Source organism: Longimicrobiales bacterium (genome assembly GCA_028823235.1).
GTDB lineage: Bacteria > Gemmatimonadota > Gemmatimonadetes > Longimicrobiales > Gaopeijiaceae > UBA2589.
On the sequence record JAPKBW010000004.1, the window covers coordinates 115,343 to 173,013 of the forward strand.

The 57,671-nt window shown below is 61.5% G+C and carries 53 protein-coding genes and 2 tRNA genes (2 of these 55 running past the window's edge); 12 read left to right on the forward strand and 43 right to left on the reverse strand.

Translation table 11 applies throughout. The annotated features are described in order from the left end of the window. The 6 genes from OSA81_03375 to OSA81_03400 form a co-directional block, all read right to left on the reverse strand. A protein-coding gene (locus OSA81_03375; protein MDE0898034.1) for an ABC transporter substrate-binding protein crosses the window boundary here: on the reverse strand, positions 1-537 show its start. Its footprint begins 1,440 nt before the window's first position; 537 of the gene's 1,977 nt are visible here — the first part of the coding sequence; the start codon lies at positions 535-537; the stop codon falls past the left edge of the window. A 39-nt stretch (positions 538-576) separates the two neighbouring features. Beyond that, positions 577-2,745, reverse strand: a complete 2,169-nt coding sequence (locus OSA81_03380; protein ID MDE0898035.1) for a 30S ribosomal protein S1 — start codon at positions 2,743-2,745, stop codon at positions 577-579. 178 nt (positions 2,746-2,923) lie between these two features. After that, positions 2,924-3,604 (reverse strand): (d)CMP kinase, encoded by a 681-nt coding sequence (gene cmk, locus OSA81_03385; protein ID MDE0898036.1) that lies wholly within the window; start codon positions 3,602-3,604, stop codon positions 2,924-2,926. Continuing rightward, positions 3,601-4,884: a 3-phosphoshikimate 1-carboxyvinyltransferase gene (aroA, locus tag OSA81_03390; protein ID MDE0898037.1), complete on the reverse strand. Its 1,284-nt coding sequence runs from the start codon at positions 4,882-4,884 to the stop codon at positions 3,601-3,603. Before aroA ends, cmk begins: the two co-directional genes overlap by 4 nt. A gap of 25 nt (positions 4,885-4,909) precedes the next feature. Continuing rightward, positions 4,910-5,854: a ribonuclease Z gene (rnz, locus tag OSA81_03395; protein MDE0898038.1), complete on the reverse strand. Its 945-nt coding sequence runs from the start codon at positions 5,852-5,854 to the stop codon at positions 4,910-4,912. An 80-nt stretch (positions 5,855-5,934) separates the two neighbouring features. After that, complete coding sequence (locus tag OSA81_03400; GenBank protein MDE0898039.1) at positions 5,935-8,013, reverse strand: TonB-dependent receptor; 2,079 nt, start codon at positions 8,011-8,013, stop codon at positions 5,935-5,937. Between the two features lie 201 nt (positions 8,014-8,214). Here OSA81_03400 and OSA81_03405 point away from each other — a divergent pair, with 201 nt between their 5' ends. Genes OSA81_03405 through OSA81_03415 form a run of 3 tightly spaced genes read left to right on the forward strand, consistent with a single transcriptional unit; the run spans position 8,215 to position 12,332 of the window. Beyond that, complete coding sequence (locus OSA81_03405) at positions 8,215-9,525, forward strand: aminotransferase class V-fold PLP-dependent enzyme (protein ID MDE0898040.1); 1,311 nt, start codon at positions 8,215-8,217, stop codon at positions 9,523-9,525. An 11-nt stretch (positions 9,526-9,536) separates the two neighbouring features. Then, positions 9,537-11,666, forward strand: a complete 2,130-nt coding sequence (locus OSA81_03410) for a prolyl oligopeptidase family serine peptidase (protein ID MDE0898041.1) — start codon at positions 9,537-9,539, stop codon at positions 11,664-11,666. Between the two features lie 18 nt (positions 11,667-11,684). Further along, positions 11,685-12,332 (forward strand): thioredoxin family protein, encoded by a 648-nt coding sequence (locus OSA81_03415; protein MDE0898042.1) that lies wholly within the window; start codon positions 11,685-11,687, stop codon positions 12,330-12,332. Positions 12,333-12,517: 185 nt separating this feature from the next. Here the strand turns inward: OSA81_03415 and OSA81_03420 are convergent, their stop codons facing one another. Beyond that, on the reverse strand, positions 12,518-15,727 hold the full coding sequence (locus tag OSA81_03420; GenBank protein ID MDE0898043.1) for a hypothetical protein: 3,210 nt from the start codon (positions 15,725-15,727) through the stop codon (positions 12,518-12,520). A gap of 238 nt (positions 15,728-15,965) precedes the next feature. On the opposite strand from OSA81_03420, the gene OSA81_03425 reads away from it, so the two are divergent. The 4 genes from OSA81_03425 to OSA81_03440 all read left to right on the forward strand — a co-directional run bounded on the left by OSA81_03425 (position 15,966) and on the right by OSA81_03440 (position 18,432). Then, positions 15,966-16,355 (forward strand): hypothetical protein, encoded by a 390-nt coding sequence (locus OSA81_03425; protein MDE0898044.1) that lies wholly within the window; start codon positions 15,966-15,968, stop codon positions 16,353-16,355. Between the two features lie 227 nt (positions 16,356-16,582). Beyond that, a complete protein-coding gene (locus tag OSA81_03430; GenBank protein MDE0898045.1) occupies positions 16,583-16,729 on the forward strand; it encodes a hypothetical protein in 147 nt (48 codons plus the stop codon). Between the two features lie 104 nt (positions 16,730-16,833). Continuing rightward, positions 16,834-17,796: a protein-methionine-sulfoxide reductase catalytic subunit MsrP gene (msrP, locus tag OSA81_03435; GenBank protein MDE0898046.1), complete on the forward strand. Its 963-nt coding sequence runs from the start codon at positions 16,834-16,836 to the stop codon at positions 17,794-17,796. A 15-nt stretch (positions 17,797-17,811) separates the two neighbouring features. Continuing rightward, complete coding sequence (locus OSA81_03440) at positions 17,812-18,432, forward strand: sulfoxide reductase heme-binding subunit YedZ (protein ID MDE0898047.1); 621 nt, start codon at positions 17,812-17,814, stop codon at positions 18,430-18,432. 362 nt (positions 18,433-18,794) lie between these two features. Here the strand turns inward: OSA81_03440 and OSA81_03445 are convergent, their stop codons facing one another. The 3 genes from OSA81_03445 to argF all read right to left on the reverse strand — a co-directional run bounded on the left by OSA81_03445 (position 18,795) and on the right by argF (position 21,287). Next, the gene (locus tag OSA81_03445; protein MDE0898048.1) at positions 18,795-19,538 is read right to left on the reverse strand and encodes a type 1 glutamine amidotransferase; all 744 of its coding nucleotides are present in this window, start codon (positions 19,536-19,538) and stop codon (positions 18,795-18,797) included. 309 nt (positions 19,539-19,847) lie between these two features. Further along, a complete protein-coding gene (locus tag OSA81_03450; GenBank protein ID MDE0898049.1) occupies positions 19,848-20,099 on the reverse strand; it encodes a CPXCG motif-containing cysteine-rich protein in 252 nt (83 codons plus the stop codon). A 189-nt stretch (positions 20,100-20,288) separates the two neighbouring features. Further along, positions 20,289-21,287 (reverse strand): ornithine carbamoyltransferase, encoded by a 999-nt coding sequence (argF, locus tag OSA81_03455; GenBank protein ID MDE0898050.1) that lies wholly within the window; start codon positions 21,285-21,287, stop codon positions 20,289-20,291. A 360-nt stretch (positions 21,288-21,647) separates the two neighbouring features. Between argF and OSA81_03460 the strand changes: the two genes are divergently transcribed. Further along, positions 21,648-22,556: a class A beta-lactamase-related serine hydrolase gene (locus tag OSA81_03460; GenBank protein ID MDE0898051.1), complete on the forward strand. Its 909-nt coding sequence runs from the start codon at positions 21,648-21,650 to the stop codon at positions 22,554-22,556. 3 nt (positions 22,557-22,559) lie between these two features. Here OSA81_03460 and OSA81_03465 read toward each other — a convergent pair whose 3' ends face one another. Both OSA81_03465 and OSA81_03470 read right to left on the reverse strand, forming a co-directional pair. Further along, the gene (locus OSA81_03465; protein ID MDE0898052.1) at positions 22,560-24,167 is read right to left on the reverse strand and encodes a S8 family peptidase; all 1,608 of its coding nucleotides are present in this window, start codon (positions 24,165-24,167) and stop codon (positions 22,560-22,562) included. A gap of 287 nt (positions 24,168-24,454) precedes the next feature. Next, positions 24,455-24,538, reverse strand: a tRNA-Leu gene (locus OSA81_03470). Positions 24,539-24,936: 398 nt separating this feature from the next. On the opposite strand from OSA81_03470, the gene trmH reads away from it, so the two are divergent. Next, positions 24,937-25,590 carry a tRNA (guanosine(18)-2'-O)-methyltransferase TrmH gene (gene trmH / locus OSA81_03475; GenBank protein MDE0898053.1) on the forward strand — a complete coding sequence of 218 codons (654 nt, stop codon included), beginning with the start codon at positions 24,937-24,939 and terminating at the stop codon, positions 25,588-25,590. 15 nt (positions 25,591-25,605) lie between these two features. Here trmH and OSA81_03480 read toward each other — a convergent pair whose 3' ends face one another. From OSA81_03480 to OSA81_03520, 9 genes are all read right to left on the reverse strand, one after another. After that, on the reverse strand, positions 25,606-26,985 hold the full coding sequence (locus tag OSA81_03480; GenBank protein ID MDE0898054.1) for a TIGR01777 family oxidoreductase: 1,380 nt from the start codon (positions 26,983-26,985) through the stop codon (positions 25,606-25,608). A 65-nt stretch (positions 26,986-27,050) separates the two neighbouring features. Beyond that, on the reverse strand, positions 27,051-27,740 hold the full coding sequence (locus OSA81_03485) for a hypothetical protein (GenBank protein MDE0898055.1): 690 nt from the start codon (positions 27,738-27,740) through the stop codon (positions 27,051-27,053). A 362-nt stretch (positions 27,741-28,102) separates the two neighbouring features. Beyond that, on the reverse strand, positions 28,103-28,771 hold the full coding sequence (gene rpe, locus OSA81_03490; GenBank protein ID MDE0898056.1) for a ribulose-phosphate 3-epimerase: 669 nt from the start codon (positions 28,769-28,771) through the stop codon (positions 28,103-28,105). Positions 28,772-28,787: 16 nt separating this feature from the next. Next, positions 28,788-29,483, reverse strand: coding sequence for a ribose-5-phosphate isomerase RpiA (gene rpiA, locus OSA81_03495; GenBank protein ID MDE0898057.1), 696 nt, complete (start codon positions 29,481-29,483; stop codon positions 28,788-28,790). Between the two features lie 79 nt (positions 29,484-29,562). After that, positions 29,563-30,987, reverse strand: a complete 1,425-nt coding sequence (argH, locus tag OSA81_03500) for an argininosuccinate lyase (GenBank protein ID MDE0898058.1) — start codon at positions 30,985-30,987, stop codon at positions 29,563-29,565. Beyond that, on the reverse strand, positions 30,984-32,237 hold the full coding sequence (locus tag OSA81_03505; GenBank protein MDE0898059.1) for an argininosuccinate synthase: 1,254 nt from the start codon (positions 32,235-32,237) through the stop codon (positions 30,984-30,986). Before OSA81_03505 ends, argH begins: the two co-directional genes overlap by 4 nt. A gap of 199 nt (positions 32,238-32,436) precedes the next feature. Beyond that, on the reverse strand, positions 32,437-32,889 hold the full coding sequence (gene argR / locus OSA81_03510; protein ID MDE0898060.1) for an arginine repressor: 453 nt from the start codon (positions 32,887-32,889) through the stop codon (positions 32,437-32,439). Beyond that, positions 32,886-33,335: a thioredoxin gene (gene trxA, locus OSA81_03515; GenBank protein ID MDE0898061.1), complete on the reverse strand. Its 450-nt coding sequence runs from the start codon at positions 33,333-33,335 to the stop codon at positions 32,886-32,888. Before trxA ends, argR begins: the two co-directional genes overlap by 4 nt. A 151-nt stretch (positions 33,336-33,486) precedes the next feature. Then, positions 33,487-36,246 (reverse strand): TonB-dependent receptor, encoded by a 2,760-nt coding sequence (locus tag OSA81_03520; protein MDE0898062.1) that lies wholly within the window; start codon positions 36,244-36,246, stop codon positions 33,487-33,489. 170 nt (positions 36,247-36,416) lie between these two features. Between OSA81_03520 and OSA81_03525 the strand changes: the two genes are divergently transcribed. Both OSA81_03525 and OSA81_03530 read left to right on the forward strand, forming a co-directional pair. Then, entirely contained in the window at positions 36,417-37,463 is a 1,047-nt protein-coding gene (locus OSA81_03525; GenBank protein ID MDE0898063.1) for a threonine/serine dehydratase, read from the forward strand. Between the two features lie 3 nt (positions 37,464-37,466). Beyond that, on the forward strand, positions 37,467-38,243 hold the full coding sequence (locus OSA81_03530) for a class II glutamine amidotransferase (GenBank protein MDE0898064.1): 777 nt from the start codon (positions 37,467-37,469) through the stop codon (positions 38,241-38,243). A gap of 8 nt (positions 38,244-38,251) precedes the next feature. Here OSA81_03530 and OSA81_03535 read toward each other — a convergent pair whose 3' ends face one another. Further along, complete coding sequence (locus tag OSA81_03535; protein MDE0898065.1) at positions 38,252-38,746, reverse strand: FKBP-type peptidyl-prolyl cis-trans isomerase; 495 nt, start codon at positions 38,744-38,746, stop codon at positions 38,252-38,254. Between the two features lie 116 nt (positions 38,747-38,862). Here OSA81_03535 and OSA81_03540 point away from each other — a divergent pair, with 116 nt between their 5' ends. Beyond that, the gene (locus tag OSA81_03540) at positions 38,863-39,693 is read left to right on the forward strand and encodes a hypothetical protein (GenBank protein ID MDE0898066.1); all 831 of its coding nucleotides are present in this window, start codon (positions 38,863-38,865) and stop codon (positions 39,691-39,693) included. A gap of 90 nt (positions 39,694-39,783) precedes the next feature. Here OSA81_03540 and OSA81_03545 read toward each other — a convergent pair whose 3' ends face one another. The 21 genes from OSA81_03545 to gap form a co-directional block, all read right to left on the reverse strand. After that, positions 39,784-40,815 carry a hypothetical protein gene (locus tag OSA81_03545; protein MDE0898067.1) on the reverse strand — a complete coding sequence of 344 codons (1,032 nt, stop codon included), beginning with the start codon at positions 40,813-40,815 and terminating at the stop codon, positions 39,784-39,786. 112 nt (positions 40,816-40,927) lie between these two features. Continuing rightward, positions 40,928-41,000: transfer RNA gene (locus OSA81_03550), tRNA-Asn, on the reverse strand. Between the two features lie 201 nt (positions 41,001-41,201). Next, positions 41,202-42,149 (reverse strand): malate dehydrogenase, encoded by a 948-nt coding sequence (gene mdh / locus OSA81_03555; protein MDE0898068.1) that lies wholly within the window; start codon positions 42,147-42,149, stop codon positions 41,202-41,204. Positions 42,150-42,281: 132 nt separating this feature from the next. Then, positions 42,282-43,262 (reverse strand): GTP 3',8-cyclase MoaA, encoded by a 981-nt coding sequence (gene moaA, locus OSA81_03560; protein MDE0898069.1) that lies wholly within the window; start codon positions 43,260-43,262, stop codon positions 42,282-42,284. After that, the gene (locus tag OSA81_03565) at positions 43,259-43,699 is read right to left on the reverse strand and encodes a molybdenum cofactor biosynthesis protein MoaE (GenBank protein MDE0898070.1); all 441 of its coding nucleotides are present in this window, start codon (positions 43,697-43,699) and stop codon (positions 43,259-43,261) included. The genes moaA and OSA81_03565 overlap by 4 nt, the downstream gene beginning before the upstream one ends. Before the next feature lie 4 nt (positions 43,700-43,703). Beyond that, positions 43,704-43,985 carry a MoaD/ThiS family protein gene (locus tag OSA81_03570; GenBank protein MDE0898071.1) on the reverse strand — a complete coding sequence of 94 codons (282 nt, stop codon included), beginning with the start codon at positions 43,983-43,985 and terminating at the stop codon, positions 43,704-43,706. A gap of 34 nt (positions 43,986-44,019) precedes the next feature. After that, positions 44,020-44,637, reverse strand: coding sequence for a hypothetical protein (locus OSA81_03575; protein ID MDE0898072.1), 618 nt, complete (start codon positions 44,635-44,637; stop codon positions 44,020-44,022). Further along, positions 44,637-45,110, reverse strand: a complete 474-nt coding sequence (locus OSA81_03580; protein ID MDE0898073.1) for a zf-HC2 domain-containing protein — start codon at positions 45,108-45,110, stop codon at positions 44,637-44,639. The genes OSA81_03575 and OSA81_03580 overlap by 1 nt, the downstream gene beginning before the upstream one ends. Next, complete coding sequence (locus OSA81_03585) at positions 45,107-45,664, reverse strand: RNA polymerase sigma factor (GenBank protein ID MDE0898074.1); 558 nt, start codon at positions 45,662-45,664, stop codon at positions 45,107-45,109. The genes OSA81_03580 and OSA81_03585 overlap by 4 nt, the downstream gene beginning before the upstream one ends. A 55-nt stretch (positions 45,665-45,719) precedes the next feature. Further along, complete coding sequence (locus tag OSA81_03590; GenBank protein MDE0898075.1) at positions 45,720-46,022, reverse strand: integration host factor subunit beta; 303 nt, start codon at positions 46,020-46,022, stop codon at positions 45,720-45,722. A gap of 136 nt (positions 46,023-46,158) precedes the next feature. Beyond that, positions 46,159-47,283 carry a glutamine-hydrolyzing carbamoyl-phosphate synthase small subunit gene (carA, locus tag OSA81_03595; protein ID MDE0898076.1) on the reverse strand — a complete coding sequence of 375 codons (1,125 nt, stop codon included), beginning with the start codon at positions 47,281-47,283 and terminating at the stop codon, positions 46,159-46,161. A 134-nt stretch (positions 47,284-47,417) separates the two neighbouring features. After that, positions 47,418-48,080: a lipoyl(octanoyl) transferase LipB gene (gene lipB / locus OSA81_03600; GenBank protein MDE0898077.1), complete on the reverse strand. Its 663-nt coding sequence runs from the start codon at positions 48,078-48,080 to the stop codon at positions 47,418-47,420. Between the two features lie 100 nt (positions 48,081-48,180). Further along, complete coding sequence (locus OSA81_03605) at positions 48,181-49,548, reverse strand: dihydrolipoamide acetyltransferase family protein (protein ID MDE0898078.1); 1,368 nt, start codon at positions 49,546-49,548, stop codon at positions 48,181-48,183. Between the two features lie 42 nt (positions 49,549-49,590). Next, positions 49,591-50,619: an alpha-ketoacid dehydrogenase subunit beta gene (locus OSA81_03610; protein MDE0898079.1), complete on the reverse strand. Its 1,029-nt coding sequence runs from the start codon at positions 50,617-50,619 to the stop codon at positions 49,591-49,593. A gap of 11 nt (positions 50,620-50,630) precedes the next feature. Then, positions 50,631-51,680 carry a thiamine pyrophosphate-dependent dehydrogenase E1 component subunit alpha gene (locus OSA81_03615; protein ID MDE0898080.1) on the reverse strand — a complete coding sequence of 350 codons (1,050 nt, stop codon included), beginning with the start codon at positions 51,678-51,680 and terminating at the stop codon, positions 50,631-50,633. 99 nt (positions 51,681-51,779) lie between these two features. Beyond that, positions 51,780-52,154 carry a preprotein translocase subunit SecG gene (gene secG, locus OSA81_03620; protein ID MDE0898081.1) on the reverse strand — a complete coding sequence of 125 codons (375 nt, stop codon included), beginning with the start codon at positions 52,152-52,154 and terminating at the stop codon, positions 51,780-51,782. 80 nt (positions 52,155-52,234) lie between these two features. After that, the gene (tpiA, locus tag OSA81_03625; protein MDE0898082.1) at positions 52,235-52,981 is read right to left on the reverse strand and encodes a triose-phosphate isomerase; all 747 of its coding nucleotides are present in this window, start codon (positions 52,979-52,981) and stop codon (positions 52,235-52,237) included. Between the two features lie 37 nt (positions 52,982-53,018). Beyond that, complete coding sequence (locus OSA81_03630) at positions 53,019-54,227, reverse strand: phosphoglycerate kinase (GenBank protein ID MDE0898083.1); 1,209 nt, start codon at positions 54,225-54,227, stop codon at positions 53,019-53,021. After that, positions 54,224-56,320: an energy transducer TonB gene (locus OSA81_03635; GenBank protein ID MDE0898084.1), complete on the reverse strand. Its 2,097-nt coding sequence runs from the start codon at positions 56,318-56,320 to the stop codon at positions 54,224-54,226. Before OSA81_03635 ends, OSA81_03630 begins: the two co-directional genes overlap by 4 nt. 1 nt (position 56,321) lies before the next feature. Continuing rightward, the gene (locus tag OSA81_03640) at positions 56,322-56,909 is read right to left on the reverse strand and encodes a sigma-70 family RNA polymerase sigma factor (GenBank protein MDE0898085.1); all 588 of its coding nucleotides are present in this window, start codon (positions 56,907-56,909) and stop codon (positions 56,322-56,324) included. A gap of 117 nt (positions 56,910-57,026) precedes the next feature. After that, positions 57,027-57,671, reverse strand: partial view of a type I glyceraldehyde-3-phosphate dehydrogenase gene (gene gap / locus OSA81_03645; protein ID MDE0898086.1) — the 3' portion only. Its footprint extends 366 nt past the window's final position; the window shows 645 of its 1,011 coding nt (coding positions 367-1,011); its start codon lies off the right edge, out of view; its stop codon occupies positions 57,027-57,029.

The window sequence follows — 57,671 nt, forward strand, 5'->3', positions numbered from 1 at the left end:
CTGGGACGGATTAGCCGCTTCGTCGATTCGCAACAGCCGGTCTAGGCGGGCACCGTGATCCTCGGAGTTCGCACGCGCCTGCAGAAGCCGCGCGCCGGGCCCACGCCGATCTCCGGCTGGCAGCAGTCCGGCGTACTGCCCCGCCGCGACATCCGCTGCGGGAAAATCACGGTTCTCCAGGTGCGCCCGTGCCGACATCTCAAGTGCCGCACCCGACACGTCAGACGCCGGGAAACGCTCAATAAGGTCCTCGGCAATCCGGAATACTTCAGAGAAGCGTCCAGCGTCAAACGAAAGCTGAGCCTCCGCAAACAATTCTTCTGCCACACGCTGCTCAACCGCACTGATCGGCCCCGGAGACACGACGACGGGTACGTCTAGTCCAGGGCCAAGCCGAGCATCCGTCGATTCAGCCTCTCGAGTCCCACTCCCGACCGTCTGGCAGGCCGAGGTGAGTGTCCACGCGACACACCCAAGAAGGCAAAAGAAACGCCCGAACGCATATCGCGTCCGGGCGCTCCTGAACTGACCCCTCACCGAAAACCCTCACTACGAGGCACTTTCGACATTGGGCGCCTAGTCCTCCTTTTTGGCGTCATCACCAGACGCAGCCTCTGTGGCCTCCTCAGCATCGGCCGCAGGTGCTTCTTCAGCTTCAGCTTCGACGGCTGGCGCCTCCTCCTCAGGAGCATCCTCACCATCGGTGGCAGCCTCGGCTTCAACCTCAGCAGCAGCTGTTGCTGCTGACTCAGGTGCACCGCCCTCCGCTGCCGCCGTCGCAGGCTTGCTCGTGGCACGTGGCTTCACGAACGCGTCGTCGTCGTCGGCCTCAGCTGCTGATGCTACCGCCGCTGCCGCTGCTAGGGCCTCAGCTGCTGCGATCCGGCCTGCTTCGATCTCTTCCTGAGACTTCCGCTCCGGCACTTCCGTTACTTCGAGCACGATACGGCGATTCGCCGCATCCGACTCGATAATTCGGAGGGAGACCGTGTCTCCCGCGCCATAGTGCTCCTCAAGACGCTCTGGGTTATCGACATCGACCCCGGTGTGTGATATCGGGGCGAAGCCTTCAATATCGTCGCCGAGATTCATGACCACACCCTTCTCCTGCACGCGGGCCACTGTGGCATCGAGTTCGACCCCCGGAGCCAGTCGCTCAGAGATGGTTGGCCACGGATCATCCGTAAGCTGCTTGATGCCCAGGCTGATCCGCTTGTTCTCGGCATCCACGTCGAGAACCATGATTTCGAGCTCTGCACCCTTCTGAACCACTTCGGACGGATGCTCGACACGCTTGGTCCAGCTCATGTCCGAAACGTGGACGAGTCCGTCGATGCCAGGCTCGATCTCCACGAAGGCGCCGAAGGAGGTCAGGTTCCGCACCGTACCGCCGAGCTTCGTACCCGTCGGGTACTTCACCGGCAGTGCCAGCCACGGATCTTCCTCGATCTGCTTCATACCGAGCGAAATCTTCTCGTCGTTCGGATCGACCTTGAGCACCACAGCCTCGATGTGCTCTCCAATCGAAACGACCTTCGAGGGGTGCCGCACGTTACGGGTCCAGGACATCTCAGAGATGTGGACCAGACCCTCGACGCCCTTCTCAAGCTCGACGAAGGCACCGTAGTTCGTAATCGAGACGACACGGCCCCCGACACGCGAACCGACCGGATACTTCTTGTCGATATCGGTCCACGGGTACGGAAGGAGCTGCTTGAGTCCGAGCGATATGCGCTCGCGGTTCCAATCGATGTCGAGAACTTTCACGTCGATCTTGGAGCCGATATCCACGACTTCGGACGGATGTCCGACGCGACCCCATGACATGTCCGTGATGTGGAGCAGTCCGTCGAGACCGCCCAGATCGATGAAGGCGCCGAAGTCAGTGATGTTCTTGACCATACCTTCGCGGACCTGACCAACCAAGAGCTCTTTCACGAGGGTCTCGCGCTTCGTCTCGCGCTCGGCCTCGAGAATCACGCGACGCGAAACAACAATGTTCCGGCGACGCTTGTTGAGCTTGATGATCTTGAACTTGTAGACCTCGCCAATGAGGTCTTCGATGTTCGGCACGCGACGGAGCGCGATCTGCGACCCCGGAAGGAAGGCGTCCACGCCCATGAGATCGACGGTGACACCACCCTTGATTTTTCGGACCAGCGTTCCCTTGACCGGACGATCGGCCTCGTGGGCCTCCCGGATCTTCTCCCAGACGCGGAGGAAGTCGGCCTTCTTCTTGGACAGCACAACAACGCCGTCGTCGTCTTCAAGGCTCTCGAGGAGAACTTCGACTTCCTCGCCTTCGACGGGGACGTCCTTGAACTCGTCGAGGGCGATTGCACCCTCACTCTTGAAGCCGAACTCAAGGATTACCGACGTGTCGGTAACCCTGAGGACGGTGGCGTTGACGATCTCTCCTTCCTTAAAGGCTTGGAAACTGCCGCTGAACTGCTCGAGCAGCGCTTCGAAGTCGGCCTTCGAGGTGGAGAGAACTTCCTCTCCATATGGATCGTAGAAAAGCTCCGGGGAAATCCCTTCTGGGATGTCCATGAGGGCGACCGCTATAGCTGCCTGCTCTGCGGCTTCCTCTGCTGCAGCTTCTTCAGCGGTGATGGTCGTGACTTCGCCGGTCAGCGCATCGATGATCACTTCCTCGCCTTCGGCAAGGTCATCGTTCTCAGCGTCGGTGCCAGCGTCCACCACTGCGGACTCGGCCTCGGGGGTGGGATTCTCGATATCAGTCATCGTCTCTGGGGCTCACGCAGAATGCGGAGCTCTCTCTGTGCCGAGCCTCGGTGGGCGAGGGTCGGGTTCGGGTTCGTGAAAAGGAAAAAGAAAGCCGGAATCGACCAACAGAAGCGGTCAGTTCCTAGCCGTGCAAAGCTAGAGGCGCCTCATAACAGCGTCAACTAATCGGAAGAGGTCAATCCAGCCTATCCACGCGTGTCACAATCGACTCGACCTGCTCTGCGAACGAGAGGCGCGTGGTGTCCAGGAGGTGTGCTCCCTCGGGCATGCGCAGCGGCGAGTGCTTGCGTTCCGAGTCGTGCCGATCGCGCTCAGCGATGGAACTGGATTGTGTCGTGACATCATCATCGCTCGGCTCCTTCACCCCCTGATCGCGAAGTCGGCGCCGAGCCCGCTCGGCCAGGTCCGCGACCAGATAGACTTTCACTTCAGCACCCGGGAACACGACGCTACCCATGTCACGCCCATCGGCGACCAGGTCTCCGTGCTCACCAGCGCTGCGTTGCAGCGTCATCAGGCAGGCCCGTGTCGGCGCCAGGCTGGCGAGGTGCGCCACCCGCGATGTGACCTCATGAGTCCGAAGCTCGGTATGTACGACGCGGCCACTCACAACGACGTCGAACCCTGAATCAGTGGGGGTAACCGACACGTCGAGTGCCCGCATCTCCTCCTCCGATAGGCCATCCCAGTCAGACTCGGGCACCTCGGACTCGAGCAACGCGAGCGTGAGCGCCCTGTAAAGCGCCCCGGAATCGAGGTGTCGAAACCCGAGACGTGCGGCGACAGCTTTTGCAGTGGTGGACTTCCCTGACCCCGCCGGGCCATCGAGTGTGACGATCGGTCCTGTGCGACTCATACGCTTCCAGTGATACGGGTTACTGTTTCGCGAAAGCCCGGGAAACTCAGATCAGCCAGACCGAGGTGCTCGACCTCAAGTTCGTTTTGACCTACCGAACCCAGCGCACCGAACGCCATCGCAATGCGGTGATCCGAGAACGTTCGGACCCGGCCTTTGAGCGGTCCTGCGGTGCCCTGTACGACGAGCCCGTCCGGGAGTTCCTGCGCGTCTCCTCCGATGGCCCGGATGTTCGCCACCATCGCGGAGATTCGATCGGACTCCTTGTGACGCAGCTCAGCCGCTCCGGTAATCCGTGTGACTCCGGTCGACACTGCCCCGAGCGCTGCGATCATTGGCAGCTCGTCAATCAGCGCGGGCACCTCATCCTCTTCGACCGTAACACCCCGCAGTTCCGTCGCACGGACTGTGATGTCACCTGAGGGTTCAGGCCCCGGCGTATCCGACGTCTCAATGGAAAGTTCGGCGCCCATTCGGCGGAGCACATCGAGAAAGGCCGTTCGCGTAGGATTGAGGCCAACTCCCGCGACGGTCAGCTCCGGTCCAGCCGTACCCAGCGCCCCGATCGCAAGCAGGAATGCCGCAGAAGAGAGGTCCCCGGGGATCCGCAGGTCGAGCGGTCCGATCCGTTCAGGCGGGTCGCGCATTTCGACCCTCCAGCCGCCCGCGGTGACGTGGGACAGGACAGAGACCCCGACCTCGTTGAAGAGACGTTCGGTATGATCTCGGGATTTTCGCGGTTCGGTGAACAGCACGAAGGCCTGTCCCACCAAGCCTGCGAACAGAACAGCACTCTTTACCTGTGCGCTTGCGACTTCGCCGGGCCAGTCAATCGACTCCAGCGGTCCGCGACCCTCGATCCGGACCGGAAGCCGATCCGGCTGGCCCACACAAGTGATCGACGCGCCCATGGCTGTGAGGGGATTGATGACTCGCCCCATCGGTCGCCCCTGAAGTGAAGCATCTCCGTCTAGTGTCGCAGTCAGCGATGAACCACAAAGAACACCGGTCAACAAACGCGCTCCAGTGCCACTGTTTCCGAGATCGAGCAGACCGTCCGGAGAAAGGAGCCCCCGAAGGCCCACCCCTTCGATACGTATCTCGCTCCCGTCTTCGGGCAATACGGGTATGTCGACGCCGAGACGTCGAAGGGCCTGCGCCGTCGACTCAGCGTCTCCCCCGTAAAGCAGACCAGACAAATGGCTCTCACCCTCCGCCAACGCAGCCAAAATGAGCGACCGCTGTGAAAGTGACTTGTCGCCGGGGACTCTCACTCTCACGCCGGCGTCCGCCACGGTCGGATGATCAGGACGAAGGCTCGGCGGGCTCCGCCATGTCGCCTGACCGCAGTGGCACCTCGACGCTCATCCCGTCTCGGGCGATTCGGGTCGAGGGGAAGATGGAACGTGCCTCTTCCTCTAGGCCCCGCGTATCGTCCGAATACCGAGCCGACAGGTGGGTGAGCAGAAGTTCTCCTGCGCCCGCTTCGAGAGCGACCTTGGCGGCATCAGAAGCCGTGCTGTGGCCCGTGTGTCTGGCCCTCTCCTCTTCCTCTGCGCCGAACGTGGCCTCGTGGACCAGTACATCGGCAGACCGAGCGCTCTCCACCGTCTGGGCGCATGGACGTGTGTCTCCGGAGTACACGACGGTTCGACCCGGTCGAGCCTCGCCCACAAACTCCGAGGCTTGAATCACTCGTCCATCGACCTCGACGTCCTCTCCACGGTGGAGTTGTCCGAACATCGGCCCTTCGGGGATTCCCATCTCCCGGGCAAGGCCGATATCGAAGCGTCCGAGCCGATCGTCCTCGACAAGAGCCCAGCCCACAGCCGATGTGCCGTGTTGGACATCGAAGGCGACGATTCGATACTCGTCGGCCCGGTGTCCTTCTCCCGCGCGGCATTCAATGATTTCGACTGGGAACCCAATCCGGTCCTCGCCCAGCCGAACGATCGCGTCGAGCGTCCTAGTCGACCCCCTGGGTCCGTAAATCGTTAATGCGTCTTCACGCCCCTGTAGCGCCATCGTGCGGAGGAGCCCGGTGATTCCCAGCACGTGATCTGCATGCGTATGGGTCACGAAGATCGCTAGGACACCGAAGCCGCTCTGGTAGCGCATCATCTGGCGCTGGGTCCCTTCCCCACAATCAAACAGGAAGAGGTCTCCCTCTCGCTGAACTGCAATGCCGCTGACATTACGCCCGACCGTAGGTCGAGCGGCAGCGGTTCCGAGAAAGGTGAGGCGAATCATTGAGTGCCTGCCGAGATCAGCGCGGGTGCGTGATCACCCGAACGGAGCCAACGTAGCGGGCCGCTGCCGGATCCGGAACGCTACCAGATCCTGAACTGGATCTGAACGAGGCGTCCAGGCTGCGGAAGGCCACACTGATCGAAGACCGCCGCGTCCGTAACGTTTCGCATCGACGCAGATGCATCCATGCGACTCAGCACTCTCGATTTCCCGAGACTGAAGAGCCGCCGAACGGTCAGGTCCAACGGGGCGCTGCCGTCGAGAGGCTGCAACCCGCCCGCCTCAGGGTTCTCACACAACTGCTGACTCATGTACCGGACCGCAACGCTGCCCCTGAAGGCAGCGAGAAGCGGTCCCTCAAGGCCGAACTTTCCGGCCAATGCAGGTTCGTACTCGAGCTCAACTTCCCTGCCGTCAGCCTCGAATCCTTTCACATCCTGCAGCGTGAGGTCACCTGTCAGGGTGGCGCCCCCAAGCCTCCCGACCGCCAGCAGTTCTACACCGGCTCCCCTGATCTCGTCTTGGTTCACCCGCTGAAAGCGCCTGACTCCATCCGAGCCCGTCACGGACCTACGAACAATCGCGTCCGTCAGTTGATGGTAGAAGCCAACCATCTGAATCTCACCGACCCGGTTCGTCATCGTGAACCCGGCTTCCGAACCGAACAGCGTCTCGGGTTGCAGATTCGGATTCGGCTCGAATCGGCCAAGTGCGCCTGAATAAAATTCGCGCAGTGACGGAAAACGTGACCGGCGACTCGCCCCACCGTGAAGTAGAACGCCATCGGCGACGAGCGTACTCAGTCCGAGTCGAACACCGTAGTCGGTGATCGACTCTACCGAGGGCTTGTCTCCGGACTCCGGCGTGTCGGAACCGTCGACGGCTCCTCCGAGCGAAACACTCGACAGGTCACTTGCACCGAAACGAAACTCCGTCTCCATACCGACGCTCCACAGCCGCTGGCGATAGCTGTTCATACCTCCCGGTGTGAGAACCTCGTCGTGGACCACGTCAGCGTAGGTGGCGGACGCCCGCAGATCCCCACTAGCGCCGATCGTATGTTCGCCGAGAACACGGGCTGTCAGGACACGGTCGTCGGAGCCCTCAGTCTCGTCGACTGTGTCATAAGCCTCCGAGGCGAACTGCTCGATCAGCGTAGATCCGAGATCGACTCCAATACTCGCCTCCAGGTCTCCCTCACCGACGCCCGTCTCACGTTGCCCGGTACCCCCGGAGAGAGCCGCCAGCATTCTCTGCTGCTCTGGATACCTCCATAGCCGAGGATCGTCCTGGTGCGCCTCAGGAGGAACACCGCGCTCGACGTCGTATCCGGACGCGGAGAACGAACCCCAGGTGCCCTCGTCTGACCGATACCTCGCCGTGACGAAGCCATCAATTCGCTCAGCGTCGCTGTTGAGGCGCAGGTCGTCTTCGGCCAAGTACTGTGGCCGGAGGGTGGGGTCCTCTTCAGCTTTTTCGGCGACCGGCACACCGCTCCGGTCCTGAAAGCCGAACCCACCGCGGAACACCCACTGGTCATCGACGTCATCGACCAGATGCCCACCGGTAAGTGAGACATTCATCCCACCTGTCCCATCGTAGGCCAAGCCGACGGACAGCGGATCGACCGATCCGATCCGGGATTGCCCTCTGGCCACATCGACCTCGACGACACCTCCCAGCGTGTTCGGCCCGTACAACACTGATGAAAGGCCTCGCACGAGCGTGATTTTTCGCGCCGCTGTGAGGGGAATGATCGACATATCCGTCCGGTGGTCCCACCCGATGGTCAAAGGCACCCCGTCCATCAGAATCGCGATCTGGCGATCCTCTGAACCACGGAGCGCCGGCTGCATCTCACCGCGACTGTTGGCGCGGATCTGGATGAGCGGCATCGCTCGGAGCACCTGCTCCATCGTGGGCGCCGGGATCGACCCGAGTGAGTCGAGGGCGATCACCACACTGCTCGACCCACCGCTGGTCAGTGCCGGCTTGGCCACGCTTACCATGATGCCCCCAAGGAATCGCACGGAGTCGGGAATAATCGAATCCGGGGGATTCTGTGCGGCAACACAGGAAGGCCCGATTGCCAATGCAACCGGGACGGCTCGGAGCCATCCGAGAGAGACGCAGGAATGCAGGATGTTGCGGTGAACCATGAGGACGAGAATCGATACAAAGGAGTGTACAAAGGCCGGCGCGTGATATGACGTAAAACTTCTTTTGTTCCTTGGCTCCGCGGTACCGCATGGGACCGTTCAAAGGTCACCCGGCGCTGACGATCTGCTGAGCCGGAATCGGTTGGACATCCACAGTTTTGGCACGTATCGTGGACCGATACCGCCGCCCTCGGAGGCCTAATGCACAGTCGTCGCTCGTTCCTTGGTACCATGTCCCTTCCCGCCGCCGCAGCTGCGACGGGCTTCACCTTCCGTCCGACTGAGCTTCGAGCCGACGCGATCGACATCGCGGCGAATCTGAAAAGCCATCTCGGGACAGCCGCCGACGTCGTCGCCGACGAGGACTTCTGGTTTGAGGTTCAAGGCGCCTTCACGGTTGATCGCACACTAGTGAACCTGAACAACGGTGGTGTGAGTCCAGCGCCGAAGCTGGTCCAGGATGCCATGAAGCGGCACCTCGACTACTCAAACCTGGCTCCAACCTACACGATGTGGCAGATCTTGGAGCCACAGCGCGAGGGGACCCGCGAGCGCATGGCACGCGCATGGGGTGTGGACGCCGAAGAGGTCGCGTTTACGCGGAACGCCTCAGAGAGTCTCCAGACGATGCAGTTCGGGATCGATCTCGAACGCGGTGACGAGGTCCTGACGACGACACAGGACTACGGGCGAATGATTACGACGTTCAAGCAGCGCGAGCGCCGTGAAGGCATCGTCCTGAAGCAGATCCAGATTCCGGTGCCCGCCGAAGATCCGGCAGAGATCGTCCGCCTGTTCGAGGAAGCGATCACGCCTCGAACCCGGATGATCCTGGCCTCTCACATGGTCAACCTCACAGGCCAGATCCTGCCGGTGACCGAACTGACAGCAATGGCTCGTCGGCACGGCATTCCACTCGTCATTGATGGGGCGCACTCGCTCGCCCACTTCGACTTCGATCTCGGTGAGCTCGATGTCGACAACTACTCGTCCAGCCTTCACAAATGGCTATTCGCTCCGCATGGAACTGGTTTCCTCTACGTCCGAAGGGACAAGATCGCGGACGTCTGGCCACTCATGGCCGCTCCGGAGACACAGGACAACAACATCAGGAAATTCGAGGCCATCGGGACACACCCTGAGGCTCCCTACCTGTGTATTGGGGAGGCACTCACCTTCCATGAAGGCCTTGGCGCGGCTCGGAAGGCTGCCCGACTGGTCTACCTCAGGGACTACTGGGCGAACGAACTGCTCCAGCACGACAACGTGCGGCTGAACACCAGCCAGAAGGAGGGCTTCGCTTGCGGCATCGCCAATGTCGAGGTCCTGGGCGTCGAGCCGAACGCGCTGCGCGACTACCTTTGGGATGCGCACCGCATCATTACGGTGAGCATCAACCACGCCGAGTTCCAGGGACTTCGCATCAGCCCCAGCGTGTACACGACGCTGCCAGAGCTCGATCGGTTCGTCGATGTGATGAGCCACGTCGCACAGAACGGCCTCCCCACCTGAGCCCACACCACATGAGCCACTCACCCACCGGCGGGCGCATCGATTTGCGCCCCGCCCGCTTCGTTGCGTCCCTGCTCATTTGCGGGACACCCATGATCACGGGCGTCGAGGTGGCCGCGCAGGCGGCGTTCTCAGTCTCAGACGTGATGTCGTACTCGTTTGCGTCCGGGCTGGTCGCTTCGCCTGAAGGCAATCGGATCGCGTGGATCGAGAACCGTGAGGGCGAGCGGAATATCTGGGTGGCAGCCGGTCCGGAATGGCGGGGGCGCGCGCTCACCGCGTATCAAGGGGACGACGGTCAGGAGTTGACTGGATTGACGTTCGCGCCGGACGGCGAGCAGGTGATGTACATCCGCGGAGGGGCGCCGAATCGCGAGGGAGAGGTCCCGGATCCACTCTATACTCCTGACGAGGAAGAGCGCGGCGTCTGGATTGTAGACTGGGAGGGCACCGACCCTGCACAGGTCGTCGAAGGAGGTGGGTTCTCGTTGTCACCCGACGGGGAGCGTATAGCCTACGCCCAAGGTCGCGACATCTTCGTGTTGCCGCTCTCTCAGGAGGCCGAGGCGGAACGAGTAGCACGGATCAGGGGGTCCGCCGGCTCTCTGACATGGTCGCCAGGTGGGGAGAGTCTCGCTTTCGTGAGCGGGCGCGGCGACCATGCCTTCATTGGCGTGCTCGACCTCGCCGAGGAGCGGGTCACGTACCTCGACCCGAGCGTCGCGAACGACGGCAGCCCTGTATGGAGTCCTAACGGCCGTCAGATCGCATACCTGCGCGTTCCGAACGAGCGGGTCGTTCAGATGTTTGCTCCAAGGCGTGAAGCGCTCCCCTTTTCGATTCGTGTCGCCGACGCGCGCACGGGCCAGGGCCGCGAAGTCTGGAAGGCGTCGGAGGGTGTCGGCAGTGCGTTCAGCGGGGTGGGCGCAGCTAATCAGCTTTTCTGGGGTGCACAGGACCGACTGGTGTTCCCCTGGGAGGGAGACGGCTGGAAGCACCTGTACAGCATCTCGACGAATGGCGGCCAGCCGACGCTCCTGACTCCCGGGGCGTTCGAGGTCCAGTTCGCCGGAATCACGCCAGACGGTGAGACCGTCGTCTTCGACTCGAACCAGGATGACGTGGACCGGAAGCACATATGGCGCGTTGGTGTTTCCGGTGGGAGCGCGGAACGGCTGACGCCTGGCACGGGCCTCGAGTGGGGAGCGGTCGTAACGGACGGAGGAGCGGTCGCCTACCACGCCGCATCGGGCGCCGAGCCGGCACATACCGTCGTGCTCGATCAGGGCACGACCAACCGCGTCAGTCCGGACCTGCCCTCTGCCTTCCCTGCAGATCGCATGGTCGAGCCTGAGCAGGTCATCTTCCGGGCGGCCGACGGAATGGCCATTCACGGACAGCTGTTCCTCCCGCCGGGGGCGACATCAGGCACGAAACACCCTGCCGTCATCTTCTTCCATGGGGGATCTCGCCGCCAGATGCTTCTCGGCTTCCACCACCGGGGCTACTACCACGGCGCGTATGCTATGAATCAGCTCATGGCGAACGCAGGCTACGTCGTCCTGTCGGTGAACTACCGCAGCGGGACCGGCTACGGCATGGAGTTCCGAGAGGCGGACAACTACGGAGCGACCGGAGCCAGTGAGTTCAACGATGTCATGGGCGCCGGGCTCTATCTGCAATCACGCGACGACGTCGATTCTGACCGCATCGGGCTCTGGGGTGGCTCATACGGCGGGTACCTGACTGCGATGGGGCTCGCGCGAGCATCTGATTTGTTCGCGGCTGGTGTCGACATTCATGGCGTCCACGACTGGAACGTCGTCATGAACGGATTTCAGCCGGAGTATGAGCCAGAGGACTACCCCGAGTTCAGTCGTATCGCGTTCGAATCTTCGCCCATGGCCTTTATTGACGGCTGGGAGTCTCCCGTCCTCCTGATTCACGGCGACGATGACAGAAACGTGCCCTTCCGAGAGTCCGTCGATCTTGCCGAGGCGCTCGCGAAGCAGGGCGTCGAATACGAGCAGCTGATCTTCCCTGACGAAGTGCACGGTTTTCTCTTACATGAGAATTGGGTCTCCGCCTTCGAGGCGACGCTCGATTTCTTCGATCGGAAGCTGCTGCGGCCGATTTCCTGACCACGACCGGATCACACCATGCTGAATGTTCTCGCCCTCGCGGGACTCCTGACCCTGACGCCGGGCGCTGATGGCCCCCGAGTATGTCTAAATTCCACGGTGGGCCCGCTGGACGACACTCTGCAGGAGATGTTCGAGTCCGGGCGCAGCTATACGGATTTCCTGAACGGTGCGACGCGTCGGACGGAGCTCTGGCATGGGAACACCGAGAAGGCCGAGGGAATCGACCCGGACCTGGTTCGGCGAGCGCGTGCCGTTGGCGGCTCATGGAATTTCCTCGCGGTAGCGGTCGACGCATGCTCGGATTCAGTGAGCACGATTCCCTACCTCGCTGAGCTGATCGCTCTCGTGGACGGTCTCGACATGCGCATCGTCGATTCGACCGTAGGCCGTTCGATCATGGATTCGCACAAGACTCCTGATGGGCGCGGGGCGACGCCGACGGTACTGCTGCTCGATGAGGACTTTGAGGAAGCCGGCTGCTTCATCGAGCGCCCGCTCACGCTGCAGACGTGGATCCTCGAGAACAACGACGAGGCCTCGGGTGGCGACATCCTCGAGCACAAGATGGCCTGGTACGCCGAAGACTCGGGGAACGAGACGGTGGCGACCTTCGTGGAGATGCTCGAGGCGGCGGCGAGCGGAGCGGACGAAGTCTGCAGGTGAGTCCGGGGTAGATCCTGAACCAGGAAAAGAAGCTGCCCCGAAACCCGGTTCCGCCCTTTCTTCTTCGCGCGGCCTAAGGCCTCATAAGCTCGCCTAATGACGACCTCGTGCGCGTGCTTTTCAGTCGTGTGTGCCATCCCGATCCAGAGGCTGCAGGAACGTGACGGCGGCGAACAGGGCCACCGTCACTGCTGTGAAATGATCGGTGGCAGCCCCTGCGCGACCAGAAGCTGGTTGAACTGAGCGATATCCGACCGGGCGAGTTCCACCCAGCGCTGCAGATACCCGGTCAGTTGGGACCGATAGATGTCGCGAACCTCCCTTACCTGATCGGTAGGTGCGTGATCCGAGCCGCTCGAGTAACCAGCCAGACTAGAGATTTTGGCCCATAGCTGCCTCGGCCAACGAATCGTGTCCTGCCTCGACGCCCCACCACTCAGCCTCAGGTCGAAGAGATTCATTTCCAGGTCGATGAGCACCTGCTCCAGCTCCTCGGCAGCAGATACGACCTCCGAGTACCTGGCGTCTCCGCGTGTGCGCTCGGCCAAGTCGAGCAATCCCTTTCGGGACCATTCGATACGGTCGATGAGGGCGGCCGTCGAATCGCTCATCTCTCGCAGATCGAGCTGCAAGGCCAGCTGCGCCTGCATGTCCGCGACTGATACGTCAGAGTCAGGATCCTGCAGCACCTCCAGCCACTCCGTCCGCTCCTCGCCACCCGCAATCAGCCGAACCCGGTAACGACCCGGCGTAGCCAGAGGACGAACCGATCCACCGTCGGGGACCGGGCGCGACCCGGACGAGCCCACGTCGACGTGCGCATGCTCAAGCACGGGCGTGCGCAGCCGTGGCGAAGACGAGCCTTCATACCTCAGGTTCCAAGCGACACGATTGATGCCGACGCCCGGGTTCGCTAGCGGGAGCGTGCGAACCACCTGGCCGGCTTCCGTTTCGATTCGGACTGTAACGCCACCGCGAGGTGCTTCGCTCAGGTAGAAGTTGATCGACGCCCCACCGGTCGGATTCTGCCCCGCAGCAGGATCGCCGGGCTGACTTGAGCGCCCTTCGCGGGACGCGAACCGGTACGCCGGACGCGGCGCGAACAGATGCGCCGGCTGAGCCAGCACCTCGTCGGTCATCTGCTGTACGGCCGACAGATCGTCGAAAATCCAGAAACCCCGTCCGTAGGTGGCGACCACCAGGTCGTTGAAATGCGGCTGCACTTGGAGCCAGTAGACCGGCGCGTGCGGCATGTCTCCCTGCAACGGCACCCACCCCTCGCCATCATCGAAGGAGACGTACAGTGCGTTCTCCGTTCCGAGATACAGAAGTCCCGGCCGAGTGGGGTCTTCCCTGATAACCCGGGCGTAGCTGAAGACGCTTCGCGGCACGTTTCCCGAGATCGTCGTCCATGACTCGCCATAGTCGTCGGTCCGATACACAAACGGGTCGTTGTTGCCGACCTGGTGGAAGTCCACCGTGACGTATGCCACCGCCGGGTCGAACCGGGAGGGTTCGACGTTGTTCACCGTGCCCCACTCCGGCAGGTCCGGAATGTTCGCTGTGACATCGCTCCAGGTGACCCCGCCGTCCCTGGTCAGTTGCACGAGTCCATCGTTCGATCCAGTCCAGATCAGGCCAGCTTCGATGGGTGATTCCGCGATGGCGAAGAGAACCGAGAAATAGTTCGGACTCACGTCCTCGGTCGTGAGCCCACCCGATTTCTGCTGACGCTCGCGGTCGTTCCGCGTAAGATCCGGGCTGATCACTTCCCAACTCTGTCCTCCATTCATGGTCCGGTGCACATGCTGACTTCCAGCATACACGGTCTCGTTGTCGTGCGGAGATATGTGAACCGGGAACGTCCACTGGAAACGATACCTGACATCCGAAGCCGCCCACCCTTCCGGGTTGTCGGGCCAGACACTGACGGTGCGCGTAATTCCGGTCGACAGCTCGTGGCGTTCGAGGATACCCTCGTAGCAACCCGACCACACAACGTCGTTCGTGACCGTGTCCGGGACCGCGAATCCTGACTCACACCCGCCTACTGATTTCCACGCCCCGATCGGAATCGAGCCGCCCGACAGGGAATTCGACGGCCCTCCGTACGACGACCCATCCTGTCGATTCCCGTACACGTTGTAGGGCACCCGAGTATCCGTATAGACGTGGTACATCTGTGCGATGGGCAGCTGCGGCTGATACCAATTCTGCCCGCGATTGGTGGAAATCTTCACCCCCTGGTCGTTCCCGATGATCATGCGGTCGGGAAGAAGCGGATCGATCCACATGTCATGGTTGTCCCCGCCGGCGATCACGGAGAAGGTGGCCCCGCCGTCGAGCGACTTCGTGTGGACCGTCGACATGAAGTGGACCTCGTCCGCGTCATCCGGGGCAACAGCCAGTCGGGTGTAGTAAAGGGGTCGCTGGGCAAGCGCATGCTCCGCGTTGACCATCGACCAGTTCGACCCGCCGTTGTCGGAGCGCCACAGCGTTCCTTCGTGCTCACCGAAGTCGGCGTACTCCGGATTCTGGTTCGTCTCGATGAGTGCGTAGATGCGATCGGGATCGTCAGGGGACATGCCAAGGCCGATCTTCCCGATCGTGCCACGCGGCAAACCATTCCCTTCGAGCCGCGTCCAGTTGTCCCCGCCGTCTCGACTGGTCCACAGCCCACTCTCGGGCCCGCCGCTCTCTCGTCCCCACGTCCACATCTGTATCTGCCACGTTGCGGCGAACAGAATCCGAGGGTTGCGCGGGTCCATCACCACGTCGATAGCGCCCGCGTTCGGTCCGGAAAAGAGCACGCGCTCCCAGGTCTCTCCCCCGTCGGTCGTGCGGAAGAGGCCACGGTCCTCCTCCTGAGGACCGTAGAGGTGACCCGCCGCCGCGACGAACACGATATCCGGGTCCGTCGGATGGATGACGATGCGACCGACTCGACCACTGCCTTCGAGCCCCGCGTGCGTCCAGTTCTCGCCGCCGTCGGTTGAGCGATACACCCCATTTCCAATCGAGACATTCGAGCGGATGAACGCTTCGCCCGTCCCCGCCCACACCACGTTGGGGTCGGACGGAGCCACCGCGAGAGCCCCGATCGAGAGCGCGGTCTGGTCGTCGAAAATCGGCCGCCAGCTATGGCCGCCGTCCTCGCTCTTGAAGACCCCGCCTGACGCTGCGCCGAAGTAATACACATTCGGATTCCCCTGCTCACCGATGACCGCACTGACACGATTGCCAACGGGACCGATGTGACGGAAGTCCGAGCCGGCAAACAGCGCTGCGTCCAACTCCTGCGTGCTCTGGGCCGCGACCGCCGGCACCAGGCCGGGCAGTGACGCGAGAAGAAGCAATGACGACCCGCGCAGGCGACGTCCAAAATGCGATGCCATGAACCGCTCCGAATGATGTCTCTTAGGCTGGGGCTGACCCCGAATGCCGACCGGCACAAGATAGATCTCCGTCGAGGCGTGAGGAAGCATGGGAATGAGGCCTTGAACAGGCCTCCGCATCGGAAGTGCTCGGGGGAATCGCTCTCCTGCACCCATCTTGTTGGTAGCGTTCACCGCTTCCCCTCGCCGACGCTACCACAGGGGTTGCCACGGCTGACTTTTTCTCTTTTGCACGCCCCTGTTTTCGATCGTCAATCCGTTCCCGGCGCCCCCTGGGTTCGTGGGCCCCACCGACAGCGGTCCGATGAAAGAACAGCGTGGAATGATCACGCAGACGTCTGTCGCCGTTCTGGTCATCCTCATGATGTCGTATCTGACGGGTCAGAGCTTACTTCGCTTCTTTTCCGTCAGCGTGGCATCGCTTCGAGTAGCAAGTGGGCTCGTGATTTTCGCCATGGCCTGGGTGATGCTTCAGGCCCGAATCAGTGCCACGAAGCAGATACCGGAGGAGATCGAAGAGGCTGAAGAGAGCTCAGATGCCACTTCCGATGGCGATAGTCCCGCTGGTAATGCCCCTGCTAGCGGGCCTCGCTTGGATCATTCTTCAAGCAGCAGGCCCGATCGCTAGCGCACTCGGTCAGACAGGCATGAACCAGGCGACCTGCTTCATGGCCTCATTCTGGTTGCGACCGGCTTCGAGTTCACCACCTCATGACTTGGGAAAATCTTCCAAAGGTGGATGATCAAGGCATGACCCAACCACCGAAACGCCCTCCTGCTCGTCGTCCTCCACGAGCGATTGAGGCTCACCGCCTGAGGACTCGCAGGCTTCGGGTTCTTCGCAACGATGACCCTATGTCCAGATCGCCTCAGGTGCTCCGGATCACGGTTTGGAGCCATGCCGCTGCTTGGTGGATCTCCTCCACTGGCGTCGCTCTACTCGCCTCGATTCAGGCGGCCCGGGAAGCTCTGAGCATCAAGCCCGCGCGAGTCCTAGAATAGGCCGCAGGAACTCGCTCCCTTCAGAAGGGGTTCGTAACGGACGCGAAACGCATACGTTTTGCGGAACTGACTGACGACCGAGACAAGAACGCCGGAGACCCTCCATGATCATCCGACGCCCATCCGACATACCGTCCTCCGAGATCACACCGGAGAGCGTCTATGTGAACCGCCGAAAGTTTATCAAGGCTGCGGCTGCTGGCGCAGCAGGACTTGCGGTAGGCCCCACTGCCCTCGAGGGCAGTGAGCACGGAATCCTTCGGCGACAGGAAATTCCAGCTCGTTTTGCAACGCTGCGGTCCGAGATGGACGAGGAGTTGAACTCGTACACCGACGTGACGACATACAATAATTTTTACGAGTTCGGCACGGACAAGAGAGATCCTGCTCGGAATTCAGGCGAATTTCGGCCGACCCCCTGGAAGGTCACGATCGGGGGCGAGTGCAATAAGCCGGGTGACTACGACCTGGACGACTTGCTGTCCGGAATAACCATGGAGGATCGAGTCTACCGCATGAGGTGTGTGGAAGCCTGGTCTATGGTCATCCCGTGGTACGGCTTTCAGCTTTCGTCGCTGATCAAACGGGTCGAGCCCACCGGAAACGCGAAATTCATCGTGTTCAAGACGGTCGTGCGCCCGGAAGAGATGCCTGGCCAGCGCAGTCCCAACCTGAGCTGGCCGTACATCGAGGGCCTTCGGATGGATGAAGCCATGCATCCGCTCACCCTTATGGTCACTGGCCTTTACGGCATGGACCTGCCCAACCAGAATGGGGCTCCGCTTCGTCTAATCGTGCCGTGGAAGTACGGATTCAAGGGCGTGAAGTCGATCGTGAGCATCGACTTCGTCGAGCAGATGCCGCTGAACACGTGGAAGCAGCAGAACTCCAACGAGTATGGCTTCTACGCCAACGTGAATCCCGAGGTAAGCCATCCGCGCTGGAGTCAGGCGCGCGAGCGGCGGCTGCCGGGTGCTTTCAAAAATCACGAGACGCTCATGTTCAATGGGTATACCGATCAGGTACAGCACCTGTACGCCGGTATGGACCTCGCTCGCTGGAAGTAGCGCGAACCCATTCCCATGAATCAGAAGCGTGCCGTGCTCGGCCTCAAGGTCGTGCTATGGCTAGGTGCGTCGGCACCCGGTGTCTGGCTTGTAACGGGCCTATTCACAGGATCGCTGGGCGTGAACCCCATCGAGAAGCTGACAAGAGTGTCCGGTATGACGACGCTCGTCCTGCTCTTGCTGACGCTTGCAGTGACTCCCGTTCGTCGGTTCACCGGATGGAATCCCATCATCAAAATTCGTCGCCCGATGGGGCTCTTCGCGTTCTTCTACGCGCTTAGCCACTTCAGTATCTGGTTCGTCTTCGACATGACGTTCAACGTCGGTTACATGTTCGAGGACATCCTGCTTCGGAAGTACATCACGGTGGGAATGACGGCTCTCCTGATCCTGACCCCGCTTGCGATCACATCGACGACGGGGTGGATTCGCCGACTCGGGAAGCGCTGGGGGAGGCTTCACAAGGGAGCGTACATGGCAACGGCTCTGGGTTGCCTCCACTACTTCTGGCTCGTCAAAGCTGACACGCGGCTGCCACTGCTTCTGGCTGCCTGCTTCGCGGCACTCCTGCTGCTGCGTCAGCCCCGGTTCGATCCACGCCAATGGCGGACGTCAAAAGGGACTCGTACGGGCTGAGTACCGGTGGTGGCACACCGAGTGGATGAGCTTAGTGGTTCAGCGCGTACGCATCGGGTGTGGACGAGCAGAAAAACTCGTCAGCTTCGCCTTCCCGCTCCCATCCGTCTGCGCGGTCGGTATTGTGCGTTTTGCGACGGCCGCTTCTTCGACAAAATTTGATCGACGGGACCCAGGGCACCTCCCAGACATCATACAGGGCTTTCATGAGAGGGTGACCCGGTTCGATGTCTACCCAGCCCTTCCCCGGCAGCGCTCTTGGAAACCGGTTGCTGCGACGAGACACAGGAGAGGGACCCACCGACGCACCTGGAGAGCATCGGCGCCGCATCATCCGTCCGCGAGGTCCCGCGGGCAGGAGGTCACACGGAAGCCATCGCGAGTTCGAGGAATCTCTGAAGGATCCCCTCCGTGTGTTCGGTTTCGGGCGTGCGCTCCTCGAGGTCCTCGAGGCTTGATGCACCCGCCAGCGGGATATACGACGGATAACGACGCATCCGCTCGATGAAGCCCGCTCGATCCAACTCCGGGTGGAACTGTGTGCAGTAGATCGGGCGCCCAGGAAAATGAAACACCTGGTTCTCCACCCCTTCACTGGAAGCCAGCAGCACCGCCTCATCGGGCAACGTGATGACATGATCCTCGTGCGCACTCAAGGCCTGAAATCTCAGACCGAGAGGTCCGAACACTGGATCTTCGCGACCCGCGGGGGTGAGCTCTACCCAAGTGACACCGACCTCGGCCCGCGCCCGGTCCGTGATAACCTCCCCGCCCATCGCACGGGCCATCGCCTGAAAGCCCCAGCATGACGCGAACGTCGGTTTCGACGACTCGTAAAGCCCGACCATCGCATCGAGCGCAGCGGGCAGCCAGTCTCCTCCGCGGGCCACGGAGTAGTCACCGCTGCCACCGAGCAGGACCACGTCTGCGGCGTCAAGTCTCTCGGCGTCAGGCGCTCCGCTCAGGAGATCGAAGATCTCGATCTGGTTTCGGTCCAGACGGAAGCAGCGCTCGAAGCAGCCGATCTCATGCTCACGCATGGGGTCGGCGTCGTTCCGTACCTGGAGCAAGAGAAGTCGAAGGTCGGACGTCGAAGTTGAGATCACGAGGCATAGGGTTGCAGGGACGAGCGGATCCGGGGCGGAACGACGCTACCGAGCCGATGATAGGCGAGGCATACCCCTTGTCGCCACACCGGATGACAAGGGTTTGTTTGTCATCCTGCTCGCGTGAGACCGTGCTACGAAGCCAGAGCCCGGTTTCGCCACGAAAGCTGACGAGGTCAACGTGGACGAAGTGGCCACCCCATTCGGAACTGCCCCGAGTTCGCGCACCTAGACGCGGAAACTAGGACTGCGATTCGAGAGATTCTGATGGAGGCGAACTCGAATTTCGCCGAGATCACTGGGCGCCGATCAGTCGCCATCGAGCGTATTGACCAAGACGCTCGCGACACCATCCCCGTCTACTGAAACACGAACGGACCACGGCTGGCAGCAAACGGCACAGTCCTCGACGTACTCCTGGACTTCACCACCCGCCTGATCTACTGGAATTTCGACGCTCTCTCCGCAGTACGGACAATACACGACCGCCGCAGACGTGAGGTCTGCGCCGTACTGGTCTTCGTCGAGGTCGTCGTCGCTTGAACTTAAGAAGTCGAACATGCCCTATGATGCACTCACAACGGTGCCGGCTGCCAGAGTAACGAGGTCACCCGGTCGACCGGGCGGCCCGATCACTGCCGGGCTACCCGTCGTCCTCGACGAAGTCACATGCAGCTTCAACCTTGGCTCCCATGAAACCTGTCCTGAGCAGGAGAGCATTGCTCCCGAGCGCCGCAACAACTCTCGCCGTCAGCCCAGCGTTGCAACCATGATCGCCTTGATCGTGTGCAGCCGGTTCTCCGCCTGGTCGACCACGACGGAGTTGGGAGATTCGAAAACCTCTTCCGTCACTTCCAGCCCCTCGAGCCCGAATTTCTGGAAAATCTCCTCCCCAACTTCGGTATCGCGGTTGTGGAAGGCTGGGAGACAGTGCATGAATCGCGCATCAGCCTTGCCGGTCGCCGACATGACGTCGGCGTTGATCTGATAGTCACGAAGCAGATCGATGCGTTCGGCCCAGACGGAATCCGGCTCGCCCATGGATACCCAGACATCGGTGTGGACAAAGTCCGCGTCCTCGACCCCTGCCGCTACATCATCGGTCACGGTCAGACGAGCTCCGGTCTTCTCGGCCAGCGACCGGCACTCGTCGACAAGGTCCGTATCCGGCCAAAGCGACTTGGGAGCCACAATCCGCACGTCCATCCCGAATATCACACCACCCACCATGAGCGAATTGCCCATGTTGAAGCGGGCATCACCCAGATAGGCAAACGACGTCTCGGCCAGCGGCTTCCCGCTGTGCTCCCGCATGGTGAGCACGTCCGCGAGAATCTGAGTTGGATGATACTCGTCGGTCAGTCCGTTCCACACGGGGACCCCGGCATGCTCACCCAGGATCTCGACAGTCGACTGTGCGAAGCCCCGGTACTCGATGCCGTCGAACATCCGCCCGAGGACGCGAGCCGTGTCCTTCATGGTCTCCTTCACCCCGATCTGCGTGCCTGTCGGACCAAGGTAGACCGCATGTGCCCCCTGCTGGCTAGCCGCGACTTCGAAGGCACATCGGGTTCGCGTCGAACCCTTCTCGAAGATGAGGGCGAAATTCATGCCCTCTAGGCGGCAGGTTTCCGAGCGAGTGCGCCTCTCTTCCTTGAGTTCCGCAGCGAGGTCCAGAAGGTAGTGGGCCTCGATCGGAGTGAAATCGAGGAGCTTTAGAAAATTCCTGCCCCGTAAATCGACGCGCATGTCGTGTTGTCCTTCACCGGTGAATCGGTTCAGATCGGGTCTCGAAGCTGGGAGTCAATTCAGGGCGGGATTCTACCCAAAGTGCTGGCAGCGCGTCTACCGACCCAGGATCACCGTCTCGGTTGTCACGGTGCGTCAGGTCGAAGACTGGATCTACTCGGTACGACGTCCGTGCGATCACCGGGTGCACCACGAGCCGCAGCAGGGCGAGCGCGATAGGCAATCGGCTCCTAGCTTAACTACTTACATTCCCTGTGCCTGGAGCCCGCCTTGCCTCACTCCGTTGCCCCGATTGCATGCCTGCTGACCTGCTGCCTTGCGCTGGGGTGCTCCCCAACTTCTGATGACGCTCAGGGGTCGGTGCTCTTACCGACCGACCTGCAGGCCCGTGTCGAAGCGCGCCTGGACGGGCTCGATGCGACCGCGACAGTCTACGCGAAGCACCTGCCGACCGGGCGGGAAATCGCAGTACGGGCAGATCTCCCCATGAACACGCTGAGCGTCATCAAGATCCCGGTCATGGTGCAAGCGTTTCGAGATAACGCATCCGGCCGCTTGGACTTTGACGCACGCTACCCAGTGGACCCGGACGATATGCGGCGCGGTAGTGGTCTGGTCCAGACGTTCGCTCCAGGTCTGAACCCCACGCTACGGGGCCTAGTCACGCAGATGATCATCACCTCTGACAACACAGCGACGGACATGGTCATCGCCGCTGTCGGCCTCGATCGGGTGAACGCGTTTCTCAAAGCCGAGGGGTACGTGGATACCCGTTTGAAGATGACGACCGGCGACCTGTTCCGAGAAGTCTGGGTTCGGACGGACCCGGCCAACGCGTCGATGACCGACCGACAGGTGTTCGCCCAAGGCTTTCCCAACGATGATGCTGCGTCAGATCGCTCGTTCGCGCTCGAGGGCGACTCGACGGTCTGGCTTGGCCGAACGACAGCCCGTGAGATGGGCAGACTGCTCGAGCAGCTCTACTCTGCAGAACTGACCGACCAGGCCGCCAGTGAGGACATGGTCGGCATCCTCAGTCGCCAGTTGTACTCAAGCCGGCTCCCCCAGCGAGTCCAGTGGCAGGGCGTCAGTGTCGCGCACAAGACCGGGGACTGGCCACCCATGGCGGGAAACGATACCGGGATTCTGTTCTACGAAGGTGGCCCGACTGTCGTCGCCGCTTTTACGAACCAGAACACGGGCGACTTCTTTGACCTGGAAGCCACGCTCGGCCTGATCGCGGAAGATATCGTTCGGGCGTGGCGCTGACGGCTACATCCGAGCGAGAGCCATTCTCACAGCTTCGTAAGCGTTCACGACACCACCCGTAACCGAGAGTGTTCCGAAGGGAACCGCCGTCCCCGACCCGGGCTGTGGCACCATGTCATCCCCGTACTTCACCGACGAGTCCAGAAGGATGCGTCTCACGTCAGACGCAGAGAGCTCTGGGAAGTACGCCATGAGAAGCGCTGCGACCCCACTCACGACGGGCGCAGCCATACTCGTGCCGTCTTCCTGCTTGTACTCGCTACCCGGTACCGTCGACAGAATCGCCACTCCCGGCGAGAAAACGTCGACCCGGGTCTGGCTGTAGTTCGAGAAGGTGGCTGCCAGACTATCGACCATCCAATTGGCCGCACCGATCTCGATCCAGTTCTCCGCCCTGCCGCCGTCGTCGTATACCGGCGTCGGGAAGTTGGCGTTGTCGTCGAGGTTCTCACCGTCATTTCCGGCCGCGTGGATCATCAGCACCCCGGCCTCGTCCGCGTACCGAATGGCTGCATCGACGAGTGACTTCCGAGGGGAGTGCGTCTTGCCGAAGCTCATGTTGATGATGTTCGCGCCGTTGTCGACGGCGTATCGGATCGCATTTGCGACGTCTTTGTCTCGTTCGTCGCCATCTGGAACGGTCCGAATCGTCATGAGCCGGACGTTAGCACCAATCCCGTCGATGCCCTCATCATTGCCACGCATCGCTCCGATGATGCCCGCGACGTGCGTCCCGTGCTTCGCATCGGGGCCCATGACATCCCGGTTCCCGTACGCACTCTCGTTGCCATCTTCGAAGTCGTCACCGACGATCTCACGTCCATTGAACTCGGTATCGAGCCCGTACTCAGCCAGCCCCTCGTAGGCCTCCCGGGCTTCGACTAGCACTTCCATCGTGATCCCCCCCTCTCTCAGCTGCAGGTATATGTCACGCGCCTGACTCACCCGCTGCGTTCCCGGACGAATCGCCTCGACTACCTCAGGCGTCAGCTCATCCGTGGGCACCACGACGAGAAGCGTTGACGTCGCGAACTCGAGTGCCTGCTGAAGCTGATCGACCTGCGCGAGCGTCTGCTCAACCTCGGTCGCGCGCTCCTCATACTCCGAGCTAACCGCAGAGCAGTCGAGCCCGGCCGGAAGCGATTCTCCGCGCTCGCAGCGGGCATACATGCGGGTCACCTCCAGCGACTCGTGTCCAACGTTCCTACCATCGGCGCCACCGATGAAATTCCAGCCATAGACGTCGTCCACGTATCCGTTCCCGTCGTCGTCAAAGCCGTTCCCAGGCGTCTCGCCCGGGTTTTGCCAGAGCGAGCCTCGAAGGTCGACGTGCAGCGTGTCGATACCGCCGTCGATCACCGCGACGATGACCTCGCGAGCGGGCTGGCGATCGGCGAGCAATTCCCGATAGGCACGGTCTGCACTCACTCCGGGGACACGATCCTCGCCGAGATCCATCAGCTGCCATGCGTCAGGGGCTGATGTGATCAGTTCAGGCGGGGTGGGTTCTGCAGCCGCAGGCGCGGCCGTCGGTGGTGGGCTTATGGGCGCACCGGAGGCGCAGGCAGCAAGGAGGAAGGGGAGAAAGAGAAGACTGGGTCGTGAGCGCATGGAGATCAACGGGCTAAGAGTTTGTAACACGGTGATTCGATGGAAGACCATCTCGTGCGAGACGGCTTCACCGCAGTTCGTGGGTTACTGCCGCGACTCATAGTGATACCAATCCCCAGTGTTCACCGTTCCGGCCTCAAGTCCGCACGACTAGAGCGGGCGAAGCAAGAGTACACTCAGCAGACCGAGTTGAAATCACCAACAGGACAGTCACAGCAAAAGGATGCACCCGTGGGCACTCCTCGGTCGGCCTCAGGTGTTCAGCTAACTCGTTTGTATCACCTCGATGCCGGGGGCGGGACTTGAACCCGCAAGGGCCTAAGCCCGGGGGATTTTAAGTCCCCTGTGTTTACCGATTTCACCACCCCGGCAAGTGTTGTACTACAACAATTTACGAGATCACTGACTCAGTGTGCACCAGCTTTTCCAGAATATTGCATCAAATTTTGTAGCAATTGATTTTGGCCCTATAAGCATTCGGCAAGTTGCGTGAGTCATAAAACGCCCGATTAAGCCGTTTTTCCCCAATTTATAAACCATTCTTATGTGATGCTGTAATGTTATGTCGAGCATACAATAATGTGGCTAGGAGCGTTAGACGGTGCAGCGCGGGTCATTCATCAGCGCATGGTCGCGGAACCTCTCCGCCTCCCACTGGAGCTGGAGAAGATCACGTCCTGCACGGACCCAACCGATATCATCATGATTCGTGACCTGATGGCTCCAGACCTGCCGTGCTCTCCCTCCGCCACCCGGCTAACTTGTTCGTATGAATCCAGCCCGCTTCTCCCGCATTCGTGCGGCCCTGATTCGCCGTCAGCCCGACCTGACCGTCGTCATGGATCAGGTCCACAAGTCACACAACTTTTCTGCGATTCTTCGGAACTGCGACGCAGTCGGGATACTGGAGGCCCACGTCGTGCCCCCAAGCCACGGACTAGATCTGCATCACGGGACGTCGGCCGGCACGAAGAAATGGGTTCGCGTGCGCCGCCATGACGACGTCGAGCAGGCTGTTACACACCTGCAGTCCCAGGGCTTCACCGTACTCGCCGCCCATCCCTCCCCCGCCGCTACGGACTACCGCGAGGTCGATTTCACCCGACCCACAGCGATCATGATGGGAGCTGAACTTCACGGGGTATCGCCCGAGGGCCTCAGGAGCGCCGACGCCCAAGTGGTCCTCCCGATGATGGGGATGGTCCATTCCCTGAACGTCTCGGTGGCTACCTCGCTCCTGCTCTTTGAGGCGCTCAGACAGCGCCAGGCCGCAGGGATGTATGACAGCTCCCGACTGGATCCCACCGTCCTCGAGAAGACGCTGTTCGAATGGGCCTACCCCACCGTGGCGAAAGCTCGCAGGGCCGCAGACAAGCCGTATCCGCAGCTTAGTGAAGACGGTGACATCGTCCGGGGTACGTAGCCCCCATCTGATCGCTTAGAGCATCCGCCCCAGCTGAAAACGCAGCGAATCCTCTACACCTTCGTAGAAAAACTCAAAGCCTGATTCGATCAACTTCTTGGGCTGCACTCGCTGTCCCCACAGCAGTGCCTCTTTTCCGAGTTCCCCGAAAAGCGCCTTCACCGCCAGGGCCGGGACCGGCACGATCGTCGGCCGCCCCAGAGCACGCCCCAGCGCCGACGTGAACATCGAATTTAGCACGGGGTTGGGCGAAGTGGCGTTAACCGGTCCGCTCAGAGAGTCGTCCTGAATCGCATGCAAGATCACACCTAGCAGATCATCGAGGTCGATCCAGCTTACGTATTGTTTCCCGGACCCGAGGCGTCCGCCAGCGCCCATTTTGAATGGGAGGAGCATCTGTCCCACGGCGCCACCCGTCGGCGACAACGCGACCCCCGTGCGCAGGGTCACGACCCGCAGGCCCGCTCGTTCGGCCGGCGTGGTGGCCCCCTCCCAATCGCGACACACCTCGGCGAGGAAGCCTTTGCCGGCCGGGGCCGTTTCCGTGATGACTTTCTTGCCTTGATCTCCGTAGAAACCCACGGCCGAAGCGGAGACGAGCACACGCGGGCCATTCTTCATGGTCGCAAGCGTGCGACTGAGGAGTTCAGTTCCGCGAACCCGGCTCTGCTTGATCGATCGCTTACGAGACTCGGTCCAGCGGTCGGAAGCAATGGAGGTGCCAGCTAGGTGTACGACCGCATCGACTCCTTCTAGTCCCGCCGGATCCAGAACACCCGCGGCGGGATTCCAAAAGACGGATCGATCATCCATGCGACGGCTGTCCCGAACCAGCGAAATGACGTCGTGCCCGCCGGTGCTCAGGAAGTGCTTCAGGTTGGATCCTACCATCCCGGACGCTCCCGTGATGGCGATACGGAGTGGTTTCCGGTCACGGTACGGTGCGTGACGGGCCAGGTCCGTGAAGAGACGCTGATAGCGGAATCGGAACAGCCGCTCCAGCTCTCGCTTGATTAAACTCGGCCCAAACGTGGCGCCAGCAGCTCCGCCGGGCAGTTCGATCTCGAGATCATCGCTCACGACCGTGCCGCCGGTCGCGCCCGCTTCAAAGCCATGAGTATGAAGCCAGCTTTTCATCGGGCCCCTCACCTGCTCGTCCCGAAATTGCTTGCCGTACTCGTAATCTCGGTGCGTGAGGTCCCAGCGGAACCGCGTCGGGCCACGACGGATGCTGAGGCTGATAGCACCTCCGTCCTGGATGCCGCCACTCCGGTGTAGGACCTCGACATCGGCCCAGGGCGGCGTCAGACGTTCAATCGCTCCCGGACGCTCATGCCAATCGAATACATCTTCTGGCGCGTGGTCTGCGAGCTCAGTGCGAAATGAATAACGCATTCTTAACAGGTTAAGCAGGAAGTGCCGTCAGGCCGCCACTACCCCCGTGTCCACTCTAGGTCCCTTCACCCAAACAACAGTACGGCAGCGATCGACGGAACAAATTGCACCGTAAAATTGTCCAGCCCGTGATTGCTGCCAGCCTCGACGAGGGCCGCGACTGCACCACAAAGTATGCCTCCCCACAGCGGTGCGCCGCCAATCGAGCTCAGCGCGACGGTCGAGCCGACCGAAGCCACAACGAACACAGCGGCTGAACCTTCTAGCGTACGGGTCGCAGGGACCCCGACAAGCGACGGCACACGATAGGGGTGTTTGCCCCACCGGGATCCCACCGGCTCGCCGATCGCGTCACCCCACCCCGCAGCCAGATACCCAACCGCCGCGTATGGACCGGCGAAGATGGCTGCCGCGAGGCCTCCAACGGCGGTGGCCGCCAGCGGGACCAGTATGAACAGCGTCTGGCGGGGTCGATCAGAGTCACGGGCAAGCGCATCATACAGGACGTTGCCCTCTCCACCTGCAACTGCTCCCAGCACCACCAAGGCCACCACTACCCCGAAGACCAGAGTCCCGGGCAACCCGCAGAAGGTGTGAACGACCGCAGCAGATGTGAACACACACAGGTGGAAGAGCTTTCGGGTGTAGGCAACGCGGACACCACGGCGCCTGAGGCCACCGGCCACAGCCGTACCGACGCCTGCCGAAGCGACACCGGCTCCGAGGGCCGCCGCAGCGACCAACGGTGTGGGCACGAGGCTGAGTAAATAAGAAATCAGGAGACCGTGTCCTCGAAAACGGTGAATCCTTTTCGCGTCATTTTACCCTAGCCCTCTTTATTCTGGGATCGCCGAAATCATCCCCTACATTCGCTACCAGAAATTCAGCTCCCGACACTGGAAACTCTGGCATATCGCCAGAGCGAACTGGCGAAGCAGGTCCGAAAAACGAGGATATCCGCAGAACGAGAGTTCCTCGAGTGCTCCAGCCGACAGGTACAGCGCGGCGCCGCGAATGACCAGCCAGCTTCCCCGATATTGCAGTTTTTTTGACAAAAGGCCCCAAGGCCATGATTTCCGGTAGAGAATTCATGCCTTAGTGCCGTTCCCCGGGCGGGTCAACTCGACAGGGTGTCCCGAATGGCCACGACACCGGCGGCGGGTCCATCACTGTGACCATACACGGCAGATCCGGCAACGAGAACGGTGGCCCCAGTGGCCGCAATCTCCGCTGCATTTCCGACGTGCACGCCCCCATCGACTTGGAGTTCGGCCGAGGAGCCGGCTTCGTCGAGCATCGCCCGCGCGCGCCGCAATTTGTCGGAACTGGCTGGTATGTAGGACTGGCCACCAAATCCCGGGTTCACAGACATGACCAACAACAGGTCAAGATCTGAAAGGACCTCCTCAATCGACTCGAGGGGTGTGCCAGGGTTCACGGCGACGCCCGCCCTGACGCCTAGCTCACGAATCCGCTGTAGCGTGCGATGAAGGTGCCGGCAGGCCTCTACGTGGACTGTCAAAATGTCCGCGCCCGCTTTCGCGAACGCTTCGAGATATCGATCAGGGTCCTCGATCATCAAGTGCACATCAAGCGGAAGGTCCGTGGACCGCCGTGCACCTTCCGTAATAACGGGCCCAATCGTGATGTTCGGGACGAACTGTCCGTCCATGACATCGACATGGATCCAATCAGCCCCGCCGCTCTCAACCGCCTGGATCTGCTCTCCCAGTCGCGAGAAGTCACAAGAGAGAATCGACGGCGCCAGCTTTACCATTCCACTCATCGGTCCATTCCTGGCATCATGCGGCTCTCGTCATAGTTCGAATTCCATCTGCAGAAGCGATAATTGCCATGTCAGCCATCCCCAGAAACAGCCCGTTGTCGACGATGCCCGCCCGATATGCCAGCGTTCCCGCCAACGCCACAGGATCCGGGATTCCCGTCACATAGTGGCAATCAAGGAACACATTGCCGTTGTCACTACGGATGGGAGATCCCTCGTCGGACACGCGCAGAACGACCTCTGCCCCGGTACCGGCGAGGAAAGAAGCCTGGGCACCGAGGGCCCAATCGACGACCTCAACGGGAAGCGGCGCCTTCTGACCCAGCCGATCAACGAGCTTGCTGTCATCCGAGATGATGATGAGTCGATCAGACGCCTGTGCGACCATCTTCTCCCGCAACAGAGCCGCACCGAGCCCTTTGATCAGATCGAGTTCAGGAGACACCTCGTCGGCACCGTCGATGGTGAGGTCGAGGCGCGGGCGATCATCCAGTTCGGCAAGCGGGATGTCCAGCGAGCGAGCCTGCCGCTCAGTCTGTATCGACGTCGGAACGCCAACGATGTCCGTGAGGCGTCCCTCGGTAAGGGCGTCGCCCAGAAGGTCAACCAGATGGCGGACAGTACTTCCTGTTCCCAGTCCCAGTGCCATTCCGCTCTCGACCGATTCCAGGGCGGTGGCTGCTGCAGCGCGCTTCAGTTCATCTTGGCTCACGAGCGTAGCGTGTCCCGAGGCTAATCAGTGGATCGGCGCAGCAATGTACCCATCGAGAGAAGCGGGTACCACCCGGAGATCAGCCCTGCTCGGCCCCGCGTGCAGCGGCGCCCTCGATCCGGCGCCTCGCTTCCGAAAGCTGCGCATCGATCGCGCCAAGCGCCGTGCCGCCCGAGGCCGTCCGAGCATCGGCAGACGCCTTCCAGTCGAACACCTCGAAGACATCCTCGTCGAAGGTCTCGTGCGCCTCGCGGTAGTCGTCGAGAGAGAGCTCCGCGAGAGAACTCTCTGCGAGTTCGGCCCGTCTCACCAGCCTTCCCACCACTTCGTGGGTCGTCCGGAACGGCACCCCCCGTCTGACCAGGTAGTCCGCGATATCAGTCGCCAGCAGCTGTGCGTCCATTACCGCCAGCATTCGGTCCGGGCGGAATGCGGCCGTGCGAATCGCGCCGGTCATCGCGGGCAGCGTGAGATCCAGTGTGTCAATCGTGTCGAAGAGCGGATCCTTGTCCTCCTGGAGGTCCCGGTTGTAGCTGGTGGGGAGCCCCTTGAGGAGGGTAAGAATCGACATCAGATTGCCGAGGAGGCGACCGGACTTGCCGCGACCCAACTCTGCGACATCTGGATTCCTCTTCTGAGGCATCAAACTCGACCCCGTGCTGAAGCCGTCACTCAGCCTGACGAATCCGAATTCGGTGCTCGAGAAGAGGACCAGATCTTCCGAGAGACGGGACAGATGTACCCCGATCATCGCACCCGCATAGGTCAGGTCACAGATCCAGTCGCGGTCGGAAACCGCATCCACCGAGTTCTCCGACACCCGGTCGAAGCCGAGTTCAGTGCGAAGCACTTCCCGGTCGACAGGGAACGGACAGCCCGCGATCGCCCCTGACCCCAACGGCATTACCGAAGCAGCCGACCGGGCCGCGCGAAGTCGTTCGACGTCTCGGAGGAGAGGAAACAGGTGGCTCAGCGCCCACTGTGCCGCCCGAAGTGGCTGGGCCTGCTGGAGGTGCGTGTATCCTGGCATGACCACTTCGCGTCCCTGCTGAGCCAAGCCATGAAGCGCTCCCGTGAGATCGAGCACTCGACCGATCAGGCGATCGCAAGAAGACATCCCATACAATCGGACGCCCGTGGACGATTGGTCATTTCTCGAACGGCCCGTGTGTAGCTTGCCAGCAATGTCTCCGGCAGCCTCACCCAGCATGCGCTCGACAAGCGAGTGGATGTCCTCTTCCGATGCCCCCGCGAAACCTTCGGTCTCGATTCGCGTGGCAACGACCCCAAGACCCTCGACAATAGCGGCGGTCTCGTCAGGCGTCAGAACGCCTGCGTTTCCGATGGCCCGGGCCCAAGCGACACTCCCGCGAACGTCCTCCCGCCACAGCCTCTGGTCAATCGAAAGACTGAGATTGAACGGAACCATCTCCGGCGCCATCCCATCTTCGAAACGCCCACCCCAGAGTGACCCTGAGGCGTCGGCGCCCTCCGCCGTACTCAGACGGCCCCCGCTTCGATGACCCCCTCGATCAGCCTCGACACGTCGGCATCAGCGGGCCGCTGGCCTTCAACCGCAGCAGCGGCCCGGATCGGAAGTCCGAAGAGGCGAATGAACCCCTGAGCGTCCGCATGATCATAGGTGACAGCGTGCCCGAAGCTGGCCAGGTCCTCGCGGTACAGCGAGACCGGGCTCGTGCGGCTTACCACACGGGTCGAACCCTTGAACAGCTTCACGGTAGCCGAGCCAGTCACATTTTTCGAGAGCACATCGGCCATCGCCTGCATCGCCTCACGCTCCGGAGTCCACCACCGGCCCTCGTAAAGCATGTCAGCCCATCGGTGTGCCATCTCATCCTTGAGTCCCTCCGACCTCCGGTCGAGCGTGATCGACTCGAGATCCTTCAGCGCCTCGTAAAGAATCATCCCACCGGGAGTCTCGTACACACCGCGCGACTTCATCCCAACCAAGCGGTTTTCCACCAGGTCAGCACGCCCAACACCGTGGCGAGAGCCCATTTCATTGAGTGTCGAGAGAAGCTCAACTGCTCCCATGACCTCGCCGTCGAGCGAGACCGGGACGCCTGCGTCGAATCCAACGACAACATTCTCAGCCTCATCAGGTGCGAGCTCCGGAGCGAGCGTCCAGAGGTACATCGCTTCCTCAGGCTCGAAGGCCGGATCTTCCAACGGTCCGCCTTCATGCGAGATGTGCCAGAGATTCTCATCTCTTGAGTACAGCTTCGATTCGTCCACGCCCTCTAGCGAAATGTTCCGCGCCCGAGCATAAGCCACGCACTCCTCACGCGAGGTGAGGTCCCACTCACGCCAAGGAGCGATAACGTCGAGTTCGGGGCCCAGCGCTGCGTACGACAGCTCGAAACGAATCTGATCGTTGCCCTTTCCGGTGCACCCGTGCGCAACAGCTTCCGCACCTAATTGGTGCGCGATCTCGACCTGGCGTTTACCCAGAATCGGACGAGCCATCGCGGTGCCCAGCAGATACTTACGGCCGTATACAGCGCCGATCTTCAGCGTGGGAAATACAAAGTCTTCAACGAAGGTCTGGCGTAAGTCCTCGCCGTAGAAGGCCGATGCACCGGTGCGCATCGCCTTCGCCTTCAAGCCATCGAGTCCACCAGGCTGACCCACATCGCCAGCCATGCACACGACGTCTGCGTCGTAATTTTCCTTGAGCCACGGCACGATCACCGAAGTGTCGAGCCCACCCGAGTATCCGAGAACGACCTTCATATTCATGCTCCCTAACGCAGTGCCATTTTTTCAAAAAGAGGCCCGGAGGACAGAAGACCGACAGCTTCCCGCCAAAGCGTCGGAGAGCCGATTGCCTCAAACTTCCGCCCCCGGTCCCCTGTTTTGCATGCCGAGATGTGGATCACACAAGTGATCGAAGTATAAATATTCACTAGTTATGCATGGTGTCAACGGCGGTCTACCGGTGTGCGGCCATCGCTTCGATACGCGCCCTGACTTTTGGAAGTGCGCCAGGGTCTCGCAGGATCAGAAGGATGGTGTCGTCCCCTGCCAGAGTCCCCAGAACCTCCGGCCACTCCTCCCAGTCGATCGCGGCCGCAACCGTTTGCGCGCCGCCCTTCATCGTCCGCACCACGAGCAGGTGGTCCACGCCATCGGCGCTGTGGAAGAGCGCCGGCAACAGGGACTCAAGGGAAGGCGTGCTGTTCCACTCCTCGGGAGAGGAGTAGAAACCAACCCCGTCAGCACCTGGTACCTTCACTAGACGAAGCTCCCTCATGTCCCGCGACAACGTTGCCTGAGTCACCTCTGTCCCTCGCGCGTGAAGCAGCTCCCGCAGCGACTCCTGGCTCGGAACGCGATGAGTCCGAACGACCTCAATGATCTGCGAATGACGATCTCGCTTGCTCATGCCACCGCCTTTTCGACGAAGCCCCGCACGCGTTCAGGCTCGAACCCCAGACTGCGCTCGACCTCCTCACCGCCAGCGAAGACGATGACCGTCGGAATGCTGCGAATCTCGTATCGCATCGCGATGTCCTGCGAGGCATCGGTGTCGATCTTCACCACGAGCATCTTACCCATCTGCTGTTGTGCGACTTCGTCCATCAGCGGCGCCACCATCTTGCACGGCGCGCACCAGTCCGCATAGAAGTCGACGAGAACAGGCACCTTGGCCTGAAGAACCGTGCGCTCGAAATCTTCCTGGGCCACCTTCACAGGCCTATCGAGCAGCATCGGCTTGCTACACGCCGTACACGCTGGACGGTTAGTCGAGGTCGACAGGTCGACCTCGTTGATCTCGAGACAGAAACCGCAACGCAGGGACACTCCGGTCGCGGTCGTTTCGTCACTCAAGGCTGATCCTCTGGTTCAAGTTGGGACGTCAGGTAACCGGAACCTTGCAAGGGTTCCGGCCTTTGCGAAGAGCTGCCAAACAACGAGGCCCTGCCACCCAACGGTGAAAGGGCCTCGTCTATCTCCGGCCAAGACACGCCAGCTGCTCGAATCAGAAGAGGTCGTACTTCACTCGGAGCATCATGAAGCGACCGATCGCCGGCACGCCCACGAAGGACTGCCAAGCCGTATCGAAGAGATTCGTCACGGAAGCCTGAAGCGTCGCCCGAGTGCTCGGAATCGTGTATCCAGCCGTCAGATCAACCAGTGACGACGAATCGACATCACCGTCAAACCCGGCCGAGATCGCCGGGAAACCGGATGCGAATCGGACACGAGCCGACGCGCTGAGCCCGCTGACGACATTGCGGTAGGCGAGTCCAACAGTCCCTTTCTCTTTCGGAGCGTTAAGAGCGATCGGTGATCCGTCAGAGATCGGGAACGTGTCATCACTGACATGAGAGAACGACCCGGTCATCGATAGCTCGTTGGTGAGGAAGGCCTGGAAGGAGATGTCCCCGCCCCAGAGGTCGATGTCACCGACGTTGCGATACGAAACGATCAGGTCAGCGCCTTGCGCCCCCACATTGTTGGACGACTGGACACCCAACGGGAGTGCGATCGGACTCCCAGGTTTGCCCGCACCTGCCGAAAGCGCAGCCGCCGTTGCCGGGCCAACGATCGGGGTCAGGTAGGCCTCCATCGAGACCGGGTCGAGACCGATGAGAGGCGTCTGCACGAGGAGCGGCGAGATGAAGTCGTTTTTCCTCGTGTAGTACAGGTCAGCAGCGATCGAGATTCGATCGCTGATGACACCCGTCCAGCCCACCTCGAACGTCTGTGTGGTCGACTCGATTGTCGGCGGCAGATCGGGAAGAACGAGCTGGCTGAGTGGCAGCGCGGCCTGGGTGTTCGGGTCAATCGCCAACGCAACGATGTCTCCGTTGCCTGGGGTAAGCGAGGAGAGGAACGCCGCGGTCGCTGGGTCGATGCCACCGGCCGCAGCCAGCACCCCGACGTAGTACTGCCACATGAGAGGCGTCTGGGCGGGCACGAGCTGGCCTGCCCCGCCCGAGCCTGCCGGTGTAAACGGCGAACGCATCCATGCGAACGTGTCGTCCGGTCCGCGCAGAGACCACCCGTCGAGCCCACTACCGTAAGCTCGGGTCGTGAACCCGAGTGCACCAATCGGTGGTGGAGCGAAACCACCACCAATGTCGAGGAAATAGTTCAGCGCAGATGGGGTGGAGAACGCCTTGTTGTACGTGAGGCGGATGCCGTGGTTCTCGTTCGGCTTGAAGACCAGCGCGGCCCTCGGAGAGAATACGTTGTTGGGCAAGACCGAGTGCGAGTCGATGCGACCTGCGATGATCAGGTCGAGTTTCGGCATGAGGGCGGTCTTCGACTGCAGATACCCTCCCCACTCGGTCATCTCGTCGACGTCTTCGTAGGCCCCATAGATACGGCGGGAGGATGCAGGATTCGTACGGTAGTAATCGAAACCGTAGGTGAAGTCCTGACGCCCCTCTGCGAAGTCGATGCCGTGCTGGACCTGGGCGACCTTCAGGGAAGACTCATCGACCAGCGTGACGCCGTCCCGCAACAGGAAGGAATTTCCGGAGTTACTCCCGTTGTAATAACCCTGAGCGAACAGGCGCCCTTTGCTCAAACGCGCCTGAAAGAAGTCGTAGACCCAGTCCTCGGTCTGGCCGGCGCCGAGGCCGGTCAACTCGATACCACTCGAGGTGTTTCGCCCATATGTCGTCACGAACGTCCCGTCTTCTGCGAACTGGTAGTCCGCCCGCGCTTCGAGACTCCAGCGCTCGACTTCATATTTCCGATCGCCGATCCGACCGCAGGCGACGCCCGCCTCTGCCGTGCTGAGGCCCCGCGTGATTTTGTCTGCCTGACAGACCGCCGGGTTCGCGTCGGCAAAGGCCTGAGCCGTCTGCTCGGTCGGGTCGACGTATTCCCACTCATCTCCGGACAGGTACTGTCCAGAAATCTTCACGCCGAGGTTCTCACTGAGAAGAAAGGCCGACCGCATTGATCCTTGGTAAGCAGAGGGGCCCCCTCCGCCATTCGTCCCGCTCCCCAAAGTGAACGACGTCCCCTGCTCAGAGAGTGGTGATTTGGAGATAATGTGAACGACCCCGTTGGCCGTGTTTGGCCCGTACAGAGCCGAGCCCGGACCTAGGACGACCTCGATCCGATCGATGTCGTCGTCGATGGTCGGGATGTAGTGAAGCAAGTTCACCCGGAGTGACGGAACACCTGCCAGTCGATAATCGGACAGCATGTGCAAGCTGCCGGAGAAAATGTTGTTGAACCCCCTCACCACGATGTTCGAGTTCTGCATTCCGTGCGTTACTACATCCACGCCGGGAGCATTCCGCAGGTGATCGGCACTGTTGAACGTCGCGAACTCTTGGATCTCTTGACTCGTGATCACATCGGTCGTGGCGGCTGACTCGACGAGCCTCCCACCAGCGCCTACCGACGTGCGGTCGACCGTGACGACAACGCCGCCCCCGGTCAGGGCTGCAGCCTGAGTAAGCAACGAGATGTCCAGCGTCGTCGTGCCGCTCGGTCCAACAGACACGTCGAAGCGTGCATCTGCATGCGCAACGTGGCTCACGATCACGACATAGGAACCCGCAGGCAGGTTCACCAGATAGACGCCCTGGTCATTCGCCAACACACCCGTGCGGGGAGCACCGCCCCGGATCGTGACCTGAGCTTGGGGGACTGCCGCTCCGGTCTCATTCGTCACGGTCCCGGTGAGGGTTCCCTGCTGAGCGGCGGCGGTGCCGGTGAACAGGAACGCGACCACAAAGGTCGCTAATAGAGTTCGCACGAATTGTTGGCACATGTCAGCCTCACGAAGCCGAAAGGAATTCCAACGGTAGGATCCAACTTGAACGTAGACCCTAAAAGCTGGAAGTCGCAATCATTCCCAGCGAGCTTCCCCAGTTCCCCAGTTCCCCAGTACCACGGCCAGCCGATCTGGCGAAGCTCGACTGATCTCGACATGATGCGGCCATGACCCTTCCGGATTTTTCTCTGCCCAGGCTGGAGATCGCACACAAGCGTATCGCCGCGGCCGTCCACCGGACGCCCCTGGCCTACTCCCGTACTCTCTCCGAGCGTGTCGGGGCCGAGGTTTGGCTCAAATGTGAGAACCTTCAGAAGACGGGCGCGTTCAAGGTTCGGGGGGCTCTCAACCGGCTCCTGACCCTGAGCGACAAGGAGCGAGCTCGCGGAGTCGCCACGATCTCTGCCGGGAACCACGCGCAGGCAGTAGCCTGGGCCGCCTCGGCAACGGGAGTCCAGAGTGTCGTCGTGATGCCCGAGCACGCTTCACCGACTAAAGTGCGCGCGAGCCAGGAGTACGGAGCCGAAGTCATTCTTCATGGCGACGCCTCCGCAGCATTCAAGCGAGTCCTCGAGGTGAGCGAGGAGCGCGGACTGACCTTTGTCCACCCGTTCGACGACGAAGAGGTCATAGCTGGACACGCGTCGTGCGGTCTCGAGATACTTGAGGATGCACCCGAGGTCGGCACGGTAGTCATTCCCGTCGGCGGTGGTGGCCTTTCATCGGCGATTTCCGTGGCCCTTGCTGCATCCGGCTCTGACGCAGCGATCTGGGGTGTTGAGCCGGAGGGGGCGGCTGGAATGCACGACAGTCTCGCAGCAGGACATGCAGTCCACCTCGATCGGGTGGATACGGTCGCGGACGGCCTGGGGGCCCCGATGGCCGGGGTCCTCAACCATGCGATACTTGCGGAGTACGCAGAGGGTGTGGTCCTCGTCGAAGATGCCGAGATCATCGCCGCACTCGCTCTGATCCTGGAGCGCACCAAGTTGCTGGTCGAGCCTTCGGGCGCGGCAGGCCTAGCCGCAATGCTCTCGGGAAATATCCAGGTCGATGACGACCGGCCGGTCGTCATCGTGTTGAGCGGAGGCAACGCAGACCTCGAGCAGTTGGCTTCCCTTCTGGCTCAGCGCGATGGACCCTCAAATGATCCGTTGGCTACCGGGACATCGGCTACGAGCCCACCTGATGCAAACCCTTCGGCTTCGGACTAGTTCATGTGCCGACTGCTGGCTTATCTGGGTGAGCCGACGAGGGTCGCCTCGCTCGTGTATGGCGGTGACCACTCGCTCTACCAGCAGAGCTGGGCTCCGCATGAACTGATCTCCGGGTCTGTGAACGCGGATGGCTACGGAGTGGTCTGGTATCACGAAAGCAGGCCGGCTCGAATCGCGGAGGCCCGGCCTATCTGGTACGACGACGATCTCCGTCAAACACTTGATACGATTCGGGCCGGGACGGTAATAGCGGCGTTGCGGAACGGTACACCAGGCATTCCCGTGGATCGATCCGGCCTGCTGCCGATGGTCGATGACCAGTGGAGCTTCGTGCTCAACGGATTCGTACCTGACTTCCGAGCCAGCCACATGCGCGCGTTGCGCTCGACGCTTCCAGACGAGCTTTACGGTCGGCTGCGAGGGGCATCGGATTCCGAGACCCTCTTTCTATTGGCCCTGGCGGAAGTCCGAAACGGCACGAGCCTCGTCGACGCCCTGATTGCCGTGGTCCGGCGGGTCACGGAGAGAGTCGGGCAGGAGGAAGCTCAGCTGAACATGGTTCTATCGGACGGGGAGGTTCTCGCCGCCGTCCGAAGCAGCAATGTGGACCGAACCAACTCTATGTACACGGCGACGGGCTCGAACCTCGCCCCGGACGGTCACATCCTGACGTCAGAACCCCCGGAGGGCGACTCAGACTGGAACCACATCCCGGACCACACCTCAGTTGTAATCGATGCATGCGGAGTCACGCAGTCCCCGCTCGTGTCAGGCTGAGGCTCAGGTCAGTCGACATCTATTAGCTCCAATTCGAATACTAGCGTCGCTCCGGGCGGGATATCCCCCCGACCTCGGGATCCGTAGCCCAGCCCTGGGCGAACCACCAGACGGCGGGTGCCGCCGCGCTTCATGCCGACGATTCCCTCGTTCCATCCACGGATCACTTCACTTCCACCGAGCCTGAGGTGGTAGGGATCGCCGCCCAAGCTCGCGTCGAACACGGTTCCGTCAGGAAGCCAGCCGACATAGTGAATCCAGACCCGGCTCGTGCGCCGAGCGAGCGGCCCGTCCCCGATCTCGACATCCTGGACATAGAGGCCCGAAGAGGTGCGTTCGAACTCGGACAGATCGATTCCGAGCTGGAGGGAATAGAAGAGATCGGCCGGGTCCCAATCTGCTGACGCGGGGTCTCGGGTCGCCGTACCGCCTCCACACGCTGCGAGGGTACAAGCGAGGACTAGGGCTACAAGAGATTTTGTAAGATGAGGTCTGTTCGTCATGCCAGAGACTACCTTGCCTTCCTGAGAGGGAGCAAGATCTTCGTATCGCATATTGAGGACTCGTGACGATCGATGGTCCGCCAGCCGTCACCCATACCAAGGACCCCGGAGAGGCAATGACATCCAGAATGCTTGTGCGGCCCGTACCAAGGACCTTCGCCGCCGCCGTGATAGCCGCTGGCGTGATCGGCCAGGGAGCTGTGACCACGACCGTGTCGGCCGCGACAGCGATGCCACAGGAGTCGACCGAAGACATGCAGGTGGAGAAGCTCGTCGGCGATTGGATCGACGCGCTCGGCGGTCTCGCGACGTACGACAAATTGGAGGGCGCACGGTACACGCTCACCACGGAGATGTACGACGCAGGCAGCTCCAGGCTCCGCCGCACGCGCCCCCGTTACGTCACGATCGCGCGCTCCTCACAAGGGGAACTGGGACGGATCGACCGGTGGGAGGGAGACGACTTCATCGAGCAGGGCTGGGACGGCTCAGAGGTCTGGGCCCGTCTGAACAGCACAACACTCTCGGCCGGAGCCAAGGACTTCGATGAGGTCCAGTATGTCTCTGGCGACCTCAATTACTGGATCGCCCTGCCCTACAAGCTGCGCGACAGCGGCGTGAACCTGCACAACCGGGGCGCTGACGACCTGGGCCGCACAATGGTCGGAGTGAGCTTCGGCGACGGCGTCGGGCTACATGACGGTGACACGTGGCAGTACTGGTTCGAAGGCGGACGCACCTGGCCAGTCCAGGTTGCCTACAAGGAAGAAGGGCGTACCAACTGGAATTACCTGCGCTTCGAGGATATCCGGACGATCGATGGTTACACCTTCGTCGGCCGCCGTGTCCATTTCAATGACGACGGGCAGGTGACCAAGATCCTCTACACGCACGACTTCGAACTCAACCCAGAGCTCGGGCCGGAGGCGTTCTCAAGCGGGCGGTGACGTCTGCGCGGTTATGAGATCTCGCGGGTCGCTTCACCTTCTCCGATCACCTTGAGCTTCACGCTGGTGTGCGGCGAAACAAATGCGCAGCTACTCCCTCTGCGCGACTCCCTGGCTCTCCAAGTAGGACACCGCCGGATATCGCGGCGGGTTGTCCGGACCCTGACATGTCGGCAGGCATTCCAGTGGGTAGTTGGCTGTTGCGTTGAAGAAGAACGGCACGGAGTACCTGTCTCGCTCGCCGCGATGAGGTGGCACAAAGTGCTTGACGCTGACGAACCGGTCGTTCGACCACTGTCTCAGGAGCTCCCCCGTATTCACCACTAGGGCGTCCGGAATGACTGGTGCAGTGAGCCACACCTTCCGCTGCTCACCATAGACCGCCAATCCAGGCCCTGATTGGGCGAGGAGCGTGAAGAAGCTCGTGTCCACGTGTGGTGCGATCCCAAACTGATCCACCGCCGCGTTCGTCGTGTCGGTGTACCGGGTCATCCGCAACCGATAGAACGGCGACTGAAACGCCGGTTCAAACCAGTCAGGACTGAGCTCGAGCGCTACGGCATAGATCGGCAACAGCGCCAGGGCGACCCGCTCGATCTCAGCGGCATAAGCTTCGACAGCTGTCTGGAATCCCGGCAGCACGGACTCAGGTAGCCACGGGTTGTCCCCCAGGCGCAGTGTCCGGTCTCGCTTGAAAAGGACCGCCTCATTGAGATTTCCTTTTGCTCTCGCCGGCAGCCGTCGCTCACCGAGTGGCAACCAGCCGATCCCGGGTGCTGCCGCAGCGGGATCGTCGATCGTGACCTGACTCTTGATGTCATCGGGAGAGGTGAGAAAGCTTTTCGCAGCGGCGAAAATCGATGCGAACATCTCCGTATCGATGCCGTGCCCAACCAGACAGTGGAAGCCGGTGTTCTCACCGATGAATCGGATCTGTTCTCCGAGCCTTTCGAGTTCGGCAGCATCACCCGTCGCGAAGTAGCACTCCACATCGACCAAAGGGATGTCATCAGAAGTGGCGGCTACGAGTGAAGAGGCGTCCCAGGTAGCGGCCTCATCGGCAAGCTCTGCGGCCCGCTTGCCGCCGAAATCTCCTGAGTCTTCCGTGCTAGGTTGGTTCATCGTGAGTTGGATTCGATGAGACAGGGCGGCCCTCGGAGCGGTCCGCCTTCCGATGAGATAGCAGGCTAGTCGTCGTTCAGCTCACCGCAAGCACTACGTGGCGAAAAAGCTACTGGGCCGAGAGGGTTCGAACCTCGAACCTCCTGGGTAACAACCAGGCGCTCTACCAATTGAGCTACACCCCATCAACAAAAAACAGCCGCGACCCCCTTGGGGAGTCGCAGCCGTCTCGTTTTCGCTTCGTTCAGCTATACGAGCTCGCGGCCGCAACCCCTCCGGGGATTGCGATTGCATATCGAATTCGAATTGCTTGTGCGAATCATCATGCCCTCATCCTGGCTCTGATCTCACGCCCGATCAACGTGAGCGGGGACGGAGCTCAATCATCAACCTGCGGCTTCGATCGCCTTCAGTGCGGCGACGGTGGATGTCACGTGATCGGCGCTGGTCTTCAGCGCAGCCCGCTCTGCCTCACCAAGCTCGACCTCGACGATCCGCTCGAGTCCGTTCTCACCAAGGAGGCACGGCACGCCGAGATACATGTCGTTGAAGCCATACTCACCCTGGAGCCAGGCAGCGCACGGAAGAATCCGGCGCTTGTCCTTGACGATGGCCTCGGCCATCTGGACGGCGGCCGCGGCGGGCGCGTAGTACGCGCTCCCTGTCTTGAGGTGGGAAACGATCTCGCCCCCGCCCTTCCGGGTGCGCTCCACAAGCGCGTCAATCCGATCCTGCGGTATCAGCTGAGTGAGCGGAATTCCACTCACGGACGTGTAGCTGGCGAGCGGCACCATGGTGTCGCCGTGGCCCCCGAGGACGAGTGCCTGGATGTCTTCGATCGACACGTCGAGCTCGAGCGCGATGAAGGAGCGATAGCGCGCGGTGTCGAGAACGCCGGCCATGCCGATGACTCGCTCGCGCGGGAAGCCGGAAGCCTCGAGGGCAACCTGAGCCATCACATCGAGTGGATTCGTCACCATGATGATGATCGAGTCCGGAGCGACGCGCTTGATCTCGTTCGTGACCGAACGGATGACGCCAGCGTTCGTCTTGAGTAGATCGTCTCGGCTCATCCCCGGCTTGCGAGCGATTCCGGCCGTGACGATGAAGATCTCCGACCCTGCGGACGCCTCGTAGTCGTTCGAGCCGTAGACCCGCGAGTCGCAGCCCTCGATTGGGGCGCTCTCCCACTGGTCCAGTCCCTTACCTTGCGGGATACCCTCGGCGATGTCGACGAGGATGACTTCTTTGGCGAGTTCCTTCTGGGCCAGAAGCTGAGAGCAGGTGGCTCCCACGTGTCCGGCACCGACGACAGTAATCTTATTCGCGCTCATGAAAAACGTCCGCTCCGCAGCAGGGTTTCGTTCAATTCGACAGCAGAGTGGGCCCACAGGGTCGTCTCTGCGAGCCGGACGAGACGCCGACCCGCAGGAGTATAACGAGGCTGAAAGGGAGGTCTACCCCGCTCAGCCTCCGGTCTGCGACAACGCGATCAGGCCACCCGAACCGGCAGAGCTGCCCTGAATCAGATAGTGCCGCTCAGGCTTGGTCTGGAGCGTCTCAACGATGTGCGGAACAAGGTCTTCACCCGCCCGAAGTGGATCCCTCAGGTTCGTCTGCATCGACCCAAAAAGACACGGCCGCAGCTGACCATCGGCCGTAAGCCGCATCCGGTTGCATCGATCGCAGTAGTTGTGACTCATCGGAGTGATGACCCCGATCGTGCCTGGGGCCCCGGGGAACTTGTGATACAGTGCCGGCCCATTTCCGAACGGACCCTCGACCGGTTCGAGCGCGTCGATCTTCTCGATGCGCCGCAGCGCTTCGGTGCACGATATGAACTGCTTCTCGCTCAGCTCGAGGTTCGCCCCGGTGGGCATCATCTCGATGAACCGGATGTGCCAAGGGCGCTCGCGTGTGATCGCGGCAAAGTCCTCGATCTCGTCATCATTCTGCCCTCGGATGAGCACCACGTTGATCTTGATCGGGGAGAAGCCCGCAGCCTCAGCAGCGTCGAGGCCCGCCATGATCTTGGGGAACGAGCCCGGACGTCGCGAGATACTGTCGACTCGGTCGGCCCTGAGTGAATCAAGTGAGACGTTAAGGCGCTGGATGCCCGCATCACGCAGCGCTTCGGCCTGGTCCTCGAGGAGCACCGCGTTCGTGGACAGCGAGAGATCATCGATCTCCGGGACGGCCGCGATCATCTTGACCAGGTCGGGCAGGTCTCGACGCACGAGGGGTTCGCCACCCGTGATCCGGACGCGTTTCAGTCCCATGCCAGCCATCGTCCGTACGATCTCAGCAATCTCCTCGTAGCTGAGCAGTTGCTCACGCTTGAGCCACGGCAGCCCTTCCTCCGGCATGCAGTAGACACATCGCAAGTTGCACTTGTCCGTGACAGACACGCGCAGATACTCCACGCGACGGCCGAATTGATCGATCACCTTGGCTCTCCTACGGGAGGAACGGTGCCCTTGACCCACTCGGCGGTCCCGTCCGCATAGTGTTCCTTCTTCCAGATGGGGAGACGCTTCTTGATCTCCTCGATGACGTACCTGGTCGCGTCGAACGACTCGGCGCGATGCGGACTCGATGCCGCAATCGCAACGGATACCTCTCCGATCGCGAGGTCACCGGTGCGGTGCACGACCACGAGCCGATCCGTGCCCAGCCGGGCGGCTGCCTCGCTCGCAATCTCACAGAGCACGGTCTGGGCCATGTCGGCATAGGCGTCATACCGCATCCCGCTCACGGGACGACCATCGGCATGGTCACGAACTACACCCACGAAGAGCAAGGAGGCGCCGTCCTCGTCCGAGCCGACACGTCGAAACAAGTCGGTCGGATCAATGGGGTCAGGGCCGACGAAGGCGGAAATCAAAGACCTATCCCCCCGCCACAGGTGGGATGAAAGCGACTTCGTCGTTCGGATTCAGGACTTCATCCATGAACGCGTATGTGTGATTGACGGCGATCGCGGGCTCCGTCGGCAGAAAGTCAAACGGCGCGCCTCTCCCTCTCAGGTCCGCAACGAGGTCCGCGACCGTGGCACCCTCACGCAACTCCACCGCGATTTCACCACTTCCGACGAGATCTCGGTACGCAGCGAAGAAGAGTGCATTGACAGAAAAGGACACGGGAGAGTGGGCCGTGAGGAGAGGGTTCATCTAACCTGACATGTTGAAACATCACGTCAGGCGGCTAAAGAGATAGAGGCACCCCGTAAACGCCTGCAACGTTCCCGCTACGGCCGTGACGCCGGTTCGAGTGCTCGCCCTCATTCTCACCGCTCGGGCCACCACCGCCCCTTCGCCCTCGACCTCCGTTCTCCCCACCCTGCAATCGGCGAATGCGGCGCCCGAGCTCTTCGCGAAGCGACTGCAGCTGAAGGACCTTCATGGGGGAAAGGACTTCACGCAGCGCCGCCTGCTCTTCGACTAAAAGGCGGCTCTCCGTCTGCCGCAGGTCGATCACGCTGGCGAGAAGCCCTGCCGCCGCTTCCTCGTCCCCACGATCAGCTTCGATAAGTGCCTCCACCTGACGCCGGACAACGGACTCTCTCCGCATCAGGTCACGTCGACGGCGATCAAACCTGCGCACGACCGCGGAGAGCGACCGCGCCTCGTCTTCCGTCAGTTCAAGGCGCTCCTCCATCATGCGCGACATCCTCGTCCGGATGCGCTCCTCGAGCTGCGCGCGCTGCTCAGGGGAGGGGCCACGCCGCCCGGGGGGCTGGTCCTGGCCGGACAGTGGTCCGGCGACGGTCGCGGTCATCAGGATGGCTGTGGCAAACAGCCGGACGGCCAGACGGGGCGCCATTAGACTGCACCCCCGGCGCTGCCTGCAGTGAGCTCATCAAACAAGGCCTGTAGCGCCTCATCGGAGAGGCCCTCCAGCGTCGGTGCCCCAGCAACGAGTCCGCCATCACTCAGCCAGAGTTCACCCTCTGCCAGCTCGGTCGCGTACTCCGGAGCCCCGGTCCGCACGGCGTCGGGGTCCAAGGCGATGCCGACGCCGATCGCCAACGCGATAGCGGCGGCGGCAGAAATACCCCACCAGGGCCGTCTCCCACGGCGGCGCTCTGCATGCACTCCGGCAAGAATCTGCGCAACAGAATCCACCGGAGGCTGTGGCCGCGCGGCAAACAGGCTCTCGACCAACTCCAGTTCCTCTCGACACTCAGCGCAGCCCGAGAGATGTGCTTCGACGTGTTCCGCATCCCGTGCTTCGATTCGGTTCGTGCCGAATCCCGGAAGTAACTCCCTGACCGTGCCACACTCTGTCTCTTTCATTCCATCATCTCCCTCAGCCTTCGGACTCCGTGGAAGTAGTTCACTCGGGCCGCGCCTTCGCTCGACCCGATCACGTCTCCGATCTCTCTGAAACTCAGTCCTTCATCGATCCGAAGCGAGACGGATAGTTTTTGCTTCTCCGGTAACCGCTCCAGCATGGTGCGTGCTCTCGTCGATTCGTCCGTGATCGCGGCCGCCTCCACCGGATCGATTCCATCGGCACTGATGGGACCTGCATCGTCGATCGATATTTCCTGCCGCCGCTGACGCTTGCGCAGAACGCCTCGCGCTTCGTTCGCCGTAATGGTCAGCAGCCAGGTTTTGAACGATGCATCGCCTCGAAATCGATCCAGCGAACGGAACGCCTTCAAGAACGTGTCCTGGGCTACGTCCATCGCCGTGTCGCTATCGCCTACCACAGATAAGGCCACACGGTACGAGGCGCCGTGGTAGCGCTGCACCAGAGCACTCATCGCTGCATCCTCCCCAGCACGGGCTCGCTCGACCAACTCTGCGTCGGAAAGGTCCGTCTGAAGTCTGTGTTCTTCGCTCACGGTATATAGAACGCCTGAACGTTCAAAACGTTAATTCGGCGGGACAACCGAAGCGCTAGAAGCTGCTGATCTTGTCCAGACGCTCGACGCGGGCCCGAAGATGCTTGGAGGGCTTGAAGACAGGCACAGAGCGGGAGGGAACCTCTACGGAGTCGCCCGTCCGCGGATTCCGCGCCATGCGCGTCTTCCGTTTACGAACCTTGAAAGTGCCGAAGCCGCGGATCTCAATGTTCTCGTTGTTGGCGAGCGCCAGCTTCACCGCGTTCAGAAAGCCGTCCACAACCAACGCACAATCTTTCTTGGTGATTCCAGGGCCGATGGCTTCGGCTACCTGTTCCACCAAGTCTGCCTTCGTCATTATCGTCTCCAGAGGCCGTGTTCCGGCACGCTCAAGTCGTAAGCGAGCGGAGACTGTAACGAGCCCACAAGCGAGTCGCAAGTTTGTCGGAGTCGTTGGGGGATAGCGACTTGCGAGGATAGCGGAGGCGAAAGCCTCAGATCCCTCGGCGGGCCTCCATCAGTCCAATAAACGTGTCGAACAGGTAGCGGCTATCGTGTGGACCGGGGGCGGCCTCAGGATGGTATTGCACGGAAATCACCGGCAGTTCGCGGTGCTCCACACCTGCTACGGTGCCGTCGTACAGGTTGACGTGTGTCAGACGAAGGTCAGCTGCCCCGGGGATCGACCCGTCCTCGTCAGCCTTCACGGCGAAGCCGTGGTTCTGCGAGGTAATCTCGACCGTCTCACGATCGAGGTTCTTCACCGGATGGTTCCCGCCGTGATGCCCGAAGGGAAGCTTGAACGTTGTGGCTCCGAATGCTCGGCATATGAGCTGGTGACCAAGACAGATGCCGAATACGGGCACGTCCGCTCGGGCCAAGCCGAGAATCGCCTGCTCTGCTGCCCCGACGGCAGCGGGATCTCCTGGTCCATTCGAGACGAACAGCCCATCCGGAGGGTTCGACAGGATATCCTCGACCGGTGTGTCCGCGGGAATCACCGTCACATGGCAGCCGCGCTCGGCGAGGAGCTTGGGCGAGTGGGCCTTCACACCAAAGTCGTACGCGAGCACCCGAAACCGCTCGGTCCCCACGGCCGGCACCTCGTATGGCCTCTGAGTGGAGACGCCATTGGCCAAGTCCAACCCTTCCATGAGAGGCTGAGCCAGGATTTCCTCCAGGATCTCGTCCTGATCGCAACTGATGCCGACAACAGCGCCTCTCATGGCCCCCTTTGACCGGATGTGACGGGTCAGGGCACGTGTGTCCACGTCGGAGATCCCGGTGATGCCGTGCTCCGACAAGTACTCGTCCAGACCGCCTTCCGAGCGCCAGTTGGAATGCATCCGGGAGGCCTCCCGTACGATGAATCCGTTCACCTGGGGCACCGGCGACTCGCAATCCTCTGGATTGACGCCGTAGTTCCCGATGAGCGGGTAAGTCATAATCACGAGCTGACCCGTGTACGACGGGTCCGTGAGCACTTCCTGGTAGCCCGTCATGGAGGTGTTGAACACCACCTCTCCATGGGCCACAGTAGACGCGCCGATCAACTGGCCGTCAAAGCGGCGGCCGTCCTCGAGAAGCAGGTACGCAGTGTGGTCCAGCGGAGCCTCCATGGCGTGGTGTGCAGCATCCGATTCCCGGAACGCTCCAGAAAAGCTACCGGGCACAGGAGTCGGGTCAACTCCGTGCCACCGTCGACCTGTTCAAGGGCGACTGCGACCGACCTGACATCGTGGAGCCACCTCAGCTACGCGACGCGCGACTCGTGACCGAAGACCTGCACAAAGCGCTCGACAAAGGCAGTGCGAACCCTCTCCGGATCTGGCGCCCTCCCTGTTTCCCGCTCGATAGAGGTCACCCCACCGTCGGGGATTCCACATGGCACAATCGTCCCGAAATACGAAAGGTCTGCACTCACGTTAAGGGCGATCCCGTGAGATGTGATCCAACCCGACGATACACGCACCCCGATTGCAGCCAGCTTGCCGACCTCCGTCCAGACACCGGTCCCTGTTTTGCTACGCCAGGCCTCAATGTCGAAGTCAGCCGCGACGAGGATGAGAACCTCTTCCAAATCTCTGAGATAGCGGTGCAGGTCCTTTCGATCGGGCTTCAGATCCAGAATCGGATATGCGACAAGCTGGCCAGGCCCGTGGTAGGTGACGTCCCCGCCCCTACCGGCTTCGTGCAGACCGATGCCCCGGCGTTCGCGCTCGGCTTCGTCCGCGAGGATATGATCCACGTGCGAACTGGATCCCATCGTGATCACATGAGGGTGCTCAAGCACTATAAGCGTGTCGGGAACTTCTCCTGCCCGACGCTGAGCAACGAGTTCCTTCTGCATTTCGAGCGCGACCCCGTAGGGCACACTGCCCGGAGTCAGCACCACGAGCTGGTGCAAGGTCTTCATCGGATGCCGCGGGCCCCGACATTCACACGTGGCACTACGGCAACGCCCCCGGAAGCAGTGAGGCTCCGAGGGCGTAGTTCTGCCGAGTACCGCGATTCGATCATGCGTCCTCGGGGAAGTTCTCCAGCATGTCCTTGAGGCGTGCCAGGAATCGCGCCGAGTCCGCTCCGTCCACGACCCGGTGGTCGTACCCGAGCGAGAAAAGACACCGCTTTCGGATCGCCATCGAGTCCGCACCGGTCTCTGGGTCCGTGACTACGACAACACGCTTCTCGATCGCGCCAAGTCCAAGGATCGAGGAAGTCCCTTTCGGAATCACAGGCAGCCCCACGAGCGTTCCGAGCACGCCCGGATTCGTAATCGTGAACGTCGCGCCCTGAATTTCATTCGGCACCAATTTCCGATTCCGTGCTCGGCCAGCCAGATCGACGATCTTGTTGCCGATACCGACCAGGCTGAGGTGGTCTGCATCGTGAACCACTGGGACGATGAGCCCCGGATTCAAGTCCACCGCCATGCCCAGGTGAATGTTGCCGCGGAAAATGATGTTGTTACCGGACACAGTCGAGTTCACGGTCGGGAACTCATGCAGCACCCGCGAAACGGCCCAGGCGATGATGGCCGTGTAGCTGACCTTCGCACCCTGCTGAGCCCATTTCGGCTTGTTCGCCGTGCGAACACGATCGATCACCGAGAAGTCCACCTCAATGAAAGAGTGAACGTGAGGGGCGACGCGCTTCGCCAGAACCATATGCTCCGCGGTCAGGCGACGGATCTTGTCCATCGGCTCGACCGTGTCGCCTTCCCGAACTGGGAATTCAGGATGCTCGACTTCTTTGAAAAACCGCTGCCACAGGTCCGACGGAGCTGAAGCGGCGGCCGGGGCTGCAGGCGGGACGACGGGTCGCACCGCCGGAGCTGCCGGTGCGGTTACGGGAGCAGGCGTTCCACCCGACTCGATGAACGTCAGGATGTCCTGCTTTGTAACCCGGCCCGCGTGACCGGTGCCAGGAACCGACTGAATCTCAACCCCGTGCTCTTCCGCAATCTTCCGGACTACCGGCGTCGAACGAGTACGGAGGCGCTCCTCCGCGCTTTGCTCCCCCGATGACACTGCTGCGACAGGAGCAGCTATCGGCGCCGCCTCAACGGGAATAGCCACCGGTGCCACCGGAGCTGCAAGCTCCGGCACCGCGGCCTCAGCCGGAGAGGTGGCGACCGCACCAGCCTCGGTGTCGATGAAAGCGACAATCGTGCCGACCTCGACGGTCTCGCCTTCCTGGACCGCGATCTCTACCAGGGTACCGGAAGAGGGCGCCGGAATCTCGGCGTCTACTTTGTCTGTCGAGATCTCAAGAATCGGCTCATCACGTTCGACCGCATCGCCGACCTGCTTGAGCCACTGGGAGACTGTGCCCTCCGCGATGGATTCACCCATCTGGGGCATCGGGACTTCAATTCGAGCCACGCTCGATCACTCCGCGTTAGTTAGTACGCCGAAAAGGGTTGCTTAGTAAGCCGCAAGATACCGACACGCCTTAAGCACGTCGTCCGTCTGCGGTAAAAAGTAATCTTCAAGTGAGCCGGAGTAAGGCACCGGGGCGTCAATCGCTGTCACTCGAAGCATGGGTGCGTCGAGCCACTCGAACGCTTTCTCACTGATCCGGATAGCGATTTCGCCTGCAATGCCGCCGGTTCGGGTGTCCTCGTGCACGATCAGAACTCGGCCCGTCTTCTTTACACTGGCGATGATCGCCTCTTCGTCAAGGGGAATCAGCGACCTGAGATCGATGACCTCCGTCGACACGCCATCTTCAGTCGCCAGCGTCTCCGCGGCGTCCGAACACTTATGGACCATCGCTCCATAGGTCACGATCGTGAGGTCCGTGCCCTCGCGCACCGTCCGGGCCTTGCCCAGCGGGACCACGTAGTCTTCGTCAGGAAGGACTTCGCGAAGAGCCGGAGCTCGATAGAGGCCTTTGTGTTCCTCAAAGATCACGGGATCGTTGTCGCGGATCGCCGCCTTCAGAAGACCCTTCGCATCGTACGCCGTGCTTGGATACACGATCTTGAGACCCGGGGTGTGGAAGAACGCCATCTCCACGTTCTGAGAGTGGAATGGGCCCCCGCGGTTTCCACCGCCTACCGGTCCACGGATGACGAGCGGCATAGGCCCGGCACCTCGGTACATCGACGTCGCGATGTAGTTTGTAATTACGTCGTATGCGGGCGAAATAAAGTCCATGAATTGGATCTCGACCACAGGTCGAAGTCCCATGTGGGCCGCACCGGCAGCTGCACCGGTGAACCCCCCTTCCGCGATCGGCGTGTCGATGATCCGTTGCTCGCCGAAATGCTCGAGGAAGTCACGGGTGACCTTGAACGCCCCCCCGTACACTCCGATGTCCTCGCCCATCATGAAAACTGATTCGTCGCGGGTCATCTCCTCGAACAGCGCTTCACTGATCGCCTCAAGAAGCGTGACAGGCTCACCACGTCGGGTCTTGAGAAGATGTTCGGGGGTCTCACGTTCGGTCATTCGTCAGCCCTTCAGGCCATCGTCGGGTCAGGAGACACGGCACGGGTCCACGGCCGGGTCGCATCAAGATTTGAGTACACGGACTCCACGGCGTCCGGGCCAGCAGGAAGTGATTCCCCAATCGCCTGCTCGGAGGCCACGTGACAACGCTCGAATTCGTCACTCTCGATCGTAGCCAGTTCTTCTTCGGTAGCCCACTCGTTCTCGAGCATACGCCCCCGGAACCCGTCGATCGGATCCTTCGCTTCCCACTCAGCGATCGCCGCAGGATCCCCATATTCCTGAAGATCGTGCTGGGCATCGCCTCCCCGACGGAAGTACCGCAACTCCACCATGCACACTCCGTCACCGGCCCGCGCGAGCGCAGCCGCCCTCCGAACCGCGTCAAACACAGCGAGGACATCGGTGCCGTCAACCGACTCAGCCCCGATTCCATAGCCCGGGCCCTTCTCCGTGAAGCTTTCCACCCGCGTATTCTTGTGCGTCGACGTCGAGAAAGTCCACTGGTTGTTCTCGACGACGAGAATCATAGGGCACCGTTGCACGGCCGCGAAGTTGAGTCCTTCGTGCCAGGCACCCGTCGAGGACGCGCCATCGCCGTCGAACACCATTCCGACTCGATCCTGGCCCCGGAGTCGGAATGACAACGTGATGCCGGCCATCACCTCGATCATCGTGCCAAGCGGAGAGACAGGGCCGACAAAGCCTTTCTGGAAATCGAACCAGTGGACGTTGGCCTCACGCCCCTTCGTCGGGCCGGTGCCGCGGGCCAAGTACTGACGGAAAAAATCGAGGACCTCGCCTCCGAACAGAAACAGAGCCCCCGCAGCGCGGACCGTGGGGGCAAGGAAGTCCCCGGTTCCGTCGTTCGTCCGTCGAAGAGCAAATGCCGCCCCAACGGCGCCGGCTTCCTGTCCGAGTGACCGGTAAAGCTCACCCGTCAGGTGGCCTCGTTCCTGGAGGACCTCGAGGCGCTCTTCCGCGGCGCGCGTGAGGCAAAGAGCTCGGTAGAGCTCATGAAGCTCCTTCCGGCCCAGCCCATGGGCATCTCGGTCCATCATGACCGGCCCCGGCAACTCCCGGATACGCAAACGGCGGACCTCCAGAGGTCCGCCGTGTCGCGGTTCGGGTCGCGTAACCCGCTAACGCGGCTCAAGAGGTCAGTTGCCCTCGTTCCTGGCGTTGCCGTCCGTGTTGCCGTCTCCGACCGCAGTCGGCTGCTCAGCAACACCCGGCAGAACTGGGACCGGTGCGGTAGCCGCAGGTGCGTTGACCTGAATCACCGACTCAGGCGCACGAGCGCGAGAGGACAGAATAGACAAGACCAGCGCCAGGGACATGAAGATCGCCCCGGCCGTCCACGTTGCCCGAGTGAGCACCGTGGTCGCCTGACGACCGCCTAGAACGCCATCGGCCATGGTTCCGCCGCTGCCGCCAACCGCTGCGAGTCCGCCACCTTTGCCTGCCTGCAGCAAGATCACGGTCGCGAGAAAGAGTCCGTCGAGTACCAGGGCGGCCAGTAAAAATCCGTACATCGTAATGCTTCTTCCGTCGAAGTATGTAACTAAACGTCTGAGAAGCCGTTGGGGGTGTCAACGGGGCCAAAGCGCCTTCACTAAGGCCTTGCCGAGGCGATTCCAGCGAATGAGCCGGGATCCAGACTCCCCCCTCCCACCAGCACTCCATCTACGTCAGGGGCCGCCAGCAGTTCCGACGCATTTTCCGGCTTCACCGACCCACCGTATAACAACGGTACGGCGACACCGTCGGCAATGCCGAGGGCCCCTTCGAGCCGCCTCCGCAACGTCCCGTGCGCCTCACTGGCGTCTTCCGGTGTCGCAGTCTCGCCAGTACCAATGGCCCAGACCGGCTCATAAGCGATGAGAAACCGCTCCCCGCCTGTGGAAAGTGCCGGGAGAGCGACGTCCAGCTGGCGGAGGATCACCTCTGACACCCTCCCGGCCTGACGTTCCTGGAGTGTCTCCCCCACGCAAAGAACAGGCACCAAGCCATGCCGTCGGGCGGCCTCGACCTTCCGTGCCGTCTGCTGATCGGTCTCTCCAAAGACGTGACGACGTTCAGAATGTCCGATCAGGGCAAATGTGGCACCGGCAGCCCGGGCCATTCCCGCGGACGTTTCACCAGTGTATGCGCCCCCATCTTCCCAGTGAATGTTCTGGACACCGATCTGCACCCGAGGGTCTCGGAGCGACGCCTGAACCGCAGCCCGCAGGGACACCGATGGAGGGAAGATCAGCAGTTCCTGCGTCGCGGGAATCGCGGCTACATCGAACGAGTCAAAGAACCCCGGGACATCATCGGGGCCCATGTGCATCTTCCAGTTACCAGCAATCACGGCCATAGGCTCGCCTCGGATAGGCTCAGGTGGAGACTGTAAGTCAATTGAGATCGGTGAGAGCTTCGACTCCAGGGAGCCGAGCGCCTGCGAGCAATTCCAGCGAAGCGCCACCACCGGTTGAGACGTGCGTGAGTCGTTCAACGACACCTGCTCGGTCAGCGGCCGCGGCGGAATCTCCTCCACCGAGCACACCGAGAGCGCCGCCGTCACAGGCATCCGCAACCGCATGGGCTACGTCGATCGTGCCCTGAGCGAAGGCGTCTATCTCGAAAACGCCCATGGGGCCATTCCAGACGATGGACCGCGCCCCGCGGATCATGTCGGTGAAGCGTTCCCGTGTTTCGGGGCCGACGTCGAGAATCTTGTCCCGTCCACTCACCTCGTGCCGAAGGACGGCACGCACATCCGCGTCGTTCGACAGCTCGTCGGCAACGATGCAATCCACCGGCAGGACGAGGCTTTCACCGCCTTGCTCGATGAGCTCGCGCGCCGTATCCAAGCTGTCTTCCTCTACGAGCGAGTCACCCGTGTCGAGGCCGAGCGCACGGAAGAAGGTGTTTGCCATGGCTCCACCGATCAGAAGACGATCGACACGAGGCAAAAGTGAAGAGATCACACCGATTTTAGACGATATTTTCGCACCGCCGATGATCGCAACGAACGGGCGTTCCGGAACCCTCAGCACCTCCTCGAGAAACTGGAGCTCCTGCGCCATCAGATGGCCAGCGATGGCTTCCCCACCCTTCGCCCTCATCGCGGCTGCCAGTCCGGCCGTCGACGCGTGGGCCCGATGTGCGGTGCCGAAGGCGTCGTTCACGAACAGGTCCCCGAGCTCCGCCCAGGATTCTGCCAACTCCGAATCGTTTGCGGTCTCCCCAGGAACGAAGCGTGTGTTTTCCAGCAACACGACCGAACCTTCCGGAAGGTTCGCTACCGGCGCCGAAGCCTTACCGCCGTGGGTGAACGGGATGAAGCTGACAGGGTGCCCAAGGGATTCTGCGAGGCGCCGTGCCACCGGCTCCAGAGACAATTCCGGATTGACCTGACCTTTGGGCCGGCCGAGATGGGATAGAAGCACCACTCGGGCACCGGCGCCTGCGAGCTCAGTAAGCGTTGGCAACGAAGCCTGAATCCGCTGACCGTCGGAGATCTCGCCATCCTCGAGAGGAACGTTGAGATCTGCGCGTACGATCACTGTGCGGCCACAGAGTGCCGAAGAATCCACGTCCGATAGTGTTTTTTTAATCACTGTGGAGGAAAAATCTTCCCCAAGTCGTCAACGTAGGCTCGCCCTTCGGGCGTCAGGTCCGTTCTCTTCGAAGAGGTCCATCGAACGAACGTGATGTCCGGCCCGCTCCCGTAGTTCCAAAACTCGGTCTGGCGGCCGGAGCCTTCATCAACGATGTGGATGCTGTTGGGCCCACCAAAACGTACCCATACCTCACCCGCATCGCCAAAGACCGTACCGAAGCGGAACCGGGCGTAGGTCGCCCGCGCCATGTGCTCGACCCACCGCTCGTTAACCTCGGTCGACGGCGCGCGGTCTTTCGTTTTCCAGAATTGGACCTCCCAAGAACGCCGCTCATCAGGGCTCACCCGGCGATACCAGCGCAGTTCGTCGCGGTCCAACAGGAAGCCGACATCAATCAGCTCGTCGGCCTCGGCATCGGACATCCGTGACAGCGCCTCGTCGAAGTGCTCGGCAGCTTCCGCCGACCGGTCCATCCGGTGAAGAGCCAGCCCGGCAAGGAGCAACCCGCTCGCGTCTCCCTGGCTAACGCGCGAAAAGCGCAGCGCCCCGGCCAGGACATCGGACCAACGCTCCTGCGTGGCCAGCGTGAGCAACAGGTCGATGTTCGCCCCAGCGTGCCCCGGATAGGCCTCAACAGCTGCACGGAGCGACGCCATCATGAGAGATACGTTTCCCGCGCTGCCGCTGCGAAACTCCTCGAATCCAGCTTCGATGACGGACGTCCACTGCATGGGGCACAGATAGTTCCAGGCAATCATTCGATCGATAGAGGCGAATCCGTAACCTGCCGCTCCGGTGGAACGCGCCTGAAGACACTGCGCCTGCTCGAAGGCTTCCGCCCTCACCCGCCCAACGCCGTCCGACGCTAGCCAGCGATCACGGGCGATCAATGCGCGTTCGTAGTGCAACTCAGCGAGAACCCAGCTTCCGGTCTCATCCGGGGCCTGGACCGCCACCTGCAGACCGCGCTCGAACATCGAACGAGCCTCGCTGTGCAAGCCCTGTCGAGCTCGGATCCGACCGAGAGAGAGGAACCCCGCTGGAATCGAAGAGCCGTATTCGATCGAGGATTCCAGTGCATCACCCACGGCCGCCCGCCATTCGGTCGGGGTCACGCCCTCCGGCGCGGCTCCGCGCAGAACAGCTTCGGCTGGGCCATAGCGTTCTAGAACCGTCGGGTCAGCAAACACATCGGCCAGGGCCGCCGCGGCCTGGCTATGGGCCAAAGCGTCCTCTCGGGCACCCGCGCCAACGGGAGACAGGTCCGTGAAATCGAGAGGCTCACGAAGCTCCCACCAGTCTGCCTGCCCTAGGTTGGGAAGACTATACGGATCAACGACTGGCGGTAGCACGCGGTCGACCTGCGTCGAATCCGGTTCGAAACGAACGGGAAACTGAATCCACTTTCCGACCCGGCGTCCGTCCTGGATCGCCGGCTCGAACATGAAACGCGGCGCCACCTGCAACGCGGTGCGGTCCAGCGCGGGAACCTCGCTAGAGTGGAGTACCGACGCCTCCCCGGCCATTCCTGTCGCGTCGACCCAAAGATTCAACCAGACCGTGCCTCCAATATCTTGGCGCTGGAGATACCATGGATAGGCCTCCTGCAGCAATCGCTGTGAACGCTCACGGTCAACCATCTCGGGCGGAATGAGGACCGGAGCCGTAACGAGGGCCGGCATCTCGGATTCCGCTGCCTCTGGCACTTCTGGCTGCGTCGGCGCTTCTTCGACTGACGCTTCGATCGGGTCGCCTTGGAGGACCACGGCCTCGACCAGTGCTTCTATCCTGACCGGATCTTCAACCTCGATCGGCGTACTATCCAGTCCGCCAATCAGACGAATAAGTGACGCGCGAGCCGAAGGCACCGCGGCTCCGCCGACAAGCAACCCAACGATCGTCGCCGCAACGAGGTGTCGACGCAGGGCTGACGGGCGTCTGCGAGCCTGCGTGGCCCACTGCTCGGCCAATTCAGCGCGAAGCTCGGGCCCGAACGACGGCCGCTCTTCATATCGGAGGCACAGCAGTTCCTCGTCCAACGCCCTCAGCTCGTCGGGCAGGCCCATGTCGTCAAAAGGTGTCTCACTCATGTCAATCTATCTCACCGGATCCTGACTCCTCCATCGATTCCTTGAGTCTCTTCAAGGCGCGATGGAGGCGGACGGCGACCGCGTTATTACTGATATTCAGATGCTCCGCTATCTCGGCATTGTCGAGATCCGACCCATATCGGAGACTCAGGATCTCCTGATCGGCCTGGCGGAGGGTCCGACTAGCGTTAAGCAACCGCTGGATTCGTTCTTGCTTGATGATCCGTTCTTCGTGCGACGGAACATCGGCTACAAGGTCCGGGATTCGGTCAAGCGACACGTGCAGAGAGCCGCGACGCTTTAAGGACCGCAGATGGTCCGAAACCGCGTTCTTCGCGATCCGCAGCAACCAGGTACGCGGAGAGGCTCTCATCTCGTCATATCGATCAAATGATCGGAGGGCCTTCATGAACACCACCGCGGTCACGTCTTCAGCTGTCTCTCGAGTCGCGACACGGAACCGAATGTACCGGAACACCGCGCTCTGATGCTCGACATACCAAGCGCCGAAATCACCTGGCAGAGGCGCCTCCGGCATGGGCTGGCGCTGCGCGGTCCCTGAGCGGGCTGTTTCTTGCTCGATTTGCATCACCCTGTACTACGCATCTGGCACCCCGGTGTTACAGGCGCGTCACGTGCTCTTGAAGTCGCCAAATACCAGTAATGCCGGGCACGCTCGTCGACCGCACCCGGCACACTGATCAGCCTAGAGCTGCGCCCCGACAAATGCTACGAGATCGACTACCCGAGAGGAGTAGCCCCACTCGTTGTCATACCAAGAAAGAACTTTGACCATACGCCCGTCCATGACGGCCGTGGAGAGAGCGTCCACTGTAGAGCTATGCGGGTCGCTCGTGTAGTCGACGGACACGAGGGGATCATGCGAGACACCAAGAATTCCTTTCATCGGACCGTCAGCAGCGGCCTGGAAAGCGGCGTTCACTTCCTCTTCCGTGACGTCTTTGTCGATTTCGGCCACGAGGTCGACGATCGAGACGTCGGCAGTCGGCACCCGAATCGCCATCCCGTCGATACGACCGGCCACCTCGGGAAGTACGAGGCCGGTCGCCTTGGCGGCCCCAGTCGTCGTGGGGATCATCGAGACGGCAGCCGCACGTGCACGACGGAGGTCCGAATGGGGGAGATCCAGAATCCGCTGATCGTTCGTGTATGCGTGAATCGTGGTCATGAGGCCATGACGGAAACCGAACGAGTTGGTCAATACCTTCACCACAGGGGCCAGACAATTGGTGGTGCACGATGCGTTCGAAATGATGTGGTGGTTGGCCGGATCGTACGCATCCTGATTCACTCCGAGAACGATCGTTACGTCCTCGTTCTTTCCCGGTGC

Bases quoted from the DNA above. Each gene is read 5' to 3' on its own strand.
- OSA81_03380 (MDE0898035.1), bottom strand. From the start codon at position 2,745: ATGACTGATATCGAGAATCCCACCCCCGAGGCCGAGTCCGCAGTGGTG.
- cmk (MDE0898036.1), bottom strand. From the start codon at position 3,604: ATGAGTCGCACAGGACCGATCGTCACACTCGATGGCCCGGCGGGGTCA.
- rnz (MDE0898038.1), bottom strand. From the start codon at position 5,854: ATGATTCGCCTCACCTTTCTCGGAACCGCTGCCGCTCGACCTACGGTC.
- OSA81_03400 (MDE0898039.1), bottom strand. From the start codon at position 8,013: ATGGTTCACCGCAACATCCTGCATTCCTGCGTCTCTCTCGGATGGCTC.
- OSA81_03405 (MDE0898040.1), top strand. From the start codon at position 8,215: ATGCACAGTCGTCGCTCGTTCCTTGGTACCATGTCCCTTCCCGCCGCC.
- OSA81_03410 (MDE0898041.1), top strand. From the start codon at position 9,537: ATGAGCCACTCACCCACCGGCGGGCGCATCGATTTGCGCCCCGCCCGC.
- OSA81_03415 (MDE0898042.1), top strand. From the start codon at position 11,685: ATGCTGAATGTTCTCGCCCTCGCGGGACTCCTGACCCTGACGCCGGGC.
- OSA81_03420 (MDE0898043.1), bottom strand. From the start codon at position 15,727: ATGGCATCGCATTTTGGACGTCGCCTGCGCGGGTCGTCATTGCTTCTT.
- OSA81_03430 (MDE0898045.1), top strand. From the start codon at position 16,583: ATGTCCAGATCGCCTCAGGTGCTCCGGATCACGGTTTGGAGCCATGCC.
- msrP (MDE0898046.1), top strand. From the start codon at position 16,834: ATGATCATCCGACGCCCATCCGACATACCGTCCTCCGAGATCACACCG.
- OSA81_03440 (MDE0898047.1), top strand. From the start codon at position 17,812: ATGAATCAGAAGCGTGCCGTGCTCGGCCTCAAGGTCGTGCTATGGCTA.
- OSA81_03450 (MDE0898049.1), bottom strand. From the start codon at position 20,099: ATGTTCGACTTCTTAAGTTCAAGCGACGACGACCTCGACGAAGACCAG.
- argF (MDE0898050.1), bottom strand. From the start codon at position 21,287: ATGCGCGTCGATTTACGGGGCAGGAATTTTCTAAAGCTCCTCGATTTC.
- OSA81_03465 (MDE0898052.1), bottom strand. From the start codon at position 24,167: ATGCGCTCACGACCCAGTCTTCTCTTTCTCCCCTTCCTCCTTGCTGCC.
- trmH (MDE0898053.1), top strand. From the start codon at position 24,937: ATGAATCCAGCCCGCTTCTCCCGCATTCGTGCGGCCCTGATTCGCCGT.
- OSA81_03480 (MDE0898054.1), bottom strand. From the start codon at position 26,985: ATGCGTTATTCATTTCGCACTGAGCTCGCAGACCACGCGCCAGAAGAT.
- rpe (MDE0898056.1), bottom strand. From the start codon at position 28,771: ATGAGTGGAATGGTAAAGCTGGCGCCGTCGATTCTCTCTTGTGACTTC.
- OSA81_03505 (MDE0898059.1), bottom strand. From the start codon at position 32,237: ATGAAGGTCGTTCTCGGATACTCGGGTGGGCTCGACACTTCGGTGATC.
- argR (MDE0898060.1), bottom strand. From the start codon at position 32,889: ATGAGCAAGCGAGATCGTCATTCGCAGATCATTGAGGTCGTTCGGACT.
- OSA81_03520 (MDE0898062.1), bottom strand. From the start codon at position 36,246: ATGTGCCAACAATTCGTGCGAACTCTATTAGCGACCTTTGTGGTCGCG.
- OSA81_03525 (MDE0898063.1), top strand. From the start codon at position 36,417: ATGACCCTTCCGGATTTTTCTCTGCCCAGGCTGGAGATCGCACACAAG.
- OSA81_03530 (MDE0898064.1), top strand. From the start codon at position 37,467: ATGTGCCGACTGCTGGCTTATCTGGGTGAGCCGACGAGGGTCGCCTCG.
- OSA81_03535 (MDE0898065.1), bottom strand. From the start codon at position 38,746: ATGACGAACAGACCTCATCTTACAAAATCTCTTGTAGCCCTAGTCCTC.
- OSA81_03540 (MDE0898066.1), top strand. From the start codon at position 38,863: ATGACATCCAGAATGCTTGTGCGGCCCGTACCAAGGACCTTCGCCGCC.
- OSA81_03545 (MDE0898067.1), bottom strand. From the start codon at position 40,815: ATGAACCAACCTAGCACGGAAGACTCAGGAGATTTCGGCGGCAAGCGG.
- mdh (MDE0898068.1), bottom strand. From the start codon at position 42,149: ATGAGCGCGAATAAGATTACTGTCGTCGGTGCCGGACACGTGGGAGCC.
- OSA81_03570 (MDE0898071.1), bottom strand. From the start codon at position 43,985: ATGAACCCTCTCCTCACGGCCCACTCTCCCGTGTCCTTTTCTGTCAAT.
- OSA81_03575 (MDE0898072.1), bottom strand. From the start codon at position 44,637: ATGGCGCCCCGTCTGGCCGTCCGGCTGTTTGCCACAGCCATCCTGATG.
- OSA81_03580 (MDE0898073.1), bottom strand. From the start codon at position 45,110: ATGAAAGAGACAGAGTGTGGCACGGTCAGGGAGTTACTTCCGGGATTC.
- OSA81_03590 (MDE0898075.1), bottom strand. From the start codon at position 46,022: ATGACGAAGGCAGACTTGGTGGAACAGGTAGCCGAAGCCATCGGCCCT.
- carA (MDE0898076.1), bottom strand. From the start codon at position 47,283: ATGGAGGCTCCGCTGGACCACACTGCGTACCTGCTTCTCGAGGACGGC.
- lipB (MDE0898077.1), bottom strand. From the start codon at position 48,080: ATGAAGACCTTGCACCAGCTCGTGGTGCTGACTCCGGGCAGTGTGCCC.
- OSA81_03610 (MDE0898079.1), bottom strand. From the start codon at position 50,619: ATGACCGAACGTGAGACCCCCGAACATCTTCTCAAGACCCGACGTGGT.
- OSA81_03615 (MDE0898080.1), bottom strand. From the start codon at position 51,680: ATGATGGACCGAGATGCCCATGGGCTGGGCCGGAAGGAGCTTCATGAG.
- secG (MDE0898081.1), bottom strand. From the start codon at position 52,154: ATGTACGGATTTTTACTGGCCGCCCTGGTACTCGACGGACTCTTTCTC.
- tpiA (MDE0898082.1), bottom strand. From the start codon at position 52,981: ATGGCCGTGATTGCTGGTAACTGGAAGATGCACATGGGCCCCGATGAT.
- OSA81_03635 (MDE0898084.1), bottom strand. From the start codon at position 56,320: ATGAGTGAGACACCTTTTGACGACATGGGCCTGCCCGACGAGCTGAGG.
- OSA81_03640 (MDE0898085.1), bottom strand. From the start codon at position 56,909: ATGCAAATCGAGCAAGAAACAGCCCGCTCAGGGACCGCGCAGCGCCAG.